Origin of the sequence: Streptomyces sp. NPDC098781 (assembly GCF_044759995.1) — a bacterium.
Taxonomy (GTDB): domain Bacteria; phylum Actinomycetota; class Actinomycetes; order Streptomycetales; family Streptomycetaceae; genus Streptomyces.
In genome coordinates this window covers 112,258-168,193 of record NZ_JBIWAK010000005.1, presented here as the reverse complement: position 1 = coordinate 168,193, position 55,936 = coordinate 112,258, and the positions used below count along the sequence as shown (strand labels likewise).

At 68.0% G+C, this 55,936-nt stretch carries 53 protein-coding genes (1 of these 53 cut by a window edge); 26 read left to right on the top strand and 27 right to left on the bottom strand.

The window, feature by feature from the left end; genetic code table 11:
- Positions 1–130: 130 nt before the first annotated feature.
- A complete protein-coding gene (gene dnaN, locus ACIQWG_RS21550) occupies positions 131–1,261 on the bottom strand; it encodes a DNA polymerase III subunit beta (protein ID WP_404098123.1) in 1,131 nt (376 codons plus the stop codon).
- Between the two features lie 894 nt (positions 1,262–2,155).
- Positions 2,156–4,096, bottom strand: a complete 1,941-nt coding sequence (gene dnaA, locus ACIQWG_RS21545) for a chromosomal replication initiator protein DnaA (RefSeq protein WP_404098121.1) — start codon at positions 4,094–4,096, stop codon at positions 2,156–2,158.
- A 383-nt stretch (positions 4,097–4,479) separates the two neighbouring features.
- On the opposite strand from dnaA, the gene rpmH reads away from it, so the two are divergent.
- From rpmH to ACIQWG_RS21500, 9 genes are all read left to right on the top strand, one after another.
- On the top strand, positions 4,480–4,617 hold the full coding sequence (gene rpmH, locus ACIQWG_RS21540) for a 50S ribosomal protein L34 (RefSeq protein ID WP_015659252.1): 138 nt from the start codon (positions 4,480–4,482) through the stop codon (positions 4,615–4,617).
- A gap of 21 nt (positions 4,618–4,638) precedes the next feature.
- Positions 4,639–5,010 carry a ribonuclease P protein component gene (gene rnpA, locus ACIQWG_RS21535; protein WP_404098118.1) on the top strand — a complete coding sequence of 124 codons (372 nt, stop codon included), beginning with the start codon at positions 4,639–4,641 and terminating at the stop codon, positions 5,008–5,010.
- Entirely contained in the window at positions 5,007–5,360 is a 354-nt protein-coding gene (gene yidD, locus ACIQWG_RS21530; protein ID WP_030947151.1) for a membrane protein insertion efficiency factor YidD, read from the top strand. The genes rnpA and yidD overlap by 4 nt, the downstream gene beginning before the upstream one ends.
- A gap of 3 nt (positions 5,361–5,363) precedes the next feature.
- On the top strand, positions 5,364–6,635 hold the full coding sequence (gene yidC, locus ACIQWG_RS21525) for a membrane protein insertase YidC (protein WP_404098115.1): 1,272 nt from the start codon (positions 5,364–5,366) through the stop codon (positions 6,633–6,635).
- 15 nt (positions 6,636–6,650) lie between these two features.
- Positions 6,651–7,163: a protein jag gene (locus ACIQWG_RS21520; RefSeq protein ID WP_404098112.1), complete on the top strand. Its 513-nt coding sequence runs from the start codon at positions 6,651–6,653 to the stop codon at positions 7,161–7,163.
- 126 nt (positions 7,164–7,289) lie between these two features.
- Entirely contained in the window at positions 7,290–8,006 is a 717-nt protein-coding gene (rsmG, locus tag ACIQWG_RS21515; RefSeq protein ID WP_404098110.1) for a 16S rRNA (guanine(527)-N(7))-methyltransferase RsmG, read from the top strand.
- Positions 8,007–8,304: 298 nt separating this feature from the next.
- A complete protein-coding gene (locus tag ACIQWG_RS21510) occupies positions 8,305–9,378 on the top strand; it encodes a ParA family protein (protein WP_404099381.1) in 1,074 nt (357 codons plus the stop codon).
- Positions 9,375–10,472 carry a ParB/RepB/Spo0J family partition protein gene (locus tag ACIQWG_RS21505; RefSeq protein WP_404098107.1) on the top strand — a complete coding sequence of 366 codons (1,098 nt, stop codon included), beginning with the start codon at positions 9,375–9,377 and terminating at the stop codon, positions 10,470–10,472. The genes ACIQWG_RS21510 and ACIQWG_RS21505 overlap by 4 nt, the downstream gene beginning before the upstream one ends.
- A gap of 318 nt (positions 10,473–10,790) precedes the next feature.
- Positions 10,791–11,408 carry a GNAT family N-acetyltransferase gene (locus ACIQWG_RS21500; RefSeq protein ID WP_404098106.1) on the top strand — a complete coding sequence of 206 codons (618 nt, stop codon included), beginning with the start codon at positions 10,791–10,793 and terminating at the stop codon, positions 11,406–11,408.
- 67 nt (positions 11,409–11,475) lie between these two features.
- On the opposite strand, the gene trxA is transcribed toward ACIQWG_RS21500, so the two are convergent.
- The 7 genes from trxA to ACIQWG_RS21465 form a co-directional block, all read right to left on the bottom strand.
- Positions 11,476–11,808 (bottom strand): thioredoxin, encoded by a 333-nt coding sequence (gene trxA / locus ACIQWG_RS21495; protein WP_404098103.1) that lies wholly within the window; start codon positions 11,806–11,808, stop codon positions 11,476–11,478.
- Positions 11,809–11,849: 41 nt separating this feature from the next.
- On the bottom strand, positions 11,850–12,818 hold the full coding sequence (gene trxB / locus ACIQWG_RS21490; protein WP_404098102.1) for a thioredoxin-disulfide reductase: 969 nt from the start codon (positions 12,816–12,818) through the stop codon (positions 11,850–11,852).
- 171 nt (positions 12,819–12,989) lie between these two features.
- Positions 12,990–13,922 (bottom strand): hypothetical protein, encoded by a 933-nt coding sequence (locus ACIQWG_RS21485; RefSeq protein WP_404098100.1) that lies wholly within the window; start codon positions 13,920–13,922, stop codon positions 12,990–12,992.
- Positions 13,919–14,659 carry an RNA polymerase sigma factor SigM gene (sigM, locus tag ACIQWG_RS21480; RefSeq protein WP_404098098.1) on the bottom strand — a complete coding sequence of 247 codons (741 nt, stop codon included), beginning with the start codon at positions 14,657–14,659 and terminating at the stop codon, positions 13,919–13,921. Before sigM ends, ACIQWG_RS21485 begins: the two co-directional genes overlap by 4 nt.
- 31 nt (positions 14,660–14,690) lie before the next feature.
- Positions 14,691–16,409, bottom strand: a complete 1,719-nt coding sequence (locus ACIQWG_RS21475; RefSeq protein WP_404098096.1) for a protein kinase family protein — start codon at positions 16,407–16,409, stop codon at positions 14,691–14,693.
- A gap of 136 nt (positions 16,410–16,545) precedes the next feature.
- On the bottom strand, positions 16,546–18,771 hold the full coding sequence (gene murJ / locus ACIQWG_RS21470) for a murein biosynthesis integral membrane protein MurJ (RefSeq protein WP_404098094.1): 2,226 nt from the start codon (positions 18,769–18,771) through the stop codon (positions 16,546–16,548).
- Positions 18,772–18,816: 45 nt separating this feature from the next.
- Positions 18,817–21,225, bottom strand: coding sequence for a DUF6049 family protein (locus ACIQWG_RS21465; RefSeq protein WP_404098091.1), 2,409 nt, complete (start codon positions 21,223–21,225; stop codon positions 18,817–18,819).
- 269 nt (positions 21,226–21,494) lie between these two features.
- Here ACIQWG_RS21465 and ACIQWG_RS21460 point away from each other — a divergent pair, with 269 nt between their 5' ends.
- Entirely contained in the window at positions 21,495–22,961 is a 1,467-nt protein-coding gene (locus ACIQWG_RS21460; RefSeq protein WP_404098088.1) for a CCA tRNA nucleotidyltransferase, read from the top strand.
- Between the two features lie 164 nt (positions 22,962–23,125).
- On the opposite strand, the gene ACIQWG_RS21455 is transcribed toward ACIQWG_RS21460, so the two are convergent.
- From ACIQWG_RS21455 to ACIQWG_RS21440, 4 genes are all read right to left on the bottom strand, one after another.
- Positions 23,126–23,623, bottom strand: coding sequence for a hypothetical protein (locus ACIQWG_RS21455; RefSeq protein ID WP_404098085.1), 498 nt, complete (start codon positions 23,621–23,623; stop codon positions 23,126–23,128).
- Between the two features lie 111 nt (positions 23,624–23,734).
- Positions 23,735–25,012, bottom strand: a complete 1,278-nt coding sequence (locus ACIQWG_RS21450) for an MFS transporter (RefSeq protein ID WP_404098082.1) — start codon at positions 25,010–25,012, stop codon at positions 23,735–23,737.
- 96 nt (positions 25,013–25,108) lie between these two features.
- Positions 25,109–26,191 carry an inositol-3-phosphate synthase gene (locus tag ACIQWG_RS21445; RefSeq protein WP_404098079.1) on the bottom strand — a complete coding sequence of 361 codons (1,083 nt, stop codon included), beginning with the start codon at positions 26,189–26,191 and terminating at the stop codon, positions 25,109–25,111.
- A 43-nt stretch (positions 26,192–26,234) separates the two neighbouring features.
- On the bottom strand, positions 26,235–26,918 hold the full coding sequence (locus ACIQWG_RS21440; RefSeq protein ID WP_404098077.1) for a PadR family transcriptional regulator: 684 nt from the start codon (positions 26,916–26,918) through the stop codon (positions 26,235–26,237).
- Between the two features lie 353 nt (positions 26,919–27,271).
- Between ACIQWG_RS21440 and ACIQWG_RS21435 the strand changes: the two genes are divergently transcribed.
- Together ACIQWG_RS21435 and ACIQWG_RS21430 are read left to right on the top strand one after the other, a co-directional pair.
- Complete coding sequence (locus tag ACIQWG_RS21435) at positions 27,272–29,968, top strand: transglycosylase domain-containing protein (protein ID WP_404098074.1); 2,697 nt, start codon at positions 27,272–27,274, stop codon at positions 29,966–29,968.
- A 252-nt stretch (positions 29,969–30,220) separates the two neighbouring features.
- The gene (locus ACIQWG_RS21430) at positions 30,221–31,720 is read left to right on the top strand and encodes a glycosyltransferase family 87 protein (RefSeq protein WP_404098071.1); all 1,500 of its coding nucleotides are present in this window, start codon (positions 30,221–30,223) and stop codon (positions 31,718–31,720) included.
- Positions 31,721–31,880: 160 nt separating this feature from the next.
- Here ACIQWG_RS21430 and ACIQWG_RS21425 read toward each other — a convergent pair whose 3' ends face one another.
- From ACIQWG_RS21425 to ACIQWG_RS21415, 3 genes are all read right to left on the bottom strand, one after another.
- A complete protein-coding gene (locus ACIQWG_RS21425; RefSeq protein WP_404098068.1) occupies positions 31,881–32,912 on the bottom strand; it encodes an alanine racemase in 1,032 nt (343 codons plus the stop codon).
- 98 nt (positions 32,913–33,010) lie between these two features.
- The gene (femX, locus tag ACIQWG_RS21420; protein WP_404098065.1) at positions 33,011–34,129 is read right to left on the bottom strand and encodes a peptidoglycan bridge formation glycyltransferase FemX; all 1,119 of its coding nucleotides are present in this window, start codon (positions 34,127–34,129) and stop codon (positions 33,011–33,013) included.
- A 216-nt stretch (positions 34,130–34,345) separates the two neighbouring features.
- A complete protein-coding gene (locus ACIQWG_RS21415; protein ID WP_404098063.1) occupies positions 34,346–34,654 on the bottom strand; it encodes a hypothetical protein in 309 nt (102 codons plus the stop codon).
- A 264-nt stretch (positions 34,655–34,918) separates the two neighbouring features.
- Between ACIQWG_RS21415 and rpsF the strand changes: the two genes are divergently transcribed.
- From rpsF to rplI, 4 genes are all read left to right on the top strand, one after another.
- Positions 34,919–35,209 (top strand): 30S ribosomal protein S6, encoded by a 291-nt coding sequence (gene rpsF, locus ACIQWG_RS21410; RefSeq protein ID WP_005482942.1) that lies wholly within the window; start codon positions 34,919–34,921, stop codon positions 35,207–35,209.
- An 81-nt stretch (positions 35,210–35,290) separates the two neighbouring features.
- Positions 35,291–35,890 carry a single-stranded DNA-binding protein gene (locus ACIQWG_RS21405; RefSeq protein WP_404098061.1) on the top strand — a complete coding sequence of 200 codons (600 nt, stop codon included), beginning with the start codon at positions 35,291–35,293 and terminating at the stop codon, positions 35,888–35,890.
- A 57-nt stretch (positions 35,891–35,947) separates the two neighbouring features.
- Complete coding sequence (gene rpsR, locus ACIQWG_RS21400) at positions 35,948–36,184, top strand: 30S ribosomal protein S18 (protein WP_003949403.1); 237 nt, start codon at positions 35,948–35,950, stop codon at positions 36,182–36,184.
- Between the two features lie 18 nt (positions 36,185–36,202).
- Positions 36,203–36,649: a 50S ribosomal protein L9 gene (gene rplI / locus ACIQWG_RS21395; protein ID WP_048581468.1), complete on the top strand. Its 447-nt coding sequence runs from the start codon at positions 36,203–36,205 to the stop codon at positions 36,647–36,649.
- Positions 36,650–36,839: 190 nt separating this feature from the next.
- Here the strand turns inward: rplI and ACIQWG_RS21390 are convergent, their stop codons facing one another.
- Complete coding sequence (locus ACIQWG_RS21390) at positions 36,840–38,177, bottom strand: MATE family efflux transporter (RefSeq protein WP_404098058.1); 1,338 nt, start codon at positions 38,175–38,177, stop codon at positions 36,840–36,842.
- Positions 38,178–38,636: 459 nt separating this feature from the next.
- Here ACIQWG_RS21390 and dnaB point away from each other — a divergent pair, with 459 nt between their 5' ends.
- Positions 38,637–40,115 carry a replicative DNA helicase gene (gene dnaB, locus ACIQWG_RS21385; RefSeq protein WP_404098056.1) on the top strand — a complete coding sequence of 493 codons (1,479 nt, stop codon included), beginning with the start codon at positions 38,637–38,639 and terminating at the stop codon, positions 40,113–40,115.
- A gap of 28 nt (positions 40,116–40,143) precedes the next feature.
- Here dnaB and ACIQWG_RS21380 read toward each other — a convergent pair whose 3' ends face one another.
- The gene (locus ACIQWG_RS21380; RefSeq protein ID WP_404098055.1) at positions 40,144–40,707 is read right to left on the bottom strand and encodes a dihydrofolate reductase family protein; all 564 of its coding nucleotides are present in this window, start codon (positions 40,705–40,707) and stop codon (positions 40,144–40,146) included.
- Between the two features lie 144 nt (positions 40,708–40,851).
- Between ACIQWG_RS21380 and ACIQWG_RS21375 the strand changes: the two genes are divergently transcribed.
- Complete coding sequence (locus tag ACIQWG_RS21375; RefSeq protein WP_404098053.1) at positions 40,852–42,243, top strand: serine hydrolase domain-containing protein; 1,392 nt, start codon at positions 40,852–40,854, stop codon at positions 42,241–42,243.
- 51 nt (positions 42,244–42,294) lie between these two features.
- Here the strand turns inward: ACIQWG_RS21375 and ACIQWG_RS21370 are convergent, their stop codons facing one another.
- Positions 42,295–42,747, bottom strand: a complete 453-nt coding sequence (locus ACIQWG_RS21370) for a GNAT family N-acetyltransferase (RefSeq protein WP_404098050.1) — start codon at positions 42,745–42,747, stop codon at positions 42,295–42,297.
- A gap of 9 nt (positions 42,748–42,756) precedes the next feature.
- A complete protein-coding gene (locus tag ACIQWG_RS21365) occupies positions 42,757–43,215 on the bottom strand; it encodes a MarR family winged helix-turn-helix transcriptional regulator (RefSeq protein WP_404098047.1) in 459 nt (152 codons plus the stop codon).
- A gap of 143 nt (positions 43,216–43,358) precedes the next feature.
- Between ACIQWG_RS21365 and ACIQWG_RS21360 the strand changes: the two genes are divergently transcribed.
- The gene (locus ACIQWG_RS21360; protein ID WP_404098044.1) at positions 43,359–44,570 is read left to right on the top strand and encodes an MFS transporter; all 1,212 of its coding nucleotides are present in this window, start codon (positions 43,359–43,361) and stop codon (positions 44,568–44,570) included.
- A gap of 105 nt (positions 44,571–44,675) precedes the next feature.
- Entirely contained in the window at positions 44,676–45,098 is a 423-nt protein-coding gene (locus ACIQWG_RS21355) for a heme-binding protein (RefSeq protein WP_404098041.1), read from the top strand.
- Positions 45,099–45,179: 81 nt separating this feature from the next.
- Here the strand turns inward: ACIQWG_RS21355 and ACIQWG_RS21350 are convergent, their stop codons facing one another.
- A complete protein-coding gene (locus tag ACIQWG_RS21350) occupies positions 45,180–46,046 on the bottom strand; it encodes a GNAT family N-acetyltransferase (protein WP_404098039.1) in 867 nt (288 codons plus the stop codon).
- Between the two features lie 208 nt (positions 46,047–46,254).
- Between ACIQWG_RS21350 and ACIQWG_RS21345 the strand changes: the two genes are divergently transcribed.
- Positions 46,255–46,887 (top strand): HAD family hydrolase, encoded by a 633-nt coding sequence (locus ACIQWG_RS21345; protein ID WP_404098036.1) that lies wholly within the window; start codon positions 46,255–46,257, stop codon positions 46,885–46,887.
- Between the two features lie 395 nt (positions 46,888–47,282).
- Complete coding sequence (locus ACIQWG_RS21340) at positions 47,283–48,977, top strand: globin domain-containing protein (protein WP_404098034.1); 1,695 nt, start codon at positions 47,283–47,285, stop codon at positions 48,975–48,977.
- Between the two features lie 32 nt (positions 48,978–49,009).
- Here the strand turns inward: ACIQWG_RS21340 and ACIQWG_RS21335 are convergent, their stop codons facing one another.
- The 5 genes from ACIQWG_RS21335 to ACIQWG_RS21315 all read right to left on the bottom strand — a co-directional run bounded on the left by ACIQWG_RS21335 (position 49,010) and on the right by ACIQWG_RS21315 (position 52,735).
- The gene (locus tag ACIQWG_RS21335; RefSeq protein ID WP_404098032.1) at positions 49,010–49,492 is read right to left on the bottom strand and encodes an NUDIX domain-containing protein; all 483 of its coding nucleotides are present in this window, start codon (positions 49,490–49,492) and stop codon (positions 49,010–49,012) included.
- A gap of 88 nt (positions 49,493–49,580) precedes the next feature.
- On the bottom strand, positions 49,581–50,486 hold the full coding sequence (locus tag ACIQWG_RS21330; protein ID WP_404098030.1) for a LysR family transcriptional regulator: 906 nt from the start codon (positions 50,484–50,486) through the stop codon (positions 49,581–49,583).
- Positions 50,487–50,716: 230 nt separating this feature from the next.
- Entirely contained in the window at positions 50,717–51,862 is a 1,146-nt protein-coding gene (locus ACIQWG_RS21325; RefSeq protein WP_404098027.1) for a cystathionine gamma-lyase, read from the bottom strand.
- Positions 51,859–52,350: a low molecular weight protein-tyrosine-phosphatase gene (locus tag ACIQWG_RS21320; RefSeq protein WP_404098024.1), complete on the bottom strand. Its 492-nt coding sequence runs from the start codon at positions 52,348–52,350 to the stop codon at positions 51,859–51,861. Before ACIQWG_RS21320 ends, ACIQWG_RS21325 begins: the two co-directional genes overlap by 4 nt.
- 7 nt (positions 52,351–52,357) lie before the next feature.
- Complete coding sequence (locus ACIQWG_RS21315) at positions 52,358–52,735, bottom strand: phage holin family protein (RefSeq protein WP_404098022.1); 378 nt, start codon at positions 52,733–52,735, stop codon at positions 52,358–52,360.
- A gap of 60 nt (positions 52,736–52,795) precedes the next feature.
- On the opposite strand from ACIQWG_RS21315, the gene ACIQWG_RS21310 reads away from it, so the two are divergent.
- The 4 genes from ACIQWG_RS21310 (at position 52,796) to ACIQWG_RS21295 (ending at position 55,080) form a co-directional block, all read left to right on the top strand.
- A complete protein-coding gene (locus tag ACIQWG_RS21310; RefSeq protein WP_404098019.1) occupies positions 52,796–53,113 on the top strand; it encodes a cupin domain-containing protein in 318 nt (105 codons plus the stop codon).
- Between the two features lie 160 nt (positions 53,114–53,273).
- A complete protein-coding gene (locus tag ACIQWG_RS21305; RefSeq protein ID WP_079661208.1) occupies positions 53,274–53,486 on the top strand; it encodes a DUF5326 family protein in 213 nt (70 codons plus the stop codon).
- 198 nt (positions 53,487–53,684) lie between these two features.
- Positions 53,685–54,545 carry an IclR family transcriptional regulator gene (locus ACIQWG_RS21300; protein WP_404098015.1) on the top strand — a complete coding sequence of 287 codons (861 nt, stop codon included), beginning with the start codon at positions 53,685–53,687 and terminating at the stop codon, positions 54,543–54,545.
- 97 nt (positions 54,546–54,642) lie between these two features.
- Entirely contained in the window at positions 54,643–55,080 is a 438-nt protein-coding gene (locus tag ACIQWG_RS21295) for an SsgA family sporulation/cell division regulator (protein ID WP_403458603.1), read from the top strand.
- A gap of 317 nt (positions 55,081–55,397) precedes the next feature.
- Here the strand turns inward: ACIQWG_RS21295 and ACIQWG_RS21290 are convergent, their stop codons facing one another.
- Positions 55,398–55,936 carry the final stretch of a YibE/F family protein gene (locus ACIQWG_RS21290; RefSeq protein WP_404098012.1) on the bottom strand. 1,147 nt of this gene lie beyond the right edge of the window, so only the last 539 of its 1,686 coding nucleotides appear in the window; its start codon lies off the right edge, out of view; its stop codon occupies positions 55,398–55,400.

Sequence of the window (55,936 nt, the reverse complement as noted above, 5' to 3'; positions counted from 1 at the left end):
ATGTCCGAGCCTAAACCCGGACGCACGCGCACATCCGTGGGCATACGCGCTCAGACGTACGCCCTCACCTGCGGGTTCTCCCACAGGCCGGGCTCACTTCTCCACCGGCCTGTGGACAACTCCCGGTTGCTCAGCCGCTCAGGCGCACCGGCATGATCAGGTACTTGTAGGCCTCGTCCGCTTCGGCGTCCAGCGCCGGCTTGCCGCTCAGCAGGGCGGGCTTGGTGGACGTCGTGAACGACAGCTGGGCCACCGGGGAGTCGATCGCGCTCAGGCCGTCCAGCAGGAACGTCGGGTTGAAGGCGATCGAGATGTCGTCGCCCTCCAGCTGGGCGTCGACCCTTTCCACAGCTTGTGCGTCGTCGCTGGAGCCGGCCTCCAGGATGAGCACGCCCTGCTCGAAGCTCAGCCGCACCGGGGTGTTCCGCTCGGCGACCAGGGCCACACGCTTGACGGCCTCCACGAAGGGGGCGGTCTCGATCACGGCGACGGAGTTGAACTCCGTCGGGAACAGGGTGCGGTACTTCGGGAGGTCGCCCTCCAGCAGGCGGGTCGTCGTACGACGGCCGGCGCCCTCGAAACCGATCAGGCCCTCACCCGAGCCGGAGCCCGACAGCGCGAGCGTGACGCTGTCACCGCTGGTCAGCGCCTTGGCGGTGTCCAGAAGCGTCTTGGCGGGCACCAGGGCGACCGCGGAGGCCTCCGGGTTCTCCGGCTTCCACAGGAACTCGCGGACCGCGAAGCGGTAGCGGTCGGTGGACGCCAGCGTCACGGTGTCGCCCTCGATCTCGATGCGCACACCGGTCAGGACGGGAAGCGTGTCGTCGCGGCCCGCGGCGATGGCGACCTGGGCGGCCGCGGAGGCGAAGACCTCGCCGGGGACGGTGCCGGTGGCGTTCGGCATCTGCGGCAGGGCCGGGTACTCCTCCACAGGCAGGGTGTGGAGTGTGAATCGCGAGGAGCCGCAGACCACGGTCGCCCGTACACCGTCTGTGGAAATCTCCACCGGTCGGTTGGGCAGAGCGCGGCAGATGTCGGCGAGCAGCCGGCCGGAGACGAGGACCGTGCCCTCCTCCTCGACCTCGGCGTCGACGCTCACGCGTGCGGAGACCTCGTAGTCGAAGCTGGACAGGCTCAGCTGGCCGTCGTCGGCCTTGAGCAGGAGGCCGGCGAGGACAGGCGCCGGCGGACGGGCCGGGAGGCTGCGAGCCGCCCAGGCCACGGCCTCCGCGAGTACGTCGCGTTCCACCCGGATCTTCACTGTTGCCGCCTCCTGCTGTTGCCGGCGCTTCTCGGCCTGCCTGGCTTCGTCGTCTGTCTCGGTGTCGTCGGCCCCAGTGAGGGGAAGGACACCGGGGAACAGTCTGACGCACCCCACTGACAGTAGGTGCCTCTCGGGGTCAAGTCGTGACGAGGGGCAGTCGGGAGCCGGACAGCGAGTTGTGCACAGGGCCCTCTTCGAAACGGATTCCCAGCTCTCTCTAGTTGGGAGTAGTAGTAGGCCCTGTGGATACCGTGGATAACCGCGTTTGCGCAGCTCAGAGCGGAGATTTTGTCCACCGGCCCTGTGGGCGACGGCAGTGGACAACCAGGTGTTTCTGTGGAGAACAGAAAGTTCTGCACACCCCATGCACAGCCTGAGGCGACTTCTCCCCAGCGCCGTCCCCAGCTTTACCCACCTTTCCCACAGGCCAACCCGGCATCTTCGTGTGACGCCTTTCACTCGACACGGTGAGAACGCGCGTCGCGTTGCCGAACAGTGGACAGCGATGTGGAGAAGCTGGGGATCGCTGGGGACAACCGACCCCAGCCTGTGGGTTGCCGGTGGACAACTTCGTGCACAGCCTGTGGATCACCGTTCTGTCCACAGTCTGTGGAGATCGTTCGTCCACGAATCCACATGCGGATGACCTGGTCTGATGGTCTTTCAACAGGGGCGCCTGTGGACACAGTCTGGACAACTTTCCAGTCCCCAGGATGTGGACGGCAGAAAGTCACTGAATCTGTGGAGAGTGGCCGTAACCCGGCCGCTAATCGAACAGCGGGTGTCCGTACGTGCGGTCACGCAACGACGAAGGGCGCCCCGGGATCTCGTCCCGGAGCGCCCTCGACGACGTACGGCGGGCTCCAGCGGCCCTCCTGCCGGCCGGCTGTGTCAGCCGTTCTTGATGCGGTTCGTGAGCTCGGTGACCTGGTTGTAGATGGAGCGCCGCTCGGCCATCAGATTGCGGATCTTGCGGTCGGCGTGCATCACCGTGGTGTGGTCGCGGCCGCCGAACAGCGCGCCGATCTTCGGCAGCGAGAGATCCGTCAGCTCACGGCACAGGTACATGGCGATCTGGCGGGCCGTGACCAGCTGGCGGCCTCGCGAGCTGCCGCACAGGTCCTCGACCGTGAGACCGAAGTAGTCGGCGGTCGCGCCCATGATGGCCGTCGAGGTGATCTCCGGCGTCGCGTCGTCGCCGCCGGGGATCAGATCCTTCAGGACGATCTCCGTCAGGCCCAGGTCCACCGGCTGCCGGTTGAGCGAGGCGAACGCCGTCACCCGGATCAGCGCGCCCTCCAGCTCGCGGATGTTGCGCGAGATGCGGGAGGCGATGAACTCCAGGACCTCCGGCGGGGCGTTCAGCTGCTCCTGGACCGCCTTCTTGCGCAGGATCGCGATCCGCGTCTCCAGCTCGGGCGGCTGGACGTCGGTGATCAGACCCCACTCGAAACGGTTCCGCAGCCGGTCCTCCAGGGTGACCAGCTGCTTGGGCGGCCGGTCGCTGGAGAGCACGATCTGCTTGTTCGCGTTGTGGAGCGTGTTGAAGGTGTGGAAGAACTCCTCCTGCGTCGACTCCTTGTCCGCGAGGAACTGGATGTCGTCGACGAGCAGGATGTCCATCTCGCGGTAGCGCTTGCGGAAGCTGTCGCCCTTGCCGTCACGGATGGAGTTGATGAACTCGTTGGTGAACTCCTCCGAGCTCACGTACCGCACACGCGTGCCCGGGTAGAGGCTGCGCGCGTAGTGCCCGATCGCGTGCAGCAGATGCGTCTTGCCGAGCCCCGACTCCCCGTAGATGAACAGGGGGTTGTACGCCTTCGCGGGTGCCTCGGCGACGGCGACCGCGGCCGCGTGCGCGAAACGGTTGGAGGCGCCGATGACGAACGTGTCGAAGAGGTACTTCGGGTTCAGACGCGCGGTCGGCTCACCGGGGCCGGGTGCCGGCGCGGGCTGAGCGGCCAGCGGGCCGGGGGCGCCGGTCGTCGGCAGGGACGCGCCGACGGGGCCACCGCGGTGCACATGCCCGGAGCCGATGGGGGGCTCGGGTCGCTCGCGGCGAGGGCCCTGGTCGTATTCGGAGCGCGGCTGGTCGTAGTCCGAGCGCGGCTGGTCGTAGTCGTTGCGCTGCTTCTCGTAGTCCGGCCGGTGCTGCTCGTAGTCGGGGCGGCGCTGGTCGTAGTCGGGCCGATGTCCGTCGTAGGACGGCCGTTCCATCGCCTGCGGGCGGTAGTCCTGGGAGGGGGAGCCGTAGGAGTCCTGCGCGTAGGAGTCCTGCGACGGCGACGCGTACGGGTCCCGCTCCGGGAAGCCGAGCCGCTGCTGCTGCCAGCCGTACTCGTCCTGCGTCGGACGCGGCCAGCTGCCGGGGGCCGGCTCGGGGCGCTGGTACTCGCCCGGGTAGGCCGGGCGTGCCGTGGGCAGCGGGTCGGCGGACGGGCCGGGCATCTGGTCGTCGGCGCGGTGGCGGCCGTAGCTCTCGTACGACGGGAGCTCGGGCTCCTCGTAGCGCGGCTGCTGCGGGGCAGGGGGGACCGGCGGACCAGGGGGCTCGCCGGCGGAGTCGTCGACGGTGATCGCGATGCGGATCGGGCGGCCGCATTCCCGGCTCAGGGTCTCGCTGACGATCGGAGCGAGACGGCCCTCCAGTACGCCTTTCGCAAATTCGTTCGGTACGGCGAGCAGGGCGGTGTCAGCGACCAGCGCGAGAGGCTGGCAGCGCCGGATCCAGTGCTCGTCCTTGGCCTCGACACCCTGCCCGCGGCCCTCACCGAGAAGCTGCTCCAGAACTCGTGGCCACACTGCGGCAAGATCGGCAGGTACGTCAGCCACAGGGCACGCTCTCTCACAGGTCCCACGAACGTGTGATTGTGGGACGGGTCGGGATTCAAATGGGTGGAGCCAGATTCAAGGGGACAAGGGAACGAATCGGAGTTCAGCCACGGTAGTCAGGGCGGCGGGTGCGGTTCAAGTTGTTGTCCCCAGCCTGTGGATAGTGTCTCCCAGTGACCTCTGGTTTGACCGGATGGCGTAGCCGCGCGTACCGTAACCAGGTCGAGTTGTCGATGGCTGCTGCCGCCTGCCTCCGATGGGCACAGATCGCGTTAGGTGATCGGGAAGCGGTGCACTCGGGCGTTAACGCGAGCTACTCGTGGGCGCACGGTGACAGCCAGGACGGCACCCCGCCACTACCGATTGATTTCTGGAGCCCCCGAGTGAGCAAGCGCACCTTCCAGCCGAACAACCGTCGTCGCGCGAAGACCCACGGCTTCCGCCTGCGGATGCGTACCCGTGCCGGTCGCGCGATTCTCGCGAACCGTCGTGCCAAGGGTCGCGCCAGCCTGTCCGCCTGATCCTGATCAGGTCATGACGTCGTGCTGCCTACCGAGCATCGGCTGAGGCGGCGCGAAGACTTCGCGACCGCGGTACGACGAGGTCGCCGGGCAGGCCGCCCGACGCTTGTCGTCCACCTTCGTAGCGGTTCCACGGACCCGCACGCGCCTGGGGAGAGCGCTCCCCTGACGCGTGCGGGTTTCGTCGTGAGCAAGGCTGTCGGTGGCGCGGTCGTACGGAACAAGGTGAAGCGCAGGCTTCGCCATCTGATGCGCGACCGAGTCGACCAGCTGCCCCCCGGTAGCCTGGTAGTCGTACGAGCGTTGCCCGGTGCGGGTGATGCCGACCATGCACAGCTGGCCCGAGACCTGGATGCCGCGCTGGAGCGGTTGCTGGGAGGGGGCGCGCGATGAAGTACCCACTGCTGGCCCTGATCAAGTTGTACCAGTGGACGATCAGTCCGCTGCTGGGGCCGGTGTGCAAGTACTACCCGTCGTGCTCCCACTACGGGTACACGGCCATCGACCGGCACGGTGCGATCAAGGGCACGGCGCTCACCGCGTGGCGCATCCTGCGATGCAACCCGTGGTCGCTCGGTGGTGTGGACCATGTCCCGCCGCGGAAGCGCCCGCGGTGGCACGAGATGGTGCGCAACGCGTGGCGCGCACGGAAGGGCGGGCCCTCCGCCGCCGAAACGGCCATCGAAGGGGATGTTCCTTCGAGCCCGGCCGCAGAGACCCCGTCCCATGTCCAAGGAGCATGATTAGTGGACACGATTGCCAGCCTCTTCAGCTTCATCACGACACCCGTTTCCTGGGTCATCGTCCAGTTCCACTCGGTGTACGGCGCCATCTTCGGCCCTGACACGGGGTGGGCCTGGGGCCTGTCCATCGTGTCCCTGGTGATTCTGATCCGTATCTGCCTGATCCCGCTCTTCGTGAAGCAGATCAAGGCGACCCGGGCCATGCAGACGTTGCAGCCCGAGATGAAGAAGATCCAGGAGCGCTACAAGAACGACAAACAGCGCCAGTCCGAAGAGATGATGAAGCTGTACAAGGAGACGGGCACCAACCCGCTCTCCTCGTGCCTTCCCATCCTGGCGCAGTCGCCGTTCTTCTTCGCCCTGTATCACGTGCTCAACAGCATCGCGAACAACGACACCATCGGTGTCATCAACCAGAGCCTGCTGGAGAGCGCCCAGAAGGCGCACATCTTCGGGGCCCCGCTGGCCGCGAAGTTCACGGACAGCTCCGCCGACGTCGCCGATCTCGACGCCTCGCTGCTCACGGTCCGCATCGTCACCGCGGTCATGATCGTCCTGATGTCCGCGTCGCAGTTCTACACGCAGCGCCAGCTGATGACGAAGAACGTCGACACCACGGTGAAGACGCCGTTCATGCAGCAGCAGAAGATGCTGATGTACGTCTTCCCGGTCATGTTCGCCGTCTTCGGTATCAACTTCCCCGTCGGTGTCCTCGTCTACTGGCTGACCACCAACGTGTGGACCATGGGCCAGCAGATGTACGTCATCCACAACAACCCGACCCCGGGTTCCAAGGCCCAGGCCGCGTACCTGGAGCGCCTGACCAAGCACGTCACCAATCACGGCAAGACCCGCAGCCGTGGTGAGCGCGCCATCGTCAAGGCCATCGTCGCCAAGGGCCGCGACCGCAACGAGTACGAGCGCAAGTTCATCAACGGCCTGAGCAAGGTCGGTCTCGCGGCGCAGGCCGACGGCACCGTGGTGAAGGGCGAGAGCGCTGTCGCCACCGTGGCCGAGGACGGCACGCCCACCACCGGCGGGGCCCCCAAGCGCCAGCAGCCGAAGCGGCAGAGCAAGGCCCAGCGTCAGTCCGTCAGTCCGAAGCAGGCCGACGAGCCGACGACGTCGTTGGAGAAGTCCGACGAGCCCGAGGATGCCAAGCCCGGAGCTGCCAAGAAGGCCGCGCAGAAGCCCAGTGGCGGTGGCCGTAGCAAGGCCCAGTCCGGGCAGCGCAAGGGCGGTCCGCAGCGCCCCAAGTCCCCGTCCAAGAAGTAAGAAGGAGCCCATCCCGTGACGGAAGGCACCACCTCCGCCGCTGCTGAGGGTGTAGACACCCTGACCCGCCTGGAGCAGGAGGGCGAGATCGCGGCGGACTACCTCGAGGGTCTACTCGACATCGCCGATCTCGACGGCGACATCGACATGGACGTCGAGGCCGACCGCGCCGCTGTCTCGATCATCAGCGACTCGGGCGGTCGAGACCTGCACAAGCTGGTCGGCCGTGACGGCGAGGTGCTGGAGGCACTCCAGGAGCTCACGCGACTGGCTGTGCACCGGGAGACCGGGGACCGTAGCCGGCTGATGCTGGACATCGCGGGCTACCGGGCGCAGAAGCGGGCCGAGCTCTCCGAGCTGGGTGCCAAGGCCGCTGCCGAGGTGAAGAGCTCGGGCGAGCCCGTGAAGATGAAGCCGATGACGCCGTTCGAGCGCAAGGTCGTGCACGACGCGGTCAAGTCGGCGGGCCTGCGCAGCGAGTCCGAGGGCGAGGAGCCGCAGCGGTTCGTCGTCGTGCTTCCCGCTTGATCGGCCCGTACGTTTACTCCGGCCCCGTCTGTACGCAGGCGGGGCCGAACTTTGTCAGCCTGTTAGTTCTGGTGGTTCTGATGCCGACGCTCTGGGTGTCGGCGCCGTACGGAAGGACGGTCCCCCGTGACGGAGGCAGCGGAGCTTCCCCCTGCGCCTGAGCAGGCACGTGAGGTGTTCGGCGATCGCTACGCTGATGCGGTCCGCTACGCCGAACTGCTCGCCGAGGCGGGAGTGCAGCGCGGCCTGATCGGCCCGCGAGAGGTGCCCCGCCTGTGGGAGCGGCACCTGCTGAACTGTGCCGTGCTCTCGGAAGTGGTTCCCGAGGGCGTGACAGTCTGCGACGTCGGTTCGGGCGCCGGCCTGCCCGGCATCCCGCTGGCGCTGGTCCGGGAGGACCTGAAGATCACTCTGCTGGAGCCACTGCTGCGGCGTACGAACTTCCTCACGGAGGTCGTGGAACTCCTCGGCCTCGACCATGTGACGGTCGTCCGTGGCCGGGCCGAGGAGGTCATGGGGAAGCTGCCACCGGTGCATGTGGTGACCGCCCGTGCGGTGGCTCCGCTGGACCGACTGGCCACCTGGGGCATTCCGCTGCTGCGCCCGTACGGCGAGATGCTGGCGCTCAAGGGGGATACCGCGGAGGAGGAGCTCAAGAGCGCGGCGACGGCTCTGAGCAAGCTGGGCGCGGTGGAGACATCCATCCACCATGTCGGTGAAGGCGTTGTGGATCCGATGTCCACCGTCGTACGTGTCGAAGTCGGGGAGAGCCCCGGTGGTGTGCGCTTCGCGGCCAAGCGGGCGAAGGCGGCCCGGACAGGTCGTGCACGACGGCGACGCTGATCCGTCCTGACGACGAGACGTACTCCACACAAGCTGGCAAACCTACCCATGCCGGAGTGTCGCGACAGTTCGACCACTTCTGCTGTGCATCGTGTTTCACGTGAAACGTCGCTCACTGCTGCATGGCATCATCAGCCGCGGACGCGCTGCGGCCGAACCTCGCGACCGAAAGCCTCTCGGTTCTCTCGGAGAGAGTCCTCCTGATGACACTCCGTCCCCCTTGAGGGGCACAGAGATTTCCACAGAGGTGGATTTCTCCACAGAACAACAGGCCTCACTGGTTCACGACCCCGAAGGCATGGGAGGCTCTGTTCATAGCGAGCCTGAAGTCGAGGAGAGTGAATCCTTGCGGTCCGACGCCAACATCGCGGGACCGATGACCGATCCGGTCCCCGGTCCCCGTACCGAGTCGATGGGGGACGATGTTTCACGTGAAACACCGCCCCCGATGGACGACACTCCCATCGGTCGTGCTGCCCAACTGGCGGTGGAGGCTCTAGGCCGCGCCGGCGAGGGCCTGCCACGGCCCGAGCAGACCCGCGTCATGGTGGTCGCCAACCAGAAGGGGGGCGTGGGCAAGACGACGACGACCGTCAATCTTGCCGCGTCGCTCGCCCTGCATGGCAGCCGCGTGCTGGTCATCGACCTCGACCCGCAGGGCAATGCGTCCACTGCCCTGGGAATCGATCATCACGCCGAAGTTCCTTCCATCTATGACGTGTTGGTCGAGAGTAAGCCGCTCGCGGAAGTCGTCCAGCCTGTTCCCGATGTCGAGGGTCTCTTCTGTGCCCCCGCCACGATCGATCTCGCCGGTGCGGAGATCGAGCTGGTGTCTCTGGTGGCACGTGAGAGCCGACTCCAGCGGGCAATCCAGGCCTATGAGCAGCCGCTGGACTACGTCCTCATCGACTGCCCGCCTTCGCTTGGTCTGCTGACGGTCAATGCGCTGGTGGCCGGGCAGGAGGTCCTGATCCCGATCCAGTGCGAGTACTACGCGCTGGAGGGCCTGGGGCAGCTGCTGCGCAACGTCGACCTGGTGCGGGGGCACCTCAACCCCACCTTGCATGTCTCGACGATCCTGCTCACCATGTACGACGGCCGGACGCGCCTCGCGTCCCAGGTCGCGGACGAAGTGCGCAGCCACTTCGGCGACGAGGTGCTGCGGACGAGCATTCCTCGCTCGGTCCGTATCTCCGAGGCGCCGAGCTATGGACAGACGGTGCTGACCTACGATCCAGGATCGAGCGGTGCCCTGTCCTATCTTGAGGCGGCACGAGAAATCGCACTGAAGGGCGTAGGCGTCAGCTACGACCCGACGAGCGCCCATATCGGCGCACAGAGCAACCCGAGCATGGTGGAGGGGATCCAGTGAGCGAGCGACGGAGGGGTTTGGGTCGTGGTCTCGGCGCACTGATCCCTGCTGCACCGACAGAGAAGACGGTGCCCCCGGCTGCGTCGGGAGGTGGCGCGTCCGCGGCCCCAGCCGGCATCCCGATGCTGACCGACCGTGGAGTGGCCGCGGCCAAGGTGGCGACGCTGCCGCCTGTTTCACATGAAACAGAGGAGCCGCCGTCGAGTCGTGAAGTGGAGACGCCCGCAGCTCCCATGGGCGCCCACTTTGCCGAGATCCCCCTCGACGACATCACACCGAACCCGCGTCAGCCGCGCGAGGTTTTCGACGAGGATGCTCTTCAGGAACTGGTTACCTCCATCCAGGAGGTCGGTCTCCTCCAGCCGATCGTCGTCCGGCAGATCGGCTCCTCGCGGTACGAGCTCATCATGGGTGAGCGGCGCTGGCGGGCCTGCCGTGAGGCCGGTCTTGAGGCCATCCCTGCGATCGTGCGGGCCACCGATGACGAGAAGCTTCTTCTGGACGCGTTGCTGGAGAACCTGCACCGTGCCCAGCTGAACCCGATCGAAGAGGCCGCCGCCTACGATCAGCTGCTGAAGGACTTCAACTGCACGCATGACCAGTTGGCCGACCGCATTGGCCGTTCCCGGCCTCAGGTCTCCAACACTCTGCGTCTGCTGAAGCTTTCGCCCAAGGTCCAGAACCGCGTGGCTGCCGGTGTTCTCTCGGCCGGGCATGCGCGGGCTCTCCTTTCGGTCGAAGATCCTGAGGAGCAGGAGCGGCTGGCCTACCGGGTGGTCGCCGAAGGACTGTCCGTCCGGTCCGTCGAAGAGATCGTGACCCTGATGGGCTCCCGGCCGCAGAAGACCGCGCGTGCCAGGGGGCCTCGGGCCGGCTCGGTGCCGTCCCCGGCGCTGTCGGATCTCGCGACCCGGCTCTCGGATCGCTTCGAGACGCGGGTGAAGGTCGAGCTCGGGCAGAAGAAGGGCAAGATCACCGTCGAGTTCGCCTCCCCCGAGGACCTCGAGCGGATCCTGAACTCGCTCGCCCCGGGCGAGAAGCTCGCTCTCCAGAAGAGCCTCCAGGACGACGACACGGAGGAGTTCGAGGACTGAGCGCCAGCAGGGCTGGACTGCTCTCCGTCCATTCATGCGGGCCGTGTCCGGTGTGTACCGGAACACGGCCCGCACTTTGCTTTCAGGCGGTATCGATGGAATCGCATCGTGGATACGATGCGATCGGGTATGGCGCATCCACCTGGCAGACCTCTTAGGGGAGGCGGGGTCCATGCGAACGGTGAGCCGCACCGGACTGGTGAGCGCGGGTCTTGGGCTGGGCGCGGTCGGCGGATTCGTCGGCAGCCTGCTCAGAGAACGAAGCGCCCTGACAGCCGCTCGCGATGCCGCGGGCGAAGGAAGCGAGGAACAGCCTTCATGGGGCGTCGGCTCGTACCGCTCACGCTGGACAACCTTCCGGACCTTCCCAAGCGCTGCCGCTCGTGTGTCTTCTGGGAGTTGGACCCGGTCAGCGGTGAGGCCGCAGTAAAGGCCGGCACATCCGCTCTGGAGAAGGAAGCCTGGATCTCCGCCGTCCTGCTGGACTGGGGATCCTGCGGTCGCGTCGTCTACGTCGACGAGGTGCCGGTCGGCTTTGTGCTGTACGCGCCTCCGGCTTACGTGCCGCGGTCGACTGCGTTCCCGACAAGCCCTGTCTCGCCTGACGCCGTGCAGCTGATGACGGCCTTCATCATGCCGGGGTACCAAGGCCAGGGGCTGGGCCGCGTGATGGTCCAGACGGTGGCCAAGGACCTCTTGCGGCGGGGCTTCAAGGCCATCGAGGCCTTTGGGGACGCCCGTTGGAAGGAGCCGGCGTGCGTGCTGCCCGCGGATCATCTGCTGGCTGTGGGCTTCAAGACAGTTCGCCCTCATCCCACTTCCCCGCGTCTACGGCTGGAGCTGCGAACGACGCTGTCGTGGAAGGAAGACGTGGAGATGGCGATCGACCGGTTGCTGGGTGCCGTGCAGAAGGAGCCCGTGCTGCGGCCGCTCTGACGGGAGTCTCTCTAAAGCAAATGGGCCAACCCGTGGGGGTTGGCCCATTCGTGTTTCACGTGAAACGTCACTCGGCGATGAAGTCCTCGAGGTCGCGCAGGAGCGCGGCCTTCGGCTTCGCACCCACGATGGTCTTGGCGACCTCACCGTTCTGGTAGACGTTCAGCGTCGGGATGGACATGACGCCGTACTTGGCGGCCGTACCCGGGTTCTCGTCGATGTTGAGCTTGACGATCTCGATCTTCTCGCCGTGCTCGGCGGCGATCGCCTCAAGGGACGGCGCGATCTGACGGCAGGGACCGCACCAGGCGGCCCAGAAGTCCACCAGGACGGGCTTGTCGCTCTTGAGGACGTCCTGCTCGAAGGAGTCGTCAGTCACATGCTTCAGGGTGCCAGCCACGGCGGGCTCCTTTACTGATCGGTGCGTGGGGCGGGAGGGGGTCAGACAGAGGTCTTCTCAGGCTCGGCCTTCTCCTCGTCCGCGAGGGCGGCGAGGAAGCGCTCGGCGTCGAGAGCGGCGGAGCAGCCGGTGCCGGCTGCCGTGATCGCCTGACGGTAGGTGTGGTCGACGACGTCACCGGCGCCGAAGACGCCGCTGAGGTTGGTGCGGGTGGAGGGGGCATTGACCTTGAGGTAGCCCTCCTCGTCCAGCTCCAGCTGGCCCTTGAACAGCTCGGTGCGCGGGTCGTGGCCGATCGCGATGAACAGGCCGGTGACCGCCAGGTCCGAGAGCTCGCCGGTCTTGATGTTGCGCAGCTTCAGACCGGACAGCTTCTGGTCGCCCTGCACTTCGGCGACCTCGCTGTCCCAGACGAACTTGATCTTCGGGTCGGCGAACGCGCGGTCCTGCATCGCCTTGGAGGCGCGCAGGGTGTCCCGGCGGTGGACGATCGTCACGGACTTGGCGAAGCGGGAGAGGAAGGTCGCCTCCTCCATCGCGGTGTCGCCGCCGCCGATCACGGCGATGTCCTGGTCCCTGAAGAAGAAGCCGTCACAGGTGGCACACCACGAGACGCCGCGACCGGAGAGCGCATCCTCGTTCGGCAGGGCGAGCTTGCGGTGCTGCGAGCCGGTGGCGACGATGACGGCCTTCGCACGGTGGACCGTGCCGGCGGTGTCGGTGACGGTCTTGATCTCGCCGCTCAGGTCGACGTTGACGATGTCGTCGGGGACGAGCTCGGCTCCGAAGCGCTCGGCCTGTCCGCGCATGTTGTCCATGAGCTCGGGGCCCATGATGCCGTCCTGGAAGCCCGGGAAGTTCTCCACCTCGGTGGTGTTCATGAGCGCACCGCCAGCGGTGACGGCTCCCTCGAACACCAGCGGCTTCAGCGAAGCGCGCGCGGTGTAGAGCGCCGCCGTGTAGCCGGCGGGCCCGGAGCCGATGATGATCACGTTACGGACGTCGCTCACGGCTTGGTTCCTCGTCTCTGGAATACCTCGTCGGACCGGGGGAGCCCCTTTCAGGACTCTCACCCCACCCAACGGATCCTAAGGGGCGCGCATTCCCGCTGTGTCAGGGCACACGATGACGTCACATTGCGGAAAGGTCGATGTCCTGGACGCAGACGAATCGCCGACTTCTCAGCGGCGTGCGTAGGAGTTCTTCAGGAGAACTTCGGCCGCAGCCGTCGACGCCTGCTGCACACAGGACGCGTCCATCACGTAGGCGGTGACTCGGCTGCTGTCGGAGGCATCGGGCAGCACGACGAGCAGAGCGTCCTTGCCTTTGTAGCGGCCGTCCTCAGCGGCAAGGGCCGTGTCGTTGCGGCCGATGCCCTTGCGGATGCAGTCGGGCACCGTGATCTCGCGGAAGATCCGTGGGCTGGCGGTGTCCGGCCCGCCCTCCATGCCGAGGCTGCGATCGGGCTTGCCGGAGGTGCCCACCGAGCTCTCGTTCTTGGCAAGAAGATCAGAGACCTTGTTCTCCAGCTTCGTCGCGGAGAAGGTATCGGCGGCGGTCTGACCGCCGTCGGCCGATGGGCCAGAGCCTCCGCCACCCATGAGAGAGGTGAGCAGCACCGAGCCGAGCCCCAGGGCGGCCGCCGTGAATGCGGCGCCCAGGACGGCGACCCTGCGCCGGCCGGCCTTCTTCCGATCCTTGTGGCCCTTGCGCCCGGGGCCGGTGGTGGAGGACCGGGCGTGCCCAGTCGGCCGCCCCGCAGCTGCCGATGTTTCACGTGAAACATGCGCACCGTCGTCCCCGGCGGAGACCGAGTGCGCGTCGGCAAGCTCCGGCTGATCGGCGTCTTCGGGAGCCGTTGCGCTCAGCAGAGCCTCTGCGGCGAGGGCCGCGTCGATGCGCTCGGCGACATCGGTGGGCATCCGCGAAGGGCCGGGCAGCGTGCCGAGTAGCCCCCGGATCTCCTCCAGTGAGGCGTGGACGTCCGCGCACAGCTCGCACTCGTCCAGGTGCCGACGTAGATCGGTGGACCTGGGCAGAGAGAGGAGGCCCTCGGTGAGGTCGGAGATCTCGGCGACGTCCGGGTGCCCGTCCGTGTCCGTCGTGGATGTCACGCTCGCCCACCTCCGCCCTTCACAGCAGCTGAATCGCTCGGACCGTTGTCGCGCGGATCCTCGGTCTTTGGCCCGGTGGCACGTGGACCCGCTGCCGGTGGGACGGATGACCCCTGCGTCCGGTTCCGCCGCGCGCCGGGATCGTTGCCGTCGTTGGCATTCTCCGGCCGTAGATGCGTCAGGAGGGGCAGCAGTCTGGCTCTGCCACGGGCACATCGGCTCTTGACCGTGCCGGTCGGTACATCCAGAACCTGAGCCGCCTCCGCGACCGGGTAGCCCTGCATGTCCACCAGGACGAGCGCTGCCCGCTGGTCGGGCGGGAGTGTGCCGAGTGCCTCCAGCAGCTGGCGGTGCAGATCGTTGCGCTCCGCGGGCGCCGAGGCGGACTCGTGCGGCTCCAGGAGCTGCTCCAGGCGCTCGGTGTCGTCCACGGGGGAGGTCTTCCGGGAAGCCGCTTTGCGGGCGCGGTCCAGGCAGGCGTTCACCGTGATCCGGTGCAGCCACGTTGTGACGGCCGAGCGCCCCTTGAACGTGTGGGCGGCCCGGTAAGCCGACACCAGGGCGTCCTGGACGGCGTCAGCGGCCTCCTCGCGGTCACCCAGCGTCCGCAGCGCCACCGCCCAGAGGCGGTCGCGGTGACGCCGCACGAGTTCGCCGAAGGCGTCGGGGTCGCCTTCTACGTGCCGGGCGAGAAGGTCCTGATCGCTTGTGTCACGGTATGCGCTGCCATCCGCCATCGGACCCCCTCCCCTCGTCTCCCGTGCGCTGTCAGCCGGCGAATTTCACGTTGGTGATGGCCTGCTTGTATCCGGGCTGGCTGTAGTTGGTGGAATCGGAGCCCGAGTACGGCATGGCGGTCAGCCACACCAGCACGTAGCGGCTCTTCACCGGCTTGTCGACCGTCACCTTCGCAGAGGTGGCGTTCGTCGTCGCCTCCCCCAGTTGCTTCATCGAACTCAACGGGGTGGACGAATCCAGCGAGTCGGTGGCGTACAGCTTGACGGTGGTGTGATTGCCGCCGTACCGGAGGGAGAGCGTCGCAGCCGACACCTCCTGATCGGAGCCTAGGTCGTAGACGATGCCGACTCCGGGCTTGATCACTATCTCCGGACCGTCCTGGTAGCTGTTGGTGCGCCATCCCGTCGAAGTGCTGTCGTCGTACGTCAGGTCCACGTCGCCCGGATGCTGGGCGTCACCCTCGGCCACGTACTCCTGGGCGTCCGTGATGGCCAGCGGCTTGGCCGGCTTGGTGTTGTCGCTGCCCTTGTCGCCGTCGTCCGTCGTCTGCGTCCGGTTGTTGTCCTCGGACTTGTTGCCCTGGTCCATGAGCGCGTCCGCCAGTTGCCAGCTGCCGAGGCCCAGCGCGGCGATCAGCAGGGCCGACACCGCCCACTTCAGGGCCTTGCCCGTGCGGCTCTGCAACGGGGGCGGCGGGGTCGGCACCGGCTGGGTGACGCCGGGATGCGTCTGGCGGCCGTACGTGCCCTGTTGGTACGTCGTGCGCTGGTAGTCCGGCGGGGCCGTGAACGAGGGCTCCGGCGGGCGGATGCGGGGCATCTCGCCGATGGCCTTCACCAGTTCCTCCGGCGTCGTGCACGCGGACTCGTGGCGGGAGGCGGTCGCGCCGTCGTTGGCCAGCGCGCGCATGGCGAGCTCGGACAGTCCACGGTGGACGCCGGCACGGACCTGGTCGGGGGCGATCAGACCGACGTCCTTGGGCAGCCCGGACAGGCCGTAGGCATCGCTCTCGTACGGCCAGCGCTGGGTCAGCCCGGCGTACAACAGCGCCCCGATGGCCTCCGTGTCGGTGCGTTGCGGGGACTCGGAGGTGACGCCGCGCAGGGCGGCGTTGACGGCGAGGCCGCGGATACGCCACTGCCCGGTCGACGTGCGCAGCACCGCGTTGGGGTTGAGCCGCAGATGGGCCAGCCCTTCGCGGTGCGCGGCGGCCATGGCCGCGGACACCTGGGTGACCATCTGGTAGGCGTCGTACACCTCCAGCGGGCCGGGGGCGAGCAGTGTCGTCAGCTCGGTGGCGTCGGGGAGCCATTCGTGGACGACGTAGACGACGTCGTTCTCCTCCACGGCGTCGAGGACCTGGACGAAGCGTGGGTCGCCGAGCAGGGCGGAGGAGCGGGCCGCGGCCAGAACGGACCGGGCCCGTGCGTGGTCCGCGGGCAGGATGTGTACACCGACGGCGCGACGGAGTTTCTCGTCGACGGCACGCCAACTGCTGAAACCGTCCAGACGGGTGACGCACTCCTCCAGGCGGTACCGTCTGGCGAGTTTGTGACCGCTGTGCAGTTCTGGCGGTGAGGCCTTACCGGGACCTTCGGTCCCGCCACTCCCCTGTGCCTCGTCGATGTCCGTGTCCTGCTCCCGATTCTTGGCCACCCCGTCGGCCGTGGACTGGTCCGCCTGAGCGGTCAGCGGCTCGTCGCCGCTGTTGTCTGCCACGTCGACGGCAGCCGTGCTCCGTTCCGCCACCGTCGTTCCTGCCTCCCCATCCGTTGCGTGCTCCAGACCTCGAGCACGCCGTCCGACGCCGAAACCAATTGTGCCCACAGTCCGCCGCTATGCACGACACACGGTGGCGGACGATGGTTGTGCGCGTACCCCCGCCTCAGCGACCCAGACGCCCGCGGACCATGCCGACCAGTGAGTTCAGTTCGTCGATGCGCATCCGGCGCGCGGCGACGAAGAAGACCACGAGCAGCACGGCTCCACCGGCCAGCAGGGCGGCGAAGGAGCCGAGGACACCCTGGCCGAGGGTCTGGGTGATGCCGTAGCAGGCCGCCCCGCTCAGCAGCACCGCGGGCACGGAGGCGAGGCCGAGTCTGGCGTAGGTCCGCATCACCCGGGCGCCGTCGAGGTCGCCGCCGAGCTTCTTGCGCAGCCTGCTCCAGGCGACGCCGACGCCGATCGCGTAGGCCAGGCCGTACGAGGCGGCCATGCCGACGACGGCCCAGCGCGCCGGGATGACGAAGTAACACACGGCCGACGCGACAGCGTTGACGGCCGCCACAATCACCGTGTTGTAGAAGGGCGTTCGGGTGTCCTCGTAGGCGTAGAAGGCACGCAGCACCACGTACTGCACGGAGTACGGGATGAGACCGAGGCCGAACGCCATCAGCATGAAGCCCATGTTGGTGGCTTCGCCGGCGCCCGAGGAGCCGAACATCAGCGTGCACATCGGGATCCCGAGGGCGAGGAACCCGAAGGCGATGGGGACGATCGCCACCGCCGTGGTCCGCAGTCCCTGGGAGATGTCGTCCCGGACGGCACCGCTGTCGTCCTCGGCCGCCGAGCGGGAGATACGGGGCAGCAGCGCGGCCATCAGCGAGACGGTGATGATGGCCTGGGGTAGACCCCAGATCAGCTGGGCGTTGGCGTAGGCGGCGAAACCGGTTCCGTCGACATCGGAGTTGATGCCCGCGGCGGTGGACAGCTGGGTGACCACGAGGGCGCCCGCCTGGTTGGCGAGGACGAACAGGATCGTCCACTTCGCCAGCATCGCCGCCTTGCCGAGACCGTGGCCCTTCCAGTCGAAGCGCAGCCGCAGCCGGAAACCCGTCTCGCGCAGGTAGGGGATCATCGCCAGGGCCTGGACGACCAGGCCGAGCAGTACACCGATGCCGAGGAGCTGCTGGCCCTCCGGCGGGATGTTCGTGACGGCCATGCCGGAGTGCTCGGCGGTGCCGTACACCCAGAGGAACATTCCGAGCGTCACGATGATGACGATGTTGTTCAGGACCGGCGTCCACATCATCGCGCCGAACTTGCCGCGGGCGTTGAGGATCTGGCCCATCACCACATGGACGCCCATGAAGAAGATCGAGGGCAGGAAGTAGCGGGTGAAGGTGACGGCCACCTCGTTGGCGGCGGGATCGTTGGCGACCGGGGTGGACAGCGCCCTGACCAGAAGGGGCGCGCCGAACATCGCGAGTGCGGTGAGTGCGGCGAGCGCCACCATCACCAGGGTCAGCAGACGGTTCGCGTACGCCTCGCCGCCGTCCTCGTCGTCCTTCATCGCGCGCACCAGCTGGGGCACGAAGACGGAGTTGAGGCCGCCGCCGACGGTCAGGATGTAGATCATCGTGGGCAGCTGGTAGGCGACCTGGAAGGAGTCGCCGAGCAGGCCCAGCCCCAGTGCCGAGACGATCATCATGGACCGTACGAAGCCGGTGAGGCGGGACACCATCGTGCCGGCCGCCATCACGGCACTCGACTTCAGCAGCCCGCCGCCCCGCCCGCCCTTCTTGGCGGCAGGGGCCGGCGCGGGCGCCGGTGCGGCCGTCTCGGCCTCCGCAGGCGGCGTGGGGGCCGCCAGGGGCGCCGGAGCGGGCCCCGGGACCGTGGCAGGGGTCTGGTACTGCGGATGGCCGCCCTGCTGCTGGTCGCGGAAGAGGTGCGCGAAGGCGTCGTGCTCCTGCTGCTGCTCGGCGGAGTGCGAGACGAGGTCGTCGACGCCCACGTACTGGGTCGTCCGGGGGTCGTCGCCGTACGGCAGGTACTGGGTCGGGCCCTCCGGCTCGGGCGCGGGGGTCTGGGCCCACACACGAGGGTCCGGGGCGTACGGGGACTGGGGCGGCTGGGCGTAGAGCTGCTGCTGCGGCTGGTAGGTGCCGGGCGGGGGCGGCGGGTGCGCGGCACGGTCGTACAGCGCCTCGGCGACGGGGTCCTGGGCGGAGAGCTCCTGGCCCCGGTAGGGGTCCTGGTCGTAGGCGTCCTGGAGGTACATGTCCGCGGGGTGCTGCGGCGGCACCTGGCCGGGCTCGGGCGGCGGGCCCTCGGGGTGCCCCGAGCTGCCCGCGGCCTGGCCGCGGTCACCGTCGTACGGCGCGTTCATGGCTACCCCACCTCATCGTCCCGGGCCCACCGGCCACGACATCGCTCAACGGTCCACTCTCTCACCCGTGCCGGACGGGTCGGCGCTTTCCGCTGCGGTGTCCGGGGTCGGGTCACTCTGCTGCTCCGGGGCGTCTGCCCGGGTACCGGCAGGGGACTCCTCCTCGAGAAGCTCCTCGGAAGTGAGACGACTCTCGGGGCCCTCGGGGTTCTCCGATCCGTCCTCGGCCTCGCCCGTCTCCTGGGAACCGTCCTCCTCGGCCTCCCGGGCGGCCGCGCGCTTGCGCTGCGTGTACATCCGGAATCCGGCGAGGACCAGCAGCAGGAAGCCGCCGCCGATGACCAGCATCACCGTGGCCGTGAACTCGGTGACCTTCACATCGAAGGTGACGGGCGCACCGTACTTCTGGCCGTCCTCCGTGTACAGCTGGGCGATCACCGTGGCCTGGCCGTTGGCCTGGGCCGAGGTGGTGAACTTCACCGTCTGGCTGTGTCCGCCGGAGACCGAGACCGGCTGCTCGTCCCAGGTCTCGCCGCCGATCTCCAGGCGCCTCGGGCTCGTCGAGGTGAGTCGCAGCACCAGGTGGTCGACCCCTTGCACCAGGTTGTTCTGCACGGTCACGGGGATCGTGGCGCTGCGTCCGGAGAGCTTGGTCTCGGACTTGTCGATCAGGGTGACCTGGCCGGCCAGGGAGTTGATGTACGCCTCGACGCCGTTGCGGTAGTCGGCCGCCTCCGCGGAGCGACCGCGCCACGAGGTGGACATCTCGCGGTTCATGGCCCGGCCGAAGGGGGTCACCACCCGGGACTGGTCGGTGAGGATGACCTTGAAGTTGTCGAGCTTGTCCTGCGTGGTCGCGATCTGCTCGAAGGCCGCGCGCGGCAGCTCCTGCTTGCGCAGCGAGGACGAGTAGCGGGACGAGGACGGCACCTTCGTGGTGGAGCCGGAGTCGGGCTTGGCCGAGGCGGCGGCGGTGAGTTCCTGGGCCTCCGACCACGAGCCGCCCTGGAGCGCCTCCACCGCGTCCGCCATCGCCTGGGCCTGGCTGGCGGTCGGCATCCGCTGCGGGGCCACGACGATGCTGCGCTGTTTGTCCGTCTGAAGGTTGAGGGCCAGGCTCTGGGCGAGGAACCGCTGCACGGCGAGGGTCGAGGTCGACGCCTTGGTCAGGTTGCCCTGGAACGCCGTGGACATCCGTGCGTCCGCCACCACCGCCGTGGTGCCGCCGCCGATCGGGCGGGCCGAGGAGGGCGTGTAGGGCAGGCCGCCGGTCTCCAGCAGGCTGTCGCTGCGGGCGATCACCTTGTCCGCGCCGGCGGACGTGGCGACCTTGACGATGGACGGGTCGACCGCGCCGTTCACGGGCCAGGCGAAGTCGGTCGTCGGTTCCACGTGGAGGACCGAGCGGACGGTGTCGGCGGCCACGTCGGTGGCCTCCTTGAGGTGACTCAGGGAGCCGGTGACATCGGTGCCGTTGTGAGCCAGGGAGGCCAGGTCGGGGTCGGCGAAGGGAAGGGCGACGACCTCCTGGTCCTGCACCGCGCCCTGGAGGTCGGCCAGCCACTGCTTGGCGACCTCCTGGTGGGTGCCGGCCGTGGTCGTGTCGCCCTCGCCCTGGACGCGGTAGCTGTCCGTCATGGCGTCGACGGAGGCCAGCAGGTCGGGATCGATCACCCAGGTGACGTCGAGTTCCTTCCCGAGCGCCACGAGCTGCTGGAGACGGCCGCCCGGGGCGAGCTCCTCGGCGAGATCGTCGTCACGGAAGACCGGCGTCTGTGACTCGTTCGACCCCGTCTCGGCTGTCATGTGCGAGGTGGAGATGAGCGGCCACAGAACCGTCGTCTTCGTCTTCGTGTCGGCCCCGTCCGGCTGCCACGGCAGGAACGTCCGCTGGATGCCGAGCACCTGGTTCCAGGGCTGTGCGGCCGTCTCGCCTGCCAGGGATACGGCGAACTGATAGACGCCCTCCCCGCCGAGGTCCAGCTTGTCGACCGGCACGGAGATGCTGAAGTGCTGGGAGACGCCCGGCGTGAGCTTGTCGAACTCCTTGATGTACTTGCCGCCCACCGGGGACCCGTCCAGGCCGGCCTGCTCATCGGTGCGCTGGGCGACCGTGTCGATGTCCGAGCGCGTGCTCAGGGCGGGGCCGAGGCGCAGGTCCACCTGTGCGTCGGTGACGGTCTGCTTGCCCTCGTTGGTCACCGTGCCGGACACGGTCAGCGTGTCGTCCTCGCCGGGGACGGTGGGCGTGAGCGAGTCCACAGCGACGGCCACCGTGCCCGGGCCGGAAGCGGCCTTCAGGGAGTCCTGCTCGGCGGCCTGCGTGGGCGCCGCTGCGGGCAGCTGGAGCAGGCCGGCCAGCAGAGGCGCTCCGGCCAGCAGTGCTCCGGTGCGCCGCATCCAGCGGCGGGCAGGTGAGGGACTCATCCCCTGGAAGTCTGCCGCCTCGGCCACGCGCTCGCCCGTCCCTCGTCGTCGTCAGTGGTCGTCGGAATGTGCGTCCACGCATGGTAACGATGCGCGCTGAGGGGAAGTGCCGCGGAGTGCCCCACAAGATCGGTCCGCAGGGTCGCTCTGTCCCCTATGCGCAGGAATAAAGAGGAGCGTTTCCCTGCGTCTCAAGAGCAGTCCTTGTGCCCGTATGGATCGAGGTGTCCGTGCACGCGCTGTGCACGTTCAATGGAGAAGCCCCGGGCGGCCGGGGCCACGTACCCTCTTCTGTTGTGCCGAACGCCAACGAAGACAAGTCCAGTGTCCTGAGCCAGGTGCAGCAACGCGCGGTGAGCGAGCTGCTGCGGGTCGCACCTGTCGCCGACGAGCTCGCCAGCCGCTTCAAGGAGGCCGGGTTCTCACTCGCCCTGGTCGGCGGGTCGGTCCGGGACGCCCTGCTCGGCCGGCTCGGCAATGACCTGGACTTCACGACAGACGCCCGTCCCGAGGACGTGCTGAAGATCGTGCGCCCCTGGGCTGACGCCGTCTGGGAGGTCGGGATCGCCTTCGGCACGGTCGGCGCCCAGAAGAACGCCCGCGTCGGTGACGTTGATCGAAGCTTCCAGATCGAGGTGACGACTTACCGTTCGGAGGCGTATGACCGAACCTCACGCAAGCCGGAGGTGTCGTACGGCCACTCGATCGAGGAGGACCTCGTCCGGCGCGATTTCACGGTCAACGCGATGGCCGTCGCGCTGCCGGAGAAGGAGTTCGTCGACCCGCACGGTGGGCTGGAGGACCTCGCGGCGCAGGTGCTGAGGACTCCGGGAACGCCCGAGGCGTCCTTCTCGGACGACCCGCTGCGGATGATGCGGGCGGCGCGCTTCGCGGCGCAGCTCGACTTCGAGGTCGCTCCCGAGGTGGTGACGGCCATGAAGGACATGGCCGAGCGGATCGAGATCGTTTCGGCGGAGCGGGTGCGGGACGAGCTGAACAAGCTGATCCTCGCCGATCACCCGCGCAAGGGTCTGACGCTGCTCGTGGACACCGGGCTCGCGGACCGTGTGCTGCCCGAGCTGCCGGCACTGCGCCTGGAGAGTGACGAGCACCACCGGCACAAGGACGTCTACGAGCACACGCTGATCGTCCTGGAGCAGGCGATGGCGCTGGAGGAGAACGGTCCCGACCTCACCCTCCGGCTGTCCGCGCTGCTGCACGACATCGGCAAGCCGCGCACCCGTCGCTTCGAGAAGGACGGGCGGGTCTCGTTCCACCACCACGAGGTGGTCGGCGCGAAGATGACCAAGAAGCGCATGACTGCGCTGAAGTACTCCAACGAGCTGGTGAAGGATGTCTCACAGCTGGTCGAGCTCCATCTGCGCTTCCACGGCTACGGCACGGGCGAGTGGACGGACTCGGCTGTCCGCCGCTATGTCCGGGACGCCGGTCCGCTCCTCGATCGACTCCACAAGCTGACCCGCTCGGACTGCACAACGCGGAACAAGCGCAAGGCGGCGGCACTGTCCCGTGCCTATGACGGTCTGGAGGAGCGGATCGCCCAGCTTCAGGAGCAGGAGGAGCTCGACTCCATCCGCCCCGACCTCGACGGCAACCAGATCATGGAGATCCTCGGGGTAGGGCCCGGTCCGGTCGTCGGTCGCGCCTACAAGCACATGCTGGAGCTTCGGCTGGAGAACGGTCCGATGGGGCATGACGAGGCGGTGGCCGCGCTCAAGGAGTGGTGGGCCGAGCAGAGCTGAGGATCAGACGACGGTGGCGATGTTTCACGTGAAACATCGCCACCGTCTCTAGAGCGCGGACATGCGCTGAGGGGCTGTGTTTCACGTGAAACACAGCCCCTCATGCATCGTCACAGACTTTCAGGTCTTCGCCGCAGCTCCTCGGAGTGAGCGAAGGAGGCGGATCAGACGTCAGACAGGCACAGGACGAAGTTGTCGCCGTCGCCGGTCTGGGCGTAGAAGCTCGTGGCGCCGCTGACCTTGCGGCATTCCGTCTCGGCGGTGAACGAGGTGAAGGTGCCGTCGACCTTCTTGAGGACCTTGGCCTCTGCCTCCGAGGACGTGCAGTCGACGATCTCCATCTCATCGCTCGAGGACGACGAGGAGGCGGACTTCAGGCAGTCGCCCACCTTCGCCTGGTCCGGGTCGTTCAAGCTGGATATGACGCCGACGACAATCGCGGTCACGACCCCGACGCCGATGAGGACGTTCTTGATCGTCTTGAAGCTGATCTTGCGGCGGGGCTGCTCCGGCGGGACCGGCGCGTAAGGCGCACCGCCCTGCGGAGGGAAGCCCGGCTGGCCCGGCTGCTGCGGGTACGGGGCCTGGCCCTGCGGCGGCTGGCCCTGGGCGTACGGGTTCTGGCCCTGCGCGAATGGATTGCCCTGCGGCGGCGTTGTCACTTGAGGTCCCCCCTGGAACGTGGATGCGTGATCGCAAAGAATGGCGCGATGTAAGACGGACGTAAGCTACCGGGCCCCACTGACAACTCAGTACTCGGGAGTGGCTCTGTGTCATTGATGTGACACAGACCGAGACTCAAAGTGGGCCATAGCCACAGCAACTGCCGCGTAGATAACGGCGACCGTGACCACGAGGGCCGCTGAACGGCCGTCCGGCGGCAGTATCAGGGCCGCCACTCCGGCGGCTCCGACGAACGCGACGTTGAACAGCACGTCGTAGACCGAAAAGGTCCGGCCACGGAAGCCGTCCTCCACCGAGGACTGCACGATCGTGTCCGTCGCGATCTTCGCGCCCTGCGTCGTCAGGCCCAGCACGAACGCCGCGACCAGCATGGGAGTTGCGGCGAAGGGCAGGCCGAGAGCGGCCACCAGGACGGCGGCGGCCCCCGAGCACACGGCGATCCAGCGGCCGGGTCCGAGTCGTGCCGCCGCCCAAGGGGTCACCAGGGCGGCCGCGAAGAAGCCCGCGCCCGAGATGCCCAACGCCAGTCCCAGCAGGGCGAGTCCGTCATCGGCGTCGGAGGAGAAGGCGTAGCGGCACAGCATCAGCACCATGACCAGGAGAGCGCCGTAGCAGAAGCGCATCGAGGTCATCGAGAACAGCGCCCAGGCCGCCTCGCGTCGGGACGGGGCGGCGAGATGGCGGACGCCGGCCTTCAGATCGCGGGCGGTGCCGGAGAGTGCCGCGGCGAGGCGGGGCTGGACCAACTCGCGGTCGGGTCCGAGCAGTTCCGGTGCCATGCGCAGCGACGCCAGTCCCGCGCCCAGATACAGGGCGGCTCCCAGGAGCACCACGGCGGCGTCGGAGTCCCAGACCACCAGCCTGACGACGAAGGCCAGGCCGGCACCGGCGGTCGCGGCGAGCGTTCCGGCGGTCGGAGACAGGGAGTTGGCGATCACGAGCCGCTCCTCGTCGACCACGCGCGGCAGTGCGGCGGACAGGCCGGACAGGACGAAGCGGTTGACGGCGGTGACGCACAGGGCGGAGACGTAGAAGAGCCAGTCCGGGACCTGGGTGACGATCAAGGCGGCGGTGGCCGAGGCCAGCACGGTGCGCAGCAGGCTGCCGTACAGCAGAACCTGGCGACGGCGCCAACGGTCCAGCAGGACACCGGAGAAGGGGCCGACGAGGGAGTACGGCAGAAGCAGCACGGCCATCGCGGAGGCGATGGCGGCGGCCGAGGTCTGTTTCTCCGGGGAGAAGACGACGTATGTGGCGAGCGCGGTCTGGTAGACGCCGTCGGCCCCCTGGGAGAGCAGGCGTACGACGAGCAGGCGCCGGAAGTTCCGGAAGCGCAGCAGGACCCGCAGGTCGCGTACGACGGACATGGGGCACAGCCTCACATACGGGAGGGCCCCCGGGCGGCAAACCCGGGGACCCCTCGGCAGCTCTGGCAGGAGCGTTCTACTGCGGTGGCGCGGTGCTCAGCGCTCGACCTCGCCCTTGATGAACTTCTCGACGTTCTCGCGGGCCTCGTCGTCGAAGTACTGGACCGGCGGGGACTTCATGAAGTAGCTCGACGCCGACAGGATCGGGCCGCCGATGCCGCGGTCCTTGGCGATCTTCGCGGCGCGAAGCGCGTCGATGATGACGCCGGCGGAGTTCGGGGAGTCCCAGACCTCGAGCTTGTACTCCAGGTTCAGCGGGACGTCACCGAAGGCGCGGCCCTCGAGGCGGACGTAGGCCCACTTGCGGTCGTCGAGCCAGGCGACGTAGTCGGACGGGCCGATGTGGACGTTCTTCTCGCCGAGCTCCCGGTCGGGGATCTGCGAGGTGACGGCCTGCGTCTTGGAGATCTTCTTGGACTCGAGGCGGTCACGCTCGAGCATGTTCTTGAAGTCCATGTTGCCGCCGACGTTCAGCTGCATCGTGCGGTCCAGGACGACGCCGCGGTCCTCGAACAGCTTCGCCATGACGCGGTGCGTGATGGTGGCGCCGACCTGCGACTTGATGTCGTCACCGACGATCGGGACGCCGGCCTCGGTGAACTTGTCCGCCCATTCCTTCGTACCGGCGATGAAGACCGGCAGCGCGTTGACGAAGGCGACCTTGGCGTCGATGGCGCACTGGGCGTAGAACTTCGCCGCGTCCTCGGAACCGACGGGCAGGTAGCAGACGAGGACGTCGACCTGCTTGTCCTTGAGGACCTGGACGACGTCGACCGGGGCCTCGGCGGACTCCTCGATGGTCTCGCGGTAGTACTTGCCGAGACCGTCGAGGGTGTGGCCGCGCTGGACGGTCACGCCGGAACGGGGCACGTCGCAGATCTTGATCGTGTTGTTCTCGCTGGCGCCGATGGCGTCCGCGAGGTCGAGGCCGACCTTCTTCGCGTCGACATCGAACGCGGCGACGAACTCGACGTCCTTGACGTGGTAGTCACCGAACTGCACGTGCATCAGGCCGGGGACCTTGGACGCCGGGTCGGCGTCCTTGTAGTACTCGACTCCCTGAACCAGCGACGCGGCACAGTTGCCCACGCCGACTACGGCTACGCGCACCGAACCCATTCCGGTTGCTCCCTGTGTGTACGAGTGAGGTCCTGAGTGGATCTCACGTGGCGGTGTCGCCGGGCGTATCCGGCCGAGGGGCGTCCCCCGGCCGGGGCAGGCCGCCCGGCGCTTCAAATCTGGTGTCCCGCGAGTCGGGCCCCCCGGAGGCGGGACCCTTGAGGTCCCGGCCGGCCCGCTCGCTCTCGATGAGCTCGTTCAGCCAGCGCACTTCGCGCTCCACGGACTCCATCCCGTGGCGCTGGAGCTCAAGCGTGTAGTCGTCAAGGCGCTCCCGGGTGCGCGCCAGAGAGGCGCGCATCTTTTCCAGGCGTTCCTCCAGCCGGCTACGGCGGCCCTCCAGCACGCGCATCCGCACGTCCTGTGGTGTGCGTCCGAAGAAGGCAAATCGGGCAGCGAAGTGCTCGTCCTCGTACGCGTCGGGCCCGGTCTGGGAAAGAAGCTCCTCGAAGTGCTCCTTACCTTCCGCCGTCAACCGGTAGACGATCTTGGCGCGACGGCCCGCGAGTGACGCGGCGAGCGCGTCCTCGGGGGCGTTCCCCGGCTCCTCGATCAACCAGCCGTTGGCGACCAGCGTCTTGAGGCAGGGGTACAGCGTGCCGTAGCTGAACGCACGGAACACGCCGAGTGACGTATTGAGTCGTTTGCGCAGCTCATAGCCGTGCATCGGGGATTCGCGCAGCAGTCCGAGGACGGCGAACTCAAGGATCCCGGAACGTCGGCTCATCCCCTCGCCCTCCTCGTCGTATGTCGCGCTGATGTATCGACTCGATACATCACGACGATAGAACGGCCTTCCCCTCGGGACAAGTGGGGGAACGGTGAACGGGATCACATCAACGATTCATGTGGAGCGAGTTGCCTGATTTGGGGTGAAGTTCGGGGCTAGGAGGACTTTGACGGTGCGTAGTCTGTGCGCCATGCACAACACCGGGAACCGAGTGACACCTGAGGGCGTCGTCATCCTTGGTGCAGTACGGGTGAATGCGGAACCGACCACATCCGTACTCCGGGGGGACCGGAAAACAGCCGCCGTTGACAGGCGCCCAGGGGTGCGCCTGCCCGAGGAGTAGTCGTTCGATGAGCGAGCACCGTCGCAAACCGCCGCAGCCGCAGGGAGGCGGACGTGCCGCGGCCCGACGCGGCCAGGCCGGCTCGTCCTCCGGCCGCCGAGCGGCACCGCGAGGCGCCACCGGATCTCCCGCCGACTCGTACGGGTCGGATTCCGCTGGTTCGGGTGGCGAGGAACGTCCGTACGGAGGCCGCGCGGAAGCACGCCGCGCGGCCCAGCGAAGCGGCGGGGGCCGCCGCAGAGCGGCCGAACCCGGTCCTGGCGGCCGGCGCGCGGCTCCCGGCGGCGGGGCGAACGGCCCCGGGCGGGGCCGAGGGCGAGCCGCTCCCCCCGGCAGGAAGCGGTTCATCGACTATCCGCGGGCGGGCAAGTACGGCGCCGGGCGCTGGGTGCCGTCGTGGAAGCTTGTGGCGGGCCTGTTCCTGAGCTTCGTCGGGAGCCTGGTGGCTGTGGCCGGTATCGGGTACGCCATGGTCGGCGTGCCGAAGGTCGACGAGACCGCGACGGCGCAGAACAACGTCTACTACTGGTCCAACAAGTCCGAGATGGTCTCCACCGGCGGTGAGACGAACCGGCAGATCGTCAACCTGTCGCAGATTCCCAAGGCGATGCAGTACGCCGTGGTCTCGCAGGAGAACAAGACGTTCTACACGGACAGTGGAATCGACCCGAAGGGCATCGCCCGCGCCGTGTTCAACATGGCCACCGGTGGCGAGACGCAGGGTGGCTCCACCATCACCCAGCAGTACGTGAAGAACGCGCGGCTGGGAGATCAGTCGCAGACGATCTCGCGCAAGTTCAAGGAGATCTTCATCTCGGTCAAGGTGGGCACCACGGTGTCGAAGGACGACATCATGGCCGGCTACCTGAACTCCGCCTACTACGGGCGCAATGCCTACGGGATTCAGGCCGCGGCCCGCGCCTACTTCAACAAGAACGCCGTCGACCTGAACGAGGGCGAGTGCGCGTTCCTGGCGGCCGTGCTCAAGGGTGCCACCTACTACGACCCCGCGGGTTCGACGTCCATCGACGCGGCGGCCACGCCTGAGGCGAACCAGAAGCGGGCGAGGGTCCAGATGCAGGACACGCTCGACAAAATGGTGCAGTACGGGCATCTGGACGCCGCGACCCGGGCCAAGTACACCAAGCTCCCCGAGTGGAAGAACCCGCGCTTCAATTCCGCGCTGAGCGGCCAGATCGGCTACCTCGTCGACCTCGCCAACTCCTACCTGGTCAACAACAGCGAAAAGACCGGGATCACCGAGGAGAAGCTGCGGCAGGGGGGTCTCTCGATCTACACGACCTTCGACAAGAAGAAGGTCAAGGAGCTCGAGAGCTCGGTGACGAAGGTCTACAAGGCCAACATCAAGCCCGAGAAACGACCGAAGACCGACACTCACGTCCAGTTCGGCGGGGCCTCCGTGGATCCGGCCACCGGCGCGATCAGAGCCTGCTACGGCGGCACGGACGCGACCAAGCACTTCACGAACAACTGCGACGTGACCGGTGCCCAGGTCGGTTCGACGTTCAAGCCGTTCGTGCTCGCCGCCGCGATGAAGTGGGGTGTGCGCGACCCGGATCTCGAAGGGGAGCAGGCCCAGGACGAGCGCACCAAGGTCTCACCGCAAAGCCTGTACAGCGGCAAGAACAAGCTCAAGATCAAGGACTACAAGGGCGACATCTGGCGGAACGAGAAGGGGGAGGAGTGGAATCAGGTCAACGACGGTGATGAGTCGTACGGCGAAGCCCCCAACTACCAGATCGACCTCCGTGAGGCGATGCGGGAGTCGGTGAACTCCGCCTTCGTGCAGCTCGGCATGGATGTCGGACTGGACAAGGTGAAGGAAGCGGCCGAGGACGCCGGCATCCTGGAGGGCAGCCTGACCGGCACCGACTACCCGTCCTTCTCCATCGGCACCTCCCAGCCCAGCGCGATCCGTATGGCGGGTGCCTACGCGACCTTCGCGACCAGCGGCAAGCAGAGTGCTCCCTTCTCCGTCACCAGGGTGACGGACAAGGACGGAGAGGTCTTCAAGCACGAATCGGTCGCCAAGCGGGCCTTCGAACCGGCCGTCGCCGACAACGTCACGGACGTTCTGAAGACGGTGGTCGACAAGGGCACGGGTACCAGCGCTCGACTGTCCGACCGTGAGGTGGCCGGCAAGACCGGTACCACCGACGGCAACCGGTCCGCCTGGTTCGTGGGTTACACCCCTCAGCTGTCGACGGCGATCACGATGTTCCGCTACGACGACAACGAGAAGAACCAGAACCGTGAGTTCCTGAAGATGTTCGGCACGGGTGGCCAGGAGAAGATCCACGGTGCCTCGTTCCCGGCCGAGATCTGGCACGACTACATGGAGCAGGCGTTGAAGGGCACGGACCCGGAGCCGTTCCCGACGCCGGAGCCCATCGGCGAGATCATCAACGATGTCCCGACCCCGACGCCCACTCCCACTCCCACCGAGACCGAGGAGGCGAGCCCGACCCCGAGCCCGACTCCCAGTGAGTCGCAGACGTCGCCGACACCCACGCCCACGGAGACGTGCTTCGGGTTCCGATGCGAAAACGGAGGCTCGGACAACGGCGGCACGGACGGAGGCGTGACCTTGTCACCGACGCCCACGGAAACCGAGACGGACGACGGCGGAAGCAACGGCAACGGCAACGGCAGCGGAGGCATCTTCGGAGGCGCGGACGGGTAGGGCGGCGCCGCCCTGACCCGACGGGAATGCGGTCGGTCCTCGGAACTCCGAGGGCCGACCGCATTTGCCTTTTCCGCGGTGGTAACGGCACCTCGAAGGGCTGGTCGACCTCGGTCTGCTCCCCTTCGGTGACGCAGCGCCCTTGTCGTGGTGTGTCCCTTGTGCCCGGTATGAGCGCCATCGCCGTCAGCTCATATGCACTCTCGCCATCCTCATACCTCCTCCCTCGGCACGTACGGCAGGATGTGCCCCATGCCCAGTGCAGAGACGACGCCCACGAGCGTGCACGAGCCGGACCCCGTGCGGCCGACCGAGGAGGACGAGGTCGCCGCGCGCGGGAGTGAGCTGATCGGCGGCCCCATCGGACGGCGCGCGCTGCTCGGGACGTCCTGGTGGACTCCCGTGCGGATCGTCGCGCTCGTCGCGATCGGCATGTTCGCACTCGGGCTGGTCCAGAAGGCGCCCTGCTACAACGGCGCCTGGTTCTTCGGCGCCAGTTCGCAGTACACGCATGCCTGCTACTCGGACATCCCGCACCTCTACCAGGGCCGTGGCTTCGCCGACGGGCTTGTGCCGTACTTCGACAAGCTCGCCGGCGACATGCAGTACCTGGAGTACCCGGTGCTGACCGGTGTGTTCATGGAGGTCGCCTCCTGGCTCACGCCGGGCAGCGGCAGCATCCAGGACCAGGAGCAGTGGTACTGGATGGTCAACGCCGGGATGCTCATGGCCTGTGCGGCCGTCATCGCGGTCTGTGTGACCCGCACGCACACCCGGCGCCCCTGGGACGGTCTGCTGGTCGCCCTGGCGCCCGCCTTCGCACTGACGGCGACCATCAACTGGGATCTGCTGGCCGTCGCCCTGACGGCCGCCGCGATGCTGATGTGGTCCCGTGGCCGTTCCGTCGCCTTCGGCATCCTGCTGGGGCTCGCCACGGCCGCGAAGCTCTACCCCGTCTTCCTGCTCGGCCCGCTGTTCGTCCTGTGCTGGCGTGCGGGCAAGTGGCGTGAGTTCGGCAAGGCGCTGGGCGGCACGGTCGTGGCCTGGCTGGTCGTGAACCTTCCGGTGATGCTCCTCGCCTGGGACGGGTGGTCGCAGTTCTACCGGTTCAGCCAGGAGCGCGGCGTCGACTTCGGCTCGTTCTGGCTGATCCTGGCCCAGAACTCCAACGACCCGTTGACCACCGAGACGGTCAACACACTGGCCACGCTGCTCATGCTGCTGTGCTGTGCCGGCGTCGCCGCGCTCACGCTCACCGCTCCGCGGCGCCCGCGCTTCGCCCAGCTGGCGTTCCTGATCGTCGCGGCCTTCATCCTCACCAACAAGGTCTACTCACCGCAGTACGTCCTGTGGCTGGTGCCGCTGGCCGTGCTGGCCCGGCCGCGGTGGCGGGACATCCTGATCTGGCAGGCGTGCGAGGTGGCGTACTTCCTGGGCATCTGGACGTACCTCGCGTACACGACCAGCGGGGACGCCCACAAGGGACTGCCCCCGGACGGCTACCACTGGGCCATCGGCGTCCATCTGCTGGGGACGCTGTACCTGTGTGCCGTCGTGGTGCGGGACATCCTCATGCCGGACCGTGATCCGGTACGCAGGGCAGGCGAGGACGACCCGTCGGGCGGCGTCCTCGACAGGGCGGAGGACGTGTTCGTACTCGGCGCCGCAGCCCATCCACCGCGGCACGCGGCCCACTTCGAGGGGCCAGAGGTGGAGTGGGGCGGCCGGGGAGCCACGGGAAGTTCGCTCTGAGCGAACAGGACGTGGAAAGGGCACGTCGGAGGCCGTACGCAGAGAGCCGTACCCGGAAAGGCCTCCACGGAAAAGGCCGTACACGGAGGAGTCCGTGTACGGCCTTTCGTCGCTCGGGCGTTGCCGACGGGTGGTCGCTCGGCGGCCCGGCGACCGTGGTTCAGCGATCGACGATGCGGTCGAACTGCGTGGTGGTGTGGCGCAGATGGGCCACCAGCTCGTCGCCGACCTTCGGCTCGGGGGCGTCCGCCGGGACGAACAGGATCGAGACCTGCATGTGCGGAGGCTCCGCGAACCAGCGCTGCTTGCCGCCCCACACGAAGGGAGAAAGGTTCCGGTTGACCGTGGCGAGGCCGGCGCGGGCGACGCCCTTGGCGCGCGGCATGACGCCGTGCAGGGCCTTCGGCGCCTCCAGGCCCACCCCGTGCGACGTTCCGCCAGCCACGACCACCAGGAAGCCGTCCGAGGCCGCCTTCTGCTGCCGGTAGCCGAAGCGGTCGCCCTTGGAGACGCGCGTGACATCCAGGACGGCGCCGCGGTACTCGGTGGCGTCGTGGTCCCCCAGCCACAGCCGGGTGCCGATACGCGCGCGGAAGCGGGTCTGCGGGAACTGCTGCTGGAGACGGGCGAGTTCCTCGGCCTTGAGGTGGCTGACGAACATCGTGTGCAGCGGCAGCCGGGCCGCGCGCAGCCGGTCCATCCAGCCGATGACCTCCTCGACGGCGTCGGAGCCGTCGGTGCGGTCCAGCGGCAGGTGGATGGCGAAGCCCTCCAGGCGCACGTTCTCGATGGCGGCGTGCAGCTGCGCCAGGTCACGCTCGCTGATGCCGTGCCGCTTCATCGAGGACATCACCTCGATGACCACACGGGCGCCCACGAGGCCGTACACGCCGTCCACGGACGACACCGAGCGGATGACCCGGTCGGGAAGCGGAACCGGCTCCTCGCCGCGCCTGTACGGCGTCAGCACCAGCAGATCACCGCCGAACCAGTCCTTGATGCGCGCGGCCTCGTACGTCGTGCCCACGGCGAGGACGTCGGAGCCCATCCGGGTGGCCTCCTCCGCGAGGCGCTCGTGCCCGAACCCGTAGCCGTTGCCCTTGCAGACCGGAACGAGGGCCGGGAACTGCTCCTGCACGTGCTTGTGGTGCGCCCGCCAGCGCGCGGTGTCGACGTAGAGCGTGAGCGCCATGGCCGGACCTGGAACCTTTCTCGTGGCTGCGGTGTATCAGAGATATGGAAGCTATCGACGGTGCAGCTATGGACGTTATCGAAGCAGAGAACGCGAGGTCAGCGACGCGACATGTAGATGTCGAGCGCCTTGTGGAGCAGCTTGTTGAGCGGGAAGTCCCACTCGCCGAGGTATTCGGCGGCCTGCCCACCCGTGCCCACCTTGAACTGGATCAGGCCGAAGAGGTGGTCGGTCTCGTCCAGAGAGTCGGAGATGCCGCGCAGGTCGTAGACGGTGGCGCCGAGCGCGTAGGCGTCGCGCAGCATGCGCCACTGCATCGCGTTCGAGGGCCGGACCTCACGGCCGATGTTGTCCGAGGCGCCGTAGGAGTACCAGACGTGGCCGCCCACGATCAGCATCGTCGCCGCCGAGAGGTTCACACCGTTGTGGCGGGCGAAGTACAGCCGCATGCGGTTGGGGTCCTCGGTGTTGAGGGCCGTCCACATGCGCTGGAAGTACGACAGCGGGCGCGGCCGGAAGTGGTCGCGCACGGCGGTGATCTCGTACAGCCGCTGCCATTCCTCGAGGTCCTGGTAACCGCCCTGGACGACCTCGACGCCAGCCTTCTCGGCCTTCTTGATGTTGCGTCGCCACAGCTGGTTGAAGTTCTTGTGGACCTCCTCCAGGGACCGGTTGGCCAGCGGCACCTGGTAGACGTAGCGGGGCTGGACGTCGCCGAAGCCGGCCCCGCCGTCCTCGCCCTGCTGCCAGCCCATACGACGCAGCTTGTCGGCCACCTCGAAGGCGCGCGGCTCGATGAAGTCGGCCTCGATGTCGCGCAGCCGCTTCACGTCCGGGTTCTGGATGCCCGCCTTGATGGACGTGGCCTCCCAGCGCCGGATGATCACCGGGGGGCCCATCTTCACGGAGAAAGCGCCCTGCTGCTTCAGGTGCGCGAGCATCGGTTCCAGCCACTCGGTCAGGTTCGGCGCGAACCAGTTGATGACCGGGCCCTCGGGGAGATAGGCGAGGTAGCGCTTGATCTTGGGCAGCTGCCGGTAGAGGACGAGGCCCGCGCCGACGAGTTCACCGCTCCTGTCGAACCAGCCGAGGCTCTCCGAGCGCCATTCCGCCTTGACGTCTGCCCAGGCCGGGACCTGCATGTGGCTCGCCGCAGGCAGGCTCTGGATGTATGCCAGATGCTGCTCGCGACTGATCGTCCTCAGGGTCAGGCTCATTCGGGGCGCTCCTCGGGCTGGTGTGTCCCCATGGGTACAGGGGCTCCGGCTCTCGCGGAAGCCTACTGCGCCTCGGGAGCGCCCCGACTGGGCGTACGGCAGCTCCGTCCCGGCCTCGTGGACCGCCGGGGCGTTCGAAGGTGTTCTATGCGCTGTTCTGCCGGTGTTCGGAGGACGGGCTCCGCGGCCGGTGCGAGGAGGGCGATGTCCCCGGCGTCAGAAGCCGCCGAAGAGCCCGCCGTGCGCCATGCCGAGGAAGAACCCGACTCCGGAGGCCCCGAGGCCCAGGATCAGACCGAACCGTTCACGGGTCGTCACCGAGATCCACTGGCCGTACGCGCCGATCAGGATGCCGACCAGACCGGTCCAGGAGCTGAGCAGATGCAGATGGTGGAACTGGGCCGTGACGAAGGACGTGATGCCCAACACCAGGGTCACCACAAGCAGGGTGTCCTGGAGAGGATGGGATTTTCCGTCCGTGGCGAAGAGGCCTCCGACGGTATTGGGTCGCAATGCCTGTGCCATAGGGCACCTCCTGCGGAAGGCGGCGCATCGTAGCGCCATACACACCCGATGTGTACAGATTGTGGTCGACGGCGGCCGGATTTCAACCGGACGTCGGTGTGCGGGTACTGTGTACCGTCTGCACCGGTGTCTGCCCGGGCCAGCTCGGAGGAACCGCGAGGTCACCCCCGATTGTCAGTGCCCGCCGATACCGTTGCGTACGCATCACGACCCTCCTGCCACGGAACGACCGTGGCCGCTGAGTCCAAAGGAGGTGGGTTCCACATGCGTCACTACGAGGTGATGGTCATCCTCGACCCCGATCTGGAGGAGCGCGCTGTCGCCCCCCTGATCGAGAACTTCCTCTCCGTCGTCCGTGAGGGCAACGGCAAGGTCGAGAAGGTCGACACCTGGGGCCGTCGTCGTCTCTCGTACGAGATCAAGAAGAAGCCTGAGGGCATCTACTCGGTCATCGACCTTCAGGCTGAGCCTGCGGTCGTCAAGGAGCTCGACCGCCAGATGAACCTGAACGAGTCGGTCCTCCGGACCAAGGTCCTCCGCCCCGAGACCCACTGAGCTCTTCCGCTCAGCTGATCTCGGGATTCGAGTAGCAGCAACCAAGCAGCCAGAGCAGCAAACCCGCCGAGAGGTACCCCCATGGCAGGCGAGACCGTCATCACGGTCGTCGGCAACCTTGTCGATGACCCCGAGCTGCGCTTCACCCCCTCCGGTGCGGCGGTCGCGAAGTTCCGTGTCGCGTCCACCCCCCGCACCTTCGACCGTCAGACGAACGAGTGGAAGGACGGCGAGAGCCTGTTCCTGACCTGCTCGGTCTGGCGTCAGGCGGCGGAGAACGTCGCGGAGTCGCTCCAGCGAGGCATGCGCGTCATCGTGCAGGGCCGGCTGAAGCAGCGGTCCTACGAGGACCGCGAGGGCGTCAAGCGCACGGTCTACGAACTGGACGTCGAGGAAGTCGGCGCCAGCCTGCGTAACGCCACGGCCAAGGTCACAAAGACCTCCGGTGGCGCTCGCGGTGGCCAGGGTGGTTACAGCGGCGGTGGCGGCGGCCAGGGTGGCGGCGGCTGGGGTGGAAACTCCGGCGGCGGCCAGCAGGGCGGCGGTGCTCCCGCCGACGACCCGTGGGCGACCGGCGCTCCCGCCGGTGGCCAGCAGGGCGGCGGCGGTGGCGGCGGCTGGGGTGGAAACTCCGGCGGCGGCCAGCAGGGCGGCGGCTACTCGGACGAACCCCCCTTCTAGGCCCCCGGGCCGAGGGCGGGTCGTACCCAAACTTCTTGATCACACAGGAGAAACACCATGGCGAAGCCGCCTGTGCGCAAGCCGAAGAAGAAGGTCTGCGCATTCTGCAAGGACAAGGTCACGTACGTGGACTACAAGGACACGAACATGCTGCGGAAGTTCATTTCCGACCGCGGCAAGATCCGTGCCCGCCGCGTGACCGGCAACTGCACGCAGCACCAGCGTGACGTCGCCACGGCCGTGAAGAACAGCCGTGAGATGGCGCTGCTGCCCTACACCTCCACCGCGCGATAAGGGAAGGGTGACCGACTAATGAAGATCATCCTCACCCACGAGGTCTCCGGCCTCGGTGCCGCGGGCGACGTCGTCGACGTCAAGGACGGTTACGCTCGCAACTACCTGATCCCGCGGAAGTTCGCTATCCGCTGGACCAAGGGTGGCGAGAAGGACGTCGAGCAGATCCGTCGTGCTCGCAAGATCCACGAGATCCAGACCATCGAGCAGGCCAACCAGGTCAAGGGCCAGCTCGAGGCCGTCAAGGTCCGTCTGGCCGTTCGCTCCGGCGACGCCGGCCGTCTCTTCGGTTCCGTCACCCCGGCCGACATCGCCTCGGCGATCAAGGCTGCCGGTGGCCCCGAGGTCGACAAGCGTCGCATCGAGCTCGGCACGCCGATCAAGACCCTGGGCGCCCACGAGACGTCCGTGCGTCTGCACCCCGAGGTTGCCGCCAAGGTCAACATCGAGGTCGTCGCGGCCTGATCGCTGCGTGGCTGCCTTTGGCTAGCACAGCTGAATGAGCTGAATGAAGGGGCCGTACCCACCCGGGTACGGCCCCTTCATTGCGCGGCGAACCGATCGCGGCCGTTGGCCTTCGCGGTCCGGTGAACGGATCCCGGCAGTTGGCCATCGCGGTCGTTTCACGTGAAACACGCTGTTTCACGTGAAACAGTCAGCGCGTCGCCCCCGTCACGATCCAGCGACCCGAGCGGGTGCGTCCCCAGAGCGTCAGCATGCGTACGGTCATCATCAGCGTCATGGCTGCCCAGACAGCGGTCAGGCCGCCACCGAGTACGGGGACGAGCAGCGCCACCGGCGTGAACACCACCAGGGTGAGCACCATGGCCCAGGCGAGATAGGGGCCGTCGCCGGCTCCCATCAGGACACCGTCCAGGACGAAGACGACACCGCAGATCGGCTGGGAGAGCGCGACCACGAGAAGGGCGGGAAGGGCGGTGTCCTTCACGACCGGATCGCTGGTGAACAGCGGCAGGAAAAGCGGGCGGGCGATCACCACGAGCAGTCCGAGAACCACGCCGGCTGCGATGCCCCACTCCACCATGCGGCGGCAGGCGGCTCGGGCGCCTTCCGCGTCGCCGGCACCGAGATAGCGCCCGATGATGGCCTGTCCGGCGATGGCTATGGCATCCAGCGCGAAGGCAAGCAGGCTCCAGAGCGACAGGATGATCTGGTGTGCCGCGATGTCGGCGTCTCCGAGGCGGGCTGCGACAGCCGTGGCGATCAACAGGATGGCCCGCAGTGAGAGCGTGCGGACCAGCAGGGGCACTCCGGCCTGAGCGGAAGCCCTTATCCCCGCCGCATGGGGACGCAGAGAGGCACCGTGCTCACGTGCGCCGCGGACGACCACGACGAGATAGATCGCGGCCATGCCGAACTGGGCGATGACGGTTCCCCAGGCGGAGCCTGCGATGCCGAGGTCGGCGCCGTAGACAAGAACCACGTTGAGGGCCGCGTTGGCGATGAAGCCCGCGACAGCGACATAGAGCGGAGTTCTGGTGTTCTGGAGACCGCGCAGGATGCCGGTGGCGGCGAGCACGACGAGCATGGCGGGTATGCCGAGCGCCGAGATCCGTAGGTAGGTGATGGCGTAGGGGGCTGCGGTGTCCGAGGCGCCGAAGAGTTCCACGAGGAACGGCGCTGTGGGGAGGACGACCGCGACGACGGCGGCGCCCAGGAGGATGGCCAGCCAGATGCCGTCCATGCCCTGCCGTATCGCCGCTGGGAGGTCGTTGGCCCCGACACGTCGGGCAACGGCCGCTGTGGTGGCGTAGGCGAGGAAGACGAAGACGCTGACCGCTGTCATGAGGAGGGCCGAAGCGACACCGAGCCCGGCGAGCTGAGCCGTGCCGAGATGGCCGACGATCGCGCTGTCGGCCATGACGAACAGGGGCTCAGCGACGAGCGCGCCGAAGGCCGGTACGGCCAGTGAGACGATCTCTCGATCGTGCTGTCGCCGAGCGGCCTTGGGCGTCGCGGGGGCCTGTGTCATGGCCATCAATCTAATCGTCCACAGGTAAGAGATGCAACTGTGCTGTGACCCTTACTGGCGGTCTCGTGCCGTGTGCTTTCGCGCACCGTTCGAAGCGATCTTGGTCCGACTGGGGAAGTTTTTCTTCTGCACAGCCGGTGGATGGCAAAGTGGCTGGTCAGAAGGTGTTTCTGGGAATCGTCCGAAGCTTGTTCACAGGGCTGTCCACCGTGTCGTGCACAGGTTTTGCCGAGTTCTCCACAGCATCCGGGGCGTCGTCCACATGGCCTGTGGATAACCAGATTGGCTGACGGTGCCCGCGGGCCTACCGTGGTCCGGCGCCCACTCCGTCCGTCGGCCGTGGAAACGTCACAAAACCGACGTGCCAGAACCGGAGTTGGGCGTCTTATTTGTCAGTGGCGTGCCGTAGAACTGAGGGGCACGGCGAGGTCCGCTCGGCGGACGGGAGGAGGTGGCTCGGTGAGCATTTCCGAGCCCTTGGACGACCCGTGGGCCGACAGCGGCCCCAGTGATCGTCTGCCCGCCTCCCGTCGCCGTAGTGATGGCGGCCGGGGACGCGACGAGCAGCATGATCGCGGCCGGGACACCGGTGAGTGGGACGGCGGAGGTTCGGCCTTCGAGCGGGTCCCGCCGCAGGACCTCGACGCCGAGCAGTCCGTCCTCGGCGGCATGCTTCTGTCCAAGGACGCCATCGCCGACGTGGTCGAGGTCCTCAAGGGCCATGACTTCTACAAGCCCGCGCACGAGACGATCTTCCAGGCGATCCTCGACGTCTATGCCAAGGGTGAGCCGGCCGACCCGATCACCATCGCCGCCGAGCTCACCAAGCGCGGCGAGATCAACAAGGTCGGCGGCGCCTCGTATCTGCACACCCTGGTCCAGACGGTGCCGACGGCGGCCAACGCCGAGTACTACGCGGAGATCGTGCACGAGCGGGCCGTGCTGCGCCGCCTGGTCGAGGCAGGCACCCGCATCACACAGATGGGATACGCGGCCGACGACGACGTCGACGAGATCGTCAACCGCGCCCAGGCCGAGATCTACGCGGTCACCGAGCAGCGCACCAGTGAGGACTATCTGCCGCTGGGCGACATCATGGAGGGCGCGCTCGACGAGATCGAGGCCATCGGCTCCCGCAGCGGAGAGATGACCGGTGTCCCCACGGGGTTCACGGACTTCGACTCGCTCACCAACGGCCTGCACCCGGGCCAGATGATCGTCATCGCCGCGCGACCCGCGATGGGTAAGTCGACCCTCGCACTGGACTTCGCCAGAGCCGCGTCGATCAAGAACAATCTGCCGAGCGTCATCTTCTCCCTTGAAATGGGGCGCAACGAGATCGCGATGCGTCTGCTGTCCGCCGAGGCACGGGTCGCTCTGCACCACATGCGCTCGGGCACGATGACGGACGAGGACTGGACGCGGCTGGCCCGCCGGATGCCGGACGTCTCGGCCGCCCCGCTCTACATCGACGACTCCCCGAACCTGTCGATGATGGAGATCCGCGCCAAGTGCCGCCGACTGAAGCAGCGCAACGACCTCAGGCTCGTCGTCATCGACTACCTCCAGCTGATGCAGTCCGGTGGCTCCAAGCGCGCCGAGAGCCGTCAGCAGGAGGTCTCGGACATGTCCCGTAACCTCAAGCTGCTCGCCAAGGAGCTTGAGCTTCCGGTCATCGCGCTCTCCCAGCTGAACCGTGGTCCCGAGCAGCGGACGGACAAGAAGCCGATGGTCTCCGACCTGCGTGAGTCGGGTTCCATCGAGCAGGACGCCGACATGGTCATCCTGCTGCACCGCGAGGACGCCTACGAGAAGGAGTCCCCCCGTGCCGGCGAGGCGGACCTGATCGTGGCCAAGCACCGTAACGGTCCGACGGCGACGATCACGGTGGCCTTCCAGGGCCACTACTCGCGGTTCGTGGACATGGCGCAGACCTGATCCGGCGGTCGGGTCGTGTGACGGGCGTTCAGCGCCTGGTCTCGTACCTGGTCAGGATCACGCCGCAGGGAAACGTCCGCGTCTCCACCAGGTTCAGGTTCACCCAGCTGTCCAGCGCGGTGAAGAACGGTGTGCCGCTGCCCACCAGGACCGGCGCGGTGGCCAGCACGTACTCGTCGACCAGTCCGGCACGCACGGCCGCCCCGGCGAGCGTCGCGCCGGCGATTTCCATCGGGCCGCCGTCCTCGGCCTTGAGCCGGGTGATCTCGGCGACCGCGTCGCCGGTGACCAGGCGGGTGTTCCAGTCGACTTTGTCGATCGTCGAGGAGAACACCACCTTCGACATGTCCCGCCAGCGGCGCGCGAAGGCGATCTCCGCCGGGGTGGCGTTGGGCTGCTGGTCGCCGGTCGGCCAGTAGGAGCTCATCGTCTGCCACAGCTTGCGCCCGTACAGCGACACGTCGGTCTCGTGCAGCTGGTCGGACCAGAACTGGAACAGCTCGTCGCTCGGCACGCTCCAGCCGATGTCGTCGCCGGGCGCCGCGATGTAGCCGTCCAGGGTCACGTTCATGCCGTAGATCAGTTTTCGCATGGCGCCAGCCTTCCGTGAGTCGGTCTCACGCGTACAGACCGACGCGGCGGGAAACTCATCGGTGCGCCATCTGAGGGCGCAGGCACAGCAGAGAACCAGCAGGTGCGCTCGACTCCCGAGTGGCCTCCGGGGTGGACTGGGGGCATGACGACATCTCAGGATGAGCTGCTGCCCGCCACGCGCCGGGCGCTGCTGCACCGCATCGCCGTGGCCCAGGCCGAAGGGCGCGCACCCTCACTGGTGGCCGCGGTCGTGCGGAACGGACGGACCGTGTGGCACGGCTCGCGTACCTCGGTCGACGGGCATGGACCGGACGAGAACGTCCAGTACCGCATCGGCTCGATCACCAAGACCTTCACCGCCGTTCTTGTCCTGCGACTGCGCGACGAGGGCCTGCTCGCGCTCGGTGACCCGCTGGAGAAGCATCTGCCCGGCACCGGGGCGGGGGAGGCCACCATTGCCCAACTGCTCTCGCACACCAGTGGGCTGGCGGCCGAGTCACCCGCGCCGTGGTGGGAGCGGACTTCCGGTTCCCTTCGGCCCGAGCTGTCCGACGTCCTGGGTGAAGAGCCCTTCCTGCATCCGTCCGGCAGCCGGTTCCACTACTCGAACCCCGGCTACACGTTGCTGGGCGCGCTGGTCGAGAAGCTGCGGAAGGCTCCGTGGGAGGACGTACTCCGAGGTGAAGTGCTCGAACCCCTGGGGCTGAGCCGTACGAGTACGCGACCGCAGGCGCCGCATGCCGGAGGGTGGGCCGTGCATCCCTGGGCCGATGTGATGCTGGCCGAGCCGGTCGAGGATCTCGGACGCATGGCGTCGGCCGGTCAACTCTGGTCGACGACTGCCGACTTGGCCAGGTTTGCGGCCTTCCTGATCCAGGGAGACGACCGTGTGCTGAGCGCTGATTCGCTGCGAGAGATGAGGACGCCCGCGGCTCCGCAGGAGGCGGCGGATGTGGCGAGCGGCTACGCCTATTGCCTCGGCCTGGAGATCCGACGCCAGGACGGCAGGATCCTGCTCGGACACTCGGGGTCCTTGCCCGGCTTCCTGGCATCCCTCACCGTCAGCCTGGACGACGATCTCGCCGCCGTGGCCCTGGCCAACTGCACGTCCGGCCCCCTGCTGTTCACGGTCGCCGCCGACCTAGTTCGCATCGTCGCCGAGGCCGAGCCACGGATTCCCGAGCCGTGGCGGCCGATGCCGGAGGTCGACGCAGCCGTTCTGGAGCTGGCCGGGCAGTGGTACTGGGGAACGCATGCCTTCGCGCTGCGGCTGAGGGCCGATGGACTGGTCTCTCTGGAGCCGTTGTCCGGCAAGGGCCGCGGTTCCCGGTTCCGTTCCAACGGTGACGGCACCTGGACGGGGCTGGAGGGCTACTACGCCGGAGAGCTCCTGAAGGCCGTACGGCGGGCTGACGGGACCTTGGACCATCTGGACCTCGGGTCGTTCGTGTTCACGCGTCAGCCGTACGACGAGGGGGCGGCCGTGCCGGGTGGAGTGGATCCCGACGGGTGGCGGGGGATCGGCTCGGCCTGACCGGCCGACGAGCGGAGCGCCTGTTTCACGTGAAACAGGCGCTCCGGCGTTTCACAGTTCGAGCTTGAAGCCCACGTGTGAGGCCGTGAAGCCAAGCCGCTCATAGAAGCGGCGAGCGTCCGTACGGCTCATGTCGGACGTCAGCTGAACCAATTGGCAGTCCAGGCGCCGGGATTCATCGATCGCCCACTCGATGAGCTGTGTCCCCAGACCACTGCCGCGTTCGTCGGCGTGGATGCGCACGCTCTCGATGATCGACCTGGTGGCGCCCCGCCGGGACAGCCCGGGAATGACCGTGAGCTGGAGCGTGCCGATGACACGGCCTTCACGCGCGGCTACGACCATGTGCTGGTTCGGGTCGCTGCTGAGCCGCTCGAACGCGGCGAGGTAGGGCGTCAGGTCGTCCGGTGACTCTCGCCGGGCGCCCAGCGGATCGTCGGCGAGCATGCCGACGATCGCGGGGATGTCATCGGTGACAGCGGGGCGTATTTCAAGGTCTCCCATGCCCGCACCCTATGCGGGCGTCGGCAGCGACTCCACGACCCGGACCAGGGGGGCCAGCTCAGGACTCTTGGCAGCTACGTCCAGCGCTTCGCGCAGCGCCGTGTCGTTGGTCGGGCGGGCCTCTTCCAGGAGTTGGAGGCCTGCTTCGGTGACGTCGGTGTAGATGCCGCGGCGGTCGGTGGGGCAGAGGTAGCGGGAGAGCAGCCCGCGGTCCTCCAGGCGGGTCACGAGTCTGGTGGTGGCGCTCTGGCTGAGGACGACGGCGTCGGCGACCTGCTTCATCTGGAGGTGGCCGCCTTCTCCGTTGTGCTGGCGGCTGAGGACGTCGAGCAGGGAGTACTCGCGCACGCTCAGATCGTGCCCGGTCTGTAGGGCGCGCTCGATGTGCGTCTCGATCCTGCCGTGCAGCAGAGAGAGGGCGCACCAGCCCTGGGCGAGGGCGGTGAGTGCGGGGTCTGTCGCTGTCATGGCGTGTTTCCTCCGTCCCGAAGCGGCTGAAGGCAGGGTAGAGCGGGATCGCAATAGCCTGCGTTTGCAAGTATGCCGCGCATGCAAGTATTGTCTTCAAACGTAAAGCGCTCCTGCAATCTTCCGGAAGGTGCTACCTCTCCATGCCTCTCGCGCTTCTGGCCCTCGCGATCGGGGCCTTCGGAATCGGAACGACCGAGTTCGTGATCATGGGCTTGCTGCCCGAGGTCGCGAGTGACTTCGGGGTCTCCATCCCCACCGCGGGGTTCCTGGTGACCGGCTACGCCCTCGGCGTGGTCCTCGGCGCTCCGCTGATGACCGTGCTCGGCACCAAGATCTCCCGCAAGCGGATGCTGATGCTGCTGATGGGACTCTTCATCGTCGGCAACCTGTTGTCGGCCGTCGCCCCCGCGTTCGCGGTGATGCTGATCGGCCGTGTGGTCGCCTCACTCGCCCACGGTGCCTTCTTCGGCATCGGTTCGGTCGTCGCGGCCGAACTGGTCGCCCCGGACAAGAAGGCCGGCGCCATCGCGATGATGTTCACCGGCCTGACCGTGGCCAATGTCGTCGGCGTCCCGCTCGGCACGTTCGTCGGGCAGTCCGCGGGCTGGCGCGTGACCTTCGGCATCGTCGCCGCTCTCGGCGTCATCGGCCTGGTCGGCATCGCCAAGCTCGTCCCCGACCTGCCCAAGCCGCAGGGCGTGCGACTGCGTCACGAAGTGGCCGCGTTCAAGAACGCCCAGGTCCTGCTGGCCATGGCGATGACCGTCCTCGGCTTCGGCGGCGTCTTCGCGGCCATCACCTACATCGCACCGATGATGACCCACGTCGCCGGCTTCGCCGACGGCTCCGTCACCTGGCTGCTGGTCCTCTTCGGGCTCGGCATGGTCGGCGGCAACCTGATCGGCGGCAAGTACGCCGACCGCGCCCTGATGCCCATGCTGTACGTCTCCCTGGGCTCCCTCGCCGTCGTGCTGGCGCTCTTCACGCTCACGGCGCACAACAAGGTCCTGGCGGCCGTCACCATCGCGCTGATCGGTGCCCTGGGCTTCGCCACCGTCCCGCCGCTCCAAAAGCGCGTCCTCGACCAGGCCCACGGCGCCCCGACGCTGGCCTCGGCCGTGAACATCGGCGCCTTCAACCTCGGCAACGCCCTTTCCGCCTGGCTCGGCGGCCTCGTCATCGCCGCCGGCTTCGGCTACACGTCGCCCAACTGGGTCGGCGCAGCCCTGGCCGCCGCCGCGCTGCTGCTCGCGATCCTCTCGGCCGCACTGGAGCGCCGCGACGGAGCCGCCTCGCGCACGGTCGTCACGGCCGCTACGCCCGCCGAACAGCGGACCGCCGTACACCACTGAGCCGTTCCGAGTGCGGGGTCAGGGCCGCCCTCGCACCTTCGGCTCCGTGACAGTCCACCGCAGCACTGCACGGCTGCACCCAGCTTCAACCGCAAGGAGAACCCCATGAGCACCGTCACCGCAGTCGCCCCCCTGACTACCCAGGACGCCGATGCCCTCGTCGCGGCCGCGCACCGTGCGGCCGAGGAGGCCGGAGTGAGGGTCAGCGTCACGGTCCTGGACGCCGGAGGCCAGCTGCTCGCCTTCCGGCGTGACGACCGGGCCGTGCTGATCTCCGGGGAGACCAGCACCCGCAAGGCCTACACCTCACTCCAGCTCGACACCCCGACCGCCGACCTCGTCGACGCGGTACAGCCCGGTGGGCTCTTCCACACCCTGCCCACGGCGCTCGATCGACCGCTGCTCTTCATCGCGGGTGGCGCCCCGATCCACCGGGACGGCCGGCTGATCGGCGCCATCGGTGTCGGCGGCGGGGCGCCGGAGCAGGACCACCGGTTCGCGACGACCGCGATCGAGGCCCTCGCCTGACGGCGCTGCGCCACGACGACACGACGAAACGCCGGTCCCGTCGGGGACCGGCGTTTCGTCGCGGGCCGCAGCTCAGCGGGTTCAGCCCGCCGCCACCGTCAGCGGAGCGAAGCGCCGGGTCCAGTCGCCGGGGAGTTCCGAGATGCCGTACGTCATGACGGAGTTGTAGGCGACGGATGCCAGCCCGTGTTCCTTCGCCCAGGTCAGCAGCTCTTCGTGGCGCACATCGATGTCGGTGCGCAACGGGCGATCGGTATGGGCCGCGAGGGAGGCGATGAGCGCCTTCGCGGCCTCGGTGTCGCGGGCGATCAGCGGACCCACGACCTGGGTGTTCATGTTGGGCCAGGCACCCGCGTAGCCGATGATCCGGCCGCTCTCCTCGGCGACGCGCAGCTGGTCGGCGAAAGCGGGCAGCCGCGTGATGATGTGCATGCGATCGGTGCCGAAGACTTCCTCGTCGAGCCGCATGATGGCGCTGAGGTCCTCGGCGGTGGCCGCGCGGGTGGCGACCGCGGATGCCGAGCTGTCCGGTACGAAGTGCCCGCGGAGCATCTCCGCCCGTCCGGTGACCTTGAAACCGAGCTCCTCGTAGAGCGGTTGGCCGAACGGAGTCGCGTGCAGCGTCAGCGGTGTCGTGCCCATCGCGTCGACGACGTGGCGCATCAGCCGGCGGCCGACGCCCTGTCGGGCATGCCGCTCGGCCACGAGAACCATGCCGATGGCTCCCAGCGCCGGACGCCCCTGTGGGCCGTACTCCGTGACGACACAGGCGCTGATGAGCCCGCCCTCGGGGTCATCGATGCCGTATCCCTTCCCGGCTGTGAGGAGAAACCCCCACTTGTGTTCCTCGCGGGGCCAACCCCGGTCCTCGGACAGGTCGGCGCAGGCGGCGAGGTCGCGAGGCGTCAGACGACGGATGGGCAGAGCGGCGAGGGAAGGAGTCGGCACGCAGGTCAGGCTGTCTGACAACCGCCCTGGTCGTCCACCTCTTTCCAGGGAGACGTACGAGCTTTTGGCCATGTCATGGCTCAGCCCACAGGGGGCCGACAGGCGCTGGGTGTTTCACGTGAAACATGGGCGAACGACCAGCATCCATTGAAGGGGCCGAGATATCTCCCCCACGGTTCGGCCGCACACGCCAATAGCCTCGTGTGGCATGGCGAGACTTCACCTCTTCGATCTGGACGGCACACTTCTGCATGGCACGTCCGCACCCGTGGAGATCTCACGACAGCTCGGACTGGAAGCGGAAACCGTCGCGCTCGATCGGGAGATCTCGGCGGGGTTGATCGGCCCTCCGGAGTACGCGCAGCGGGTGCACGCGCTCTGGGCCGATCTCACCGAGGCTCATGTGGCCGCCGCTTTCGAGGCCGCTCCGTGGCTGACGCGGATTCGGGAGGTCTGGGCGGAGATCAGGGGGCAGGGCGAGTACTGCGCCGTTGTCTCGCTCTCCCCGTCCTTCTTCGTCGAGCGGCTCACCGGATGGGGTGCGCATGTGGCACACGGTTCGCTCTTTCCTTCCGTGCCGTTCACCGAGCCCGTCGATCCGGCGGGAGTTCTCAGCGCCGAGGCCAAGGTTCGCATCGCCGATCGGCTCTGCGCGGAGTTCGGGATGACTCGGGGCGAATGCGTCGCCTATGGCGACTCGTTGTCCGACAAGGACCTGTTCGGCGCGGTCCCGGTGTCCGTCGCGGTCAATGCGGACCGTCATCTGGCCGGGCTCGCGACCCATACCTACATGGGGATGGATCTGTGGGAAGCCTATGAATTGGTACGCGGCGGCCGGTAATTGAAGGAATTGGCCGTTCATCCCCTCGCCCATTTGGTGAGCAAGCAAGGGGGGACTTGTGATCGGGGCGACGGCCGGTATGGTCGACTCCGGTTCGTTTCCGAGCTGTGATGCAGACGTTGGGCGCGGACCTGGGAGCAAGGCAAGGCAGCGTAGTGGGACGGAGAGATCGAAGACCCCCATTCGCGGTTATGGAGCCCGGGAGCCGAGGCGCGGTGGGAGGCTGCGGTGTGAGTACTGCGGTCAATGTCACACTCTCGCCTTACTTGTCCGTACCGGGTGTGAATAAGGGTTCAATGTGGGCGTATTGGATAGCGGCTACGAACGGGGAACGCAAGCCGTCGCGGGGTAAGCAGGCACCTTCCGATTGAGGAGGTGCGGGGACCGACCGAAAGATGTTCGAGGCGAGGCACATCATGGACGCTCCGGCCACCACGTCGGCCGATGACGGCACTTCCGGCGGCGGGAGCGGCTGGTTCACCCCGCGCAAGCAGCCGGCGACGACTCCGGGCAGCGAACAGGAGGCAGCCGAGGGCCGGCGCTTGGCCGCGATGCGCCCCGTGGGCAGGACCGCGAGTGCCGATGGCAGCGCCCCGCCCCAGGACAGTGCCTACGGCCCCGGCGCGCACCATGCGAGTGGCGGGGCAAGGGAGCCACACCGAGGGGCACCGGCACCGACGGCCGCCCCAGAATCCCCTCCGATACCGACGCCTCACCCGGCCCCGACACTTCCTCCGTTCGCGGCATCGACCCCGGAATCACCCCCGTCGGGCCACATACCCCCCTCGCACCCGGCGTCCTCATCCTCGGCTCCCCGCCAGGCACCGCACACCGGCGCTCAGGCCGCGTCAGGGCACCCCCATCCGGCGGGCGCCACGCCCTTCACGCGCTCTGCCACGCTCGCGCCGCCAACTTCCCTCGCCGAGCCCGCCCCGCAGCCGCACATCCCGGCTCAGCGCCCCGCACCGACCCAACCCGCGTCTCCTGACGCCGTTCTGATCCGCCGGACGATGTCCGAGATCGCCTCCGTCTCCGACAAGGTCACGTCGTACTTCTACGCGCTGCTCTTCGTACGCCACCCCGACCTGCGCTCCTTGTTCCCGGCCGCCATGGACACCCAGCGCGACCGGCTGCTCAAGGCGCTGCTCACGGCTGCCGAGCACATCGACAACACGCCGGTCCTCGTGGACTACCTCCAGAACCTGGGTCGCGGTCACCGCAAGTACGGCACGCGTCCGGAGCACTACCCGGCCGTCGGTGAGTGCCTCATCGGCGCGCTGAGCAAGTACGCCGCCGACATCTGGGACGGGGAGACAGAGGCCGCCTGGATCCGGACGTACACGACGATCTCGCAGGTGATGATCGACGCGGCGGCAGCGGACGAACTGCGCGCGCCTGCCTGGTGGTACGCGGAGGTGGTGGCGCACGAACTCAGAACCGCGGACATCGCGGTCGTCACCGTCCGGCCCGACCAGCCCTATCCCTTCCTCGCCGGGCAGTACACAAGCGTGGAGACGCCCTGGTGGCCCAGGATCTGGCGGCACTACTCCTTCGCCTCGGCGCCCCGGTCCGACGGTCTGCTGACGTTCCATGTGAAGGCCGTGCCGGCCGGCTGGGTCTCCAACGCCTTGGTGCACCGCGCCCGGCCGGGAGACATCATCCGTCTCGGCCCGCCGACCGGTTCGATGACCGTGGACCACACGACCGACAGCGGTCTGCTCTGCCTGGGCGGCGGCACGGGCATAGCGCCCATCAAGGCACTGGTGGAGGACGTCGCCGAGCACGGCGAGCGGCGTCAGGTCGAGGTCTTCTACGGCGCCCGCAGCGACCATGACCTGTACGACATCGACACGATGCTCCGGCTCAAGCAGTCCCACCCCTGGCTGGAGGTCCGCCCGGTGGTCGACCGGCACGGGCTGCTCCAGCTTCCGGAAGCCATACGCGAGTACGGGCCCTGGAACGAGTACGACGCCTATGTCTCCGGACCGCCCGGCATGATCCGCAGTGGAGTCGACGTACTGCGAGACCTCGGGGTCCCGTTCGGACGCATACGCCATGACTCGGTGGAGGAACTCGTCGTCGTGAACTGACCTTGCACCGACGGCCAGGGCGCCGTCGGAGGTCAGGCCAGGTCGGGCGCGTGCATGGCGCGGACGCCCTCGATGTTCCCGTCGAGGTAGTGCCTCAGTGACAGCGGTACGAGATGGACGGATGCGATGCCGACCCGCGTGAACGGCACCCGCACGATCTCGTATTCGCCGACGGGTTCGTCCACCTCGGGACCATGTCGCAAGGAGGGGTCCATGGAGCCCAGGTGGCAGACGAAGAAGTGCTGCACCTTCACACCGGTCGCCCCGCCGTCCTCGCCGATGTGCTCGACGGTGTCGACGAAGCAGGGCACCACATCTGTGATCTTGGCGCCGAGTTCCTCGTAGACCTCGCGGTGCAAGGCGTCGACGACGGTCGAGTCCGTCGGTTCGACCCCGCCTCCAGGCGTGAGCCAGTAGGGATCCATGCCTGGCTTGGTGCGCTTGATCAGGATCAGGTCGTCACCGTCCAGCAGAACGGCGCGGGCGGTGCGCTTGACCACGGGTCGGACGGTCATGGGAGAAATGTGGCCCGGCTGGTTCCACGTGAAACATCGCGGGATGTCACTGGGCGAGTTCGTTGTGTGATGTCTGCGAAAGCCCAGTTCAGGACCAGTCGGAAGCCGCTTGCAGCAGCCACTCGTGGGCCCGCGCGATATGCGGCATCGCCAGCGTTCCGGTGCGGACCACCAGGAAGTACGTCCGTAGCGGCGGCACCGGCGGATCGTGCAGGGCGACGACCTTGCCGCGCTCCAACGCGTCCACGCACAGATAGCTGGGCAGTACCGCCAGCCCGGCCCCCGCGACCGTACAGGCGAGGACCGCGCGCAGGTCGGGGACGATCACCGTGCCCGGGTCGGCGGGACGGGAGTCGTAGACGGAAGCCCAGTAGCGGGAGACAAAGGGGAGGGACTCGTGCACCTCCACCACCGGGACCTCCTCCAGTGCGTGCGCTCCCTTGTGGCGCAGCCGCACCGCGCCGATGCGGTCCACCCAGCGGGGGGCCGCGACCAGTACATGCTCCTCGTCGCAGAGCGGAGTCGCCGTGAGCAGTGCGCCGCGCGGACGGGCCGTACAGATGGCCAGATCATGATGTCCGGCGGCCAGCCCCTCCAGGGCCTCCTCGGCGTTGCCGAAGGACGCGCGCAGTGCGAAGCCCTGGCCGTCCTCGCCGGTCAGTTCGGTGAGGGCGGGCAGCGCGCGCTCGGCGGTGAACTCAGGAGGGCCGGCGAGGTGCAGGGTCCGCCGGGAGGACTCGTCGTCGATTCCCGTCTCGGCGATCTCCACCAAGGCGTCGAGATGCGGTGCGGCCTTGTGAGCGAGTTCGTCGCCGATGGTCGTGGGTGTCACGCCGCGGGCCTGCCGTAAGAACAGGGGACGCCCCAACTGCCGTTCCAGGGTGCGGATCTGCGAGGTCACGGCTGGCTGCGACAACCCGAGCAGCGCGGCGGCGCGAGTGAAGGAGCCGGCCCGGTGCACGGTCACAAAGGTGCGCAGCAAGGCCAGATCCATGCCACACCCTCCCTTTCCCCGCCCTTCTCGTCACCCCCAGAGCAGGGCCCAACTATAAATAAGTCGATAGGTCGCTGTCGCTACTGTGATTGGACACTGACAGACAGTCAACTAGCCTTGTTCGCGCGGTTCTTCGCGCGCAGAACCGAGGGCGGTCCGAGCCACGAGGGGGGAGGCTCGGACCGCCCGCTCAGCTAACCGGGCAGCGGCGGGCGCATGGCCGGACCCGCTCACCGGGCCGACTCGTCCAGCGCGTTCAGCACATCGGCCACGAGGTCCTGCGGATCCTCGGCACCGACCGACATCCGCACGAAGCCCTCCGGTACGGCGTCCCCTCCCCAACGCCCGCGACGCTCGGCCGTGGACCGGACCCCGCCGAAGCTGGTCGCGTCGTCGACGAGCCGCAGAGCGTCCAGGAAGCGCTCGGCACGCGCGCGCGTGGGCAGCGTGAAGGACACCACGCATCCATAGCGCCGCATCTGCTGTGAGGCGATCTTGTGGGAGGGATCGGCGGGCAGCCCGGGATAGCGCACTCCGAGTTCCTCGGGCCAGTCCCGCAGTGCCTCGGCGACCGCCAGGGCATTGGCGTTCTGCCGCTCCACACGCAGCTGGAGCGTGGCGATGGAACGGTGGGCGAGCCACGCCTCCATCGGCCCCGGAATCGCTCCGACGACCTTGCGCCACCGCCGTACGGCCGCCATGGCCTCCGGGTCGCGGCCGGTGACGTATCCGAGGAGCAGGTCGCCATGGCCGGTCAGCTGTTTGGTGCCGCTGGCCACGGAGAAGTCGGCGCCGAGCTCCAGCGGGCGCTGCCCGAGAGGAGTCGCGAGCGTGTTGTCGACGGCGACGAGCGCCCCACGCGCGTGGGCCTCCGCAACGAGCCGCCGGATGTCGCACACATCGAGGCCGGGGTTGGACGGCGTCTCGATCCACAGCAGTTTCGCGCCGTCCAGGACGCCGAGCTGCGCGTCCCCGCCGGTCGGCGCGGTCCTCACCTCGATGCCGAACGCCTCCAGCTGTTCGCGTGCCAGGGGAAGCGCCTGGTAGCCGTCGCTGGGCAGGACGACCGCGTCCCCGGCCCGCAGCTGCGAGAACAGCACCGACGACGTGGCGGCCATGCCCGAGGCGAACACCAGCGTCTCGACGCCGTCCTCCCCCGGCGCCTCCAGCTCGCCGATGGCGCGTTCGAGGTGGGTCCAGGTCGGGTTCTCGTCACGGCCGTAGGTGTACGGCCCCGTGGGTTCGCCCGGCAGATGGAAGTGGGCGGCGAACACCGGCCCCGGCAGGGTCGGTTCGTACTTGACCGGCTCGGGCAGGCCGGCCCGCACCGCGCGCGTGCCGTCCCCGCCGGGTCCCTGTGCCTCCGTACCGCTCATGTCGCCTGTCCTTCCGCTTGTTCACGGACCGCCGCGAGGAGGCCCGTGCTCGCCGCCTCCACCATCTCAAGACAGTCCTCGAAGCCGTCCCGGCCGCCGTAATAGGGGTCCGGCACGTCGAGGTCGTCGCCCGCGGCCGGGTCGTAGGAACGCAGCAGCCGTACCTTCGCCGCGTCCTCGGCCGAGGGAGCCAGGCGGCGCAGGGCCTTGAAGTGGCCTGCGTCGAGAGCGATGACGAGGTCGAGGCGGTCGAACCAGGACGGCCGGAACTGCCGGGCCGTGTGGCCGCTGTCGTAGCCGTGCTCCTCCAGTACGGAGACGGTGCGCGGGTCGGCCGGGTCGCCCTCGTGCCAGCCGCCGGTGCCGGCGCTGTCGACCTCGACCAGGCCGTCGAGCCCGGCCTCCTCGACGCGGGCACGGAAGACCGACTCGGCCATCGGCGAACGGCAGATGTTGCCGGTGCAGACGAAGCAGACTCGGTAGGTCATCGGGTGCTCAGTCCCCGTCGGGCAGGGCGAGGTTGAGTGCCCAGGAGACGATCGAAATGATCAGGCCACCGAGCACGGCGGTCCAGAAGCCCTCCACGTGGAAGCTCAGATCGACCGTGTCGGCGAGCCACGAGGTCAGCAGCAGCATCAGCGCGTTGACGATCAGGGTGAACAGGCCGAGCGTCAGAATGAGCAGAGGCAGGCTCAGGAGCTTCACGATCGGCTTGACGACGAAGTTCACCAGGCCGAAGAGCAGTGCGACGACTATCAGGGTGCCGATCTTCTTGCCCGTGCTGTCACCGGTGAGGGTGATCTTGTCGAGCAGCCAGACGGCGACCGCCAGGGCCCCGGCGTTGGCGATCGTCTTGACTACGAAATTCTTCATGTGTCTGATCGTGGCAGACGAGATCGGCCATGAGCACCGGGACTGGGGCGGACAACTGCGATGAAGGCATTCCGGCTGGATGAACTGGAGGCGGAGCGCGCCGCGAACGAGGGCGCCTACCTGCAGTTTCTGCGGGAACGGCACATGTCCGTCGGCCTGTACGCGCTCGATGCGGGCGAGCATGATCCACAGAAACCGCACAACCAGGACGAGGTCTACTTCGTCGTGAGCGGCCGGGCCCAGATCACCGTCGGCATGGAGACCACACACGTGGCGCGCGGCAGCGTGGTGTACGTCCCGGCCGGGGTCGCCCACAAGTTCCACCACATCAGCGAGGATCTGCGGGTGCTCGTGGTGTTCTCTCCGCCCGAGAGCTGACCTTTGGCCTCAGGGTTCCCTAGGGGATCGATCAGGGGAGGACAAGGGCTGCGAGGGCCCCGCCGGGGCACCTGCCCGTCCTAGCATCGAGTGCACGGAATCAGTAGATCCGAGTATCAGGACCCGGCACAGGACGGGCGGAGAGGTAAGGACGAGGGCGATGCGTGAGATCTTCGCGGGACTGCCGTGGTGGGTGAAGTGGGTCGCGGTGCCGGTCATCGCGCTGGTCGTGTTCGGTGGTCTGATAGCCAGCGTGGTCGGGTTCGTGATCGGACTGCTCTTCAAGTTGCTGGTCTTCGTGGCGCTGGTCGGTGGACTGATCTACGTCGTACGGAAGTTCATGTCGAGCTCTTCGTCACGCAGCGACTGGTGAGGGCCGTGGGGACCGGTGGGCGGTAACAGGAATCACCGGTTCCCTCGGGCGAGGGAAGTTTTCCGGACCAGGCGTCCGCGGGCGGCAGCGGGCCAATAGAGTCCGAAAATCGACGCGGGGACCGGCCCCGCGAGCGGCGTACACCCCCACCCGTGTTCCCCAGCACGGGCTGCCCCCCTCGCGCTTCGGGAGTGACCCTTGGCCACGGTTGACACCGCCCCCTCAGAATCCCACGCACCACCGGGACGGCCCCGCTCCTCCGTCGCCCAGGTGCCGCGGCAGGCCTCCGCGGAAGCCGCCGATCAGTCCGGCTCCGCGACGCTCATCGGATCCGTCCAGCGCGCGATGCGCCTGCTGGAATGCGTCGCCGAGCACGAGTGCGGCGCCCCCGCCAAACAACTCGCCCGCGAGACGGGCCTGGCGCTGCCCACCGCCTACCACCTCCTGCGCACCCTGGTGCACGAGGGCTATCTGCGCCGCGACAAAGGGCTGTTCTTCCTCGGTGAGGCGGCCGTACGGCTGAGCAGCAGCGGAGCCGAGCAGAAACGTCGCAGCACGGTGGTCGACGCACTCGCCCAATGCCGCGACGCGATCGGTGTCCCCGTGTACTACGCCCAGTACCGCGAGGGCGAGATCGAGGTCATCTGCGTCTCGGACACCCCCGGCAATCCGGCGGTCGAGGAATGGGCCGACTTCCGTGAGACCGGCCATGCGCACGCCATCGGGCAGTGTCTGCTGTCCCAGCTGGACGAGGACGCCCGACGCGATCACCTGGAGCGCCATCGCGTGCAGGCCATCACCCCGTACACGGTCCGAGACAGCCGCACGCTGCTCCGCCGGCTCGAACGGGTTCGCCGGATGGAACCGATGACCGAGCGTCAGGAATACGCACTGGGCACGGTGTGCGCCGCCATCCCGATCACGCTGGGCACCACGGCCGCGACGATGGCCATCTCCGTGCCCGTCGAACAGGCCGATCGGCTGCTGTCGGCGGCACGTCAGCTACAGGAGGAGGTCGGGCGGCTCCTGGGGTCACTGGCGATCTCTATCAGTATCTGAAAACTCACTCCTTGTGATCTCTCGTGTACGTTCAGCAAGATTCCACCAGGCTCGGGGTCCGGTCCCGGCCAGTCGAAGGCAACCGACGGGGTAGGCGATGCGCGAGTCCGTACAGGCAGAGGTCATGATGAGCTTTCTCGTCTCCGAGGAGCTCTCCTTCCGCATCCCGGTGGAGCTGCGCTACGAGACCTGTGATCCCTATGCGGTGCGCCTGACCTTTCACCTGCCCGGCGATGCCCCGGTGACCTGGGCCTTCGGCCGTGAGTTGCTGGTCGACGGGGTGGGCCGGCCGTGTGGTGAGGGAGATGTACGGGTGTCGCCGGCGGGTGCCGAGACGCTGGGCGACGTCCTGATCCGGCTTCAGGTCGGTGCGGACCAGGCGCTCTTCCGCTCCTCCGTGGCGCCCCTGGTGGCCTTCCTCGACCGCACGGACAAGCTCGTGCCGCTCGGACAGGAGGGCACGCTCGCCGACTTCGACGCCCACCTCGACGAGGCCCTGGACCGCATCCTCGCGGAGGAGCAGAGCGCCGGCTGAAGCGCTACGGCGCTGAGGGTGGCGTAACGCTTCAGCGCCGGTGTGCAAGGGGCGCACAGGGGCGCTTCCGCCCCTGCCGGGTGTGCTTCACGCTCCGCCGGACGGGCGGAGTCGGAGGTAGTGCCTCGGGACGTCTTCGGCGGTCGGCCTCTGTGAGCGCCGGCAGTCACCGCATGGCGTCTCGCCGCGTCACCGTCGCCGGGTCACGGCATGGGCTCTCACTACGTCACCGTCGCCGGGTCACGGCATGGGTTCTCACTACGTCCCCGCCCGCCGCGTCACGGAATAGGCTCTCGCCGTCGTCCCCGCCCGCCGCGTCACCGCTTGCGCCGTCGTCCCCGCCCGGCGCGCCCGGGGCCCGGCTGCGGGCCCGCCGCGACCGGCTGGGCCGCCACCGGCATCGCCCCCGTGTCCGGCCGGTCGGCCGACACCACCAGGGCCGCCAGGGCCGTGGTCACCGGCACCGACGCGACCAGTCCGATGGAGCCGACCAGGGTGCGCACGATCTCCTCCGCGACCAGCTCACTGTTGGCCACCGTGCCGACGCCGCTCTGCGCGATCGAGAAGAGCAGCAACAGGGGCAGCGCGGCGCCCGCGTAGGCGAGGACGAGCGTGTTGACGACGGACGCGATGTGGTCGCGGCCGATGCGGATACCGGCCCGATAGAGCCCGCGCCAGCCCATCGTGGGGTTGGCCTCGTGCAGTTCCCAGACGGCGGACGTCTGGGTCACCGTCACGTCGTCGAGGACACCGAGCGAACCGATGATGATGCCGGCGAGCAGCAGACCGCTCATGTCGATCGACGGGTACAGCCCGTGGATGAGGCCGGTGTTGTCGTCGGTGTTCCCGGTGAGCG

What these genes read in the sequence shown, in the direction of transcription:
- yidD (WP_030947151.1), top strand. Translation starts at nt 5,007, where the DNA reads ATGAAGTACCCACTGCTGGCCCTGATCAAGTTGTACCAGTGGACGATC.
- ACIQWG_RS21510 (WP_404099381.1), top strand. Translation starts at nt 8,305, where the DNA reads ATGGGAGGCTCTGTTCATAGCGAGCCTGAAGTCGAGGAGAGTGAATCC.
- ACIQWG_RS21500 (WP_404098106.1), top strand. Translation starts at nt 10,791, where the DNA reads ATGGGGCGTCGGCTCGTACCGCTCACGCTGGACAACCTTCCGGACCTT.
- sigM (WP_404098098.1), bottom strand. Translation starts at nt 14,659, where the DNA reads ATGGCGGATGGCAGCGCATACCGTGACACAAGCGATCAGGACCTTCTC.
- murJ (WP_404098094.1), bottom strand. Translation starts at nt 18,771, where the DNA reads ATGAACGCGCCGTACGACGGTGACCGCGGCCAGGCCGCGGGCAGCTCG.
- ACIQWG_RS21450 (WP_404098082.1), bottom strand. Translation starts at nt 25,012, where the DNA reads ATGTCCGTCGTACGCGACCTGCGGGTCCTGCTGCGCTTCCGGAACTTC.
- ACIQWG_RS21445 (WP_404098079.1), bottom strand. Translation starts at nt 26,191, where the DNA reads ATGGGTTCGGTGCGCGTAGCCGTAGTCGGCGTGGGCAACTGTGCCGCG.
- ACIQWG_RS21440 (WP_404098077.1), bottom strand. Translation starts at nt 26,918, where the DNA reads ATGAGCCGACGTTCCGGGATCCTTGAGTTCGCCGTCCTCGGACTGCTG.
- ACIQWG_RS21435 (WP_404098074.1), top strand. Translation starts at nt 27,272, where the DNA reads ATGAGCGAGCACCGTCGCAAACCGCCGCAGCCGCAGGGAGGCGGACGT.
- ACIQWG_RS21430 (WP_404098071.1), top strand. Translation starts at nt 30,221, where the DNA reads ATGCCCAGTGCAGAGACGACGCCCACGAGCGTGCACGAGCCGGACCCC.
- ACIQWG_RS21425 (WP_404098068.1), bottom strand. Translation starts at nt 32,912, where the DNA reads ATGGCGCTCACGCTCTACGTCGACACCGCGCGCTGGCGGGCGCACCAC.
- femX (WP_404098065.1), bottom strand. Translation starts at nt 34,129, where the DNA reads ATGAGCCTGACCCTGAGGACGATCAGTCGCGAGCAGCATCTGGCATAC.
- ACIQWG_RS21415 (WP_404098063.1), bottom strand. Translation starts at nt 34,654, where the DNA reads ATGGCACAGGCATTGCGACCCAATACCGTCGGAGGCCTCTTCGCCACG.
- rpsF (WP_005482942.1), top strand. Translation starts at nt 34,919, where the DNA reads ATGCGTCACTACGAGGTGATGGTCATCCTCGACCCCGATCTGGAGGAG.
- ACIQWG_RS21405 (WP_404098061.1), top strand. Translation starts at nt 35,291, where the DNA reads ATGGCAGGCGAGACCGTCATCACGGTCGTCGGCAACCTTGTCGATGAC.
- rpsR (WP_003949403.1), top strand. Translation starts at nt 35,948, where the DNA reads ATGGCGAAGCCGCCTGTGCGCAAGCCGAAGAAGAAGGTCTGCGCATTC.
- rplI (WP_048581468.1), top strand. Translation starts at nt 36,203, where the DNA reads ATGAAGATCATCCTCACCCACGAGGTCTCCGGCCTCGGTGCCGCGGGC.
- ACIQWG_RS21390 (WP_404098058.1), bottom strand. Translation starts at nt 38,177, where the DNA reads ATGACACAGGCCCCCGCGACGCCCAAGGCCGCTCGGCGACAGCACGAT.
- ACIQWG_RS21380 (WP_404098055.1), bottom strand. Translation starts at nt 40,707, where the DNA reads ATGCGAAAACTGATCTACGGCATGAACGTGACCCTGGACGGCTACATC.
- ACIQWG_RS21375 (WP_404098053.1), top strand. Translation starts at nt 40,852, where the DNA reads ATGACGACATCTCAGGATGAGCTGCTGCCCGCCACGCGCCGGGCGCTG.
- ACIQWG_RS21370 (WP_404098050.1), bottom strand. Translation starts at nt 42,747, where the DNA reads ATGGGAGACCTTGAAATACGCCCCGCTGTCACCGATGACATCCCCGCG.
- ACIQWG_RS21365 (WP_404098047.1), bottom strand. Translation starts at nt 43,215, where the DNA reads ATGACAGCGACAGACCCCGCACTCACCGCCCTCGCCCAGGGCTGGTGC.
- ACIQWG_RS21360 (WP_404098044.1), top strand. Translation starts at nt 43,359, where the DNA reads ATGCCTCTCGCGCTTCTGGCCCTCGCGATCGGGGCCTTCGGAATCGGA.
- ACIQWG_RS21355 (WP_404098041.1), top strand. Translation starts at nt 44,676, where the DNA reads ATGAGCACCGTCACCGCAGTCGCCCCCCTGACTACCCAGGACGCCGAT.
- ACIQWG_RS21345 (WP_404098036.1), top strand. Translation starts at nt 46,255, where the DNA reads ATGGCGAGACTTCACCTCTTCGATCTGGACGGCACACTTCTGCATGGC.
- ACIQWG_RS21340 (WP_404098034.1), top strand. Translation starts at nt 47,283, where the DNA reads ATGTTCGAGGCGAGGCACATCATGGACGCTCCGGCCACCACGTCGGCC.
- ACIQWG_RS21335 (WP_404098032.1), bottom strand. Translation starts at nt 49,492, where the DNA reads ATGACCGTCCGACCCGTGGTCAAGCGCACCGCCCGCGCCGTTCTGCTG.
- ACIQWG_RS21330 (WP_404098030.1), bottom strand. Translation starts at nt 50,486, where the DNA reads ATGGATCTGGCCTTGCTGCGCACCTTTGTGACCGTGCACCGGGCCGGC.
- ACIQWG_RS21325 (WP_404098027.1), bottom strand. Translation starts at nt 51,862, where the DNA reads ATGAGCGGTACGGAGGCACAGGGACCCGGCGGGGACGGCACGCGCGCG.
- ACIQWG_RS21320 (WP_404098024.1), bottom strand. Translation starts at nt 52,350, where the DNA reads ATGACCTACCGAGTCTGCTTCGTCTGCACCGGCAACATCTGCCGTTCG.
- ACIQWG_RS21315 (WP_404098022.1), bottom strand. Translation starts at nt 52,735, where the DNA reads ATGAAGAATTTCGTAGTCAAGACGATCGCCAACGCCGGGGCCCTGGCG.
- ACIQWG_RS21310 (WP_404098019.1), top strand. Translation starts at nt 52,796, where the DNA reads ATGAAGGCATTCCGGCTGGATGAACTGGAGGCGGAGCGCGCCGCGAAC.
- ACIQWG_RS21305 (WP_079661208.1), top strand. Translation starts at nt 53,274, where the DNA reads ATGCGTGAGATCTTCGCGGGACTGCCGTGGTGGGTGAAGTGGGTCGCG.
- ACIQWG_RS21295 (WP_403458603.1), top strand. Translation starts at nt 54,643, where the DNA reads ATGCGCGAGTCCGTACAGGCAGAGGTCATGATGAGCTTTCTCGTCTCC.